At 36.1% G+C, this 57671-nt stretch carries 48 protein-coding genes (1 of these 48 running past the window's edge); 43 read left to right on the top strand and 5 right to left on the bottom strand.

Annotation, left to right across the window (positions count from 1 at the left end; translation table 11 throughout):
• From prfA to QP953_RS27730, 3 genes are all read left to right on the top strand, one after another.
• Positions 1 to 322, top strand: partial view of a peptide chain release factor 1 gene (prfA, locus tag QP953_RS27740; protein WP_052597022.1) — the end only. The gene continues 752 nt to the left of window position 1, outside the view; the window shows 322 of its 1074 coding nt (coding positions 753–1074); its start codon lies beyond the left edge, outside the window; it ends in the stop codon at positions 320 to 322.
• Positions 323 to 611: 289 nt separating this feature from the next.
• On the top strand, positions 612 to 2069 hold the full coding sequence (locus tag QP953_RS27735; RefSeq protein WP_052597024.1) for a T9SS type A sorting domain-containing protein: 1458 nt from the start codon (positions 612 to 614) through the stop codon (positions 2067 to 2069).
• Between the two features lie 56 nt (positions 2070 to 2125).
• On the top strand, positions 2126 to 3208 hold the full coding sequence (locus QP953_RS27730; RefSeq protein WP_309553562.1) for a cytochrome c peroxidase: 1083 nt from the start codon (positions 2126 to 2128) through the stop codon (positions 3206 to 3208).
• Positions 3209 to 3512: 304 nt separating this feature from the next.
• Here the strand turns inward: QP953_RS27730 and QP953_RS27725 are convergent, their stop codons facing one another.
• Together QP953_RS27725 and QP953_RS27720 are read right to left on the bottom strand one after the other, a co-directional pair.
• Positions 3513 to 4727 carry a T9SS type A sorting domain-containing protein gene (locus QP953_RS27725; RefSeq protein ID WP_309553561.1) on the bottom strand — a complete coding sequence of 405 codons (1215 nt, stop codon included), beginning with the start codon at positions 4725 to 4727 and terminating at the stop codon, positions 3513 to 3515.
• 290 nt (positions 4728 to 5017) lie between these two features.
• Entirely contained in the window at positions 5018 to 6568 is a 1551-nt protein-coding gene (locus QP953_RS27720) for a choice-of-anchor V domain-containing protein (RefSeq protein ID WP_309553560.1), read from the bottom strand.
• 316 nt (positions 6569 to 6884) lie between these two features.
• Here QP953_RS27720 and QP953_RS27715 point away from each other — a divergent pair, with 316 nt between their 5' ends.
• From QP953_RS27715 to sucD, 6 genes are all read left to right on the top strand, one after another.
• Positions 6885 to 8600, top strand: coding sequence for a hypothetical protein (locus QP953_RS27715; protein ID WP_052597033.1), 1716 nt, complete (start codon positions 6885 to 6887; stop codon positions 8598 to 8600).
• A gap of 212 nt (positions 8601 to 8812) precedes the next feature.
• Positions 8813 to 10054 (top strand): ABC transporter permease, encoded by a 1242-nt coding sequence (locus QP953_RS27710; RefSeq protein ID WP_052597035.1) that lies wholly within the window; start codon positions 8813 to 8815, stop codon positions 10052 to 10054.
• A 487-nt stretch (positions 10055 to 10541) separates the two neighbouring features.
• Positions 10542 to 11561: an isopentenyl-diphosphate delta-isomerase gene (locus tag QP953_RS27705; protein ID WP_231512798.1), complete on the top strand. Its 1020-nt coding sequence runs from the start codon at positions 10542 to 10544 to the stop codon at positions 11559 to 11561.
• Between the two features lie 94 nt (positions 11562 to 11655).
• The gene (locus QP953_RS27700) at positions 11656 to 13011 is read left to right on the top strand and encodes a hydroxymethylglutaryl-CoA reductase, degradative (RefSeq protein ID WP_052597039.1); all 1356 of its coding nucleotides are present in this window, start codon (positions 11656 to 11658) and stop codon (positions 13009 to 13011) included.
• A gap of 106 nt (positions 13012 to 13117) precedes the next feature.
• On the top strand, positions 13118 to 13435 hold the full coding sequence (locus QP953_RS27695) for a septum formation initiator family protein (RefSeq protein WP_052597041.1): 318 nt from the start codon (positions 13118 to 13120) through the stop codon (positions 13433 to 13435).
• A 118-nt stretch (positions 13436 to 13553) separates the two neighbouring features.
• Positions 13554 to 14435 (top strand): succinate--CoA ligase subunit alpha, encoded by an 882-nt coding sequence (gene sucD, locus QP953_RS27690; protein WP_052597043.1) that lies wholly within the window; start codon positions 13554 to 13556, stop codon positions 14433 to 14435.
• A 397-nt stretch (positions 14436 to 14832) separates the two neighbouring features.
• Here the strand turns inward: sucD and QP953_RS27685 are convergent, their stop codons facing one another.
• From QP953_RS27685 to QP953_RS27675, 3 genes are all read right to left on the bottom strand, one after another.
• Positions 14833 to 15072, bottom strand: coding sequence for a hypothetical protein (locus QP953_RS27685; RefSeq protein ID WP_052597045.1), 240 nt, complete (start codon positions 15070 to 15072; stop codon positions 14833 to 14835).
• A gap of 210 nt (positions 15073 to 15282) precedes the next feature.
• Positions 15283 to 15915, bottom strand: coding sequence for a sigma-70 family RNA polymerase sigma factor (locus tag QP953_RS27680; RefSeq protein ID WP_231512799.1), 633 nt, complete (start codon positions 15913 to 15915; stop codon positions 15283 to 15285).
• Positions 15916 to 16236: 321 nt separating this feature from the next.
• A complete protein-coding gene (locus tag QP953_RS27675) occupies positions 16237 to 17616 on the bottom strand; it encodes a LutB/LldF family L-lactate oxidation iron-sulfur protein (RefSeq protein WP_052597050.1) in 1380 nt (459 codons plus the stop codon).
• Positions 17617 to 17916: 300 nt separating this feature from the next.
• Here QP953_RS27675 and QP953_RS27670 point away from each other — a divergent pair, with 300 nt between their 5' ends.
• The 34 genes from QP953_RS27670 to QP953_RS27505 all read left to right on the top strand — a co-directional run bounded on the left by QP953_RS27670 (position 17917) and on the right by QP953_RS27505 (position 57536).
• Positions 17917 to 19155: a pitrilysin family protein gene (locus QP953_RS27670; protein WP_309553559.1), complete on the top strand. Its 1239-nt coding sequence runs from the start codon at positions 17917 to 17919 to the stop codon at positions 19153 to 19155.
• Between the two features lie 387 nt (positions 19156 to 19542).
• Positions 19543 to 19773, top strand: coding sequence for a twin-arginine translocase TatA/TatE family subunit (locus QP953_RS27665; protein WP_052597054.1), 231 nt, complete (start codon positions 19543 to 19545; stop codon positions 19771 to 19773).
• Positions 19774 to 20122: 349 nt separating this feature from the next.
• Complete coding sequence (locus QP953_RS27660) at positions 20123 to 22510, top strand: transglycosylase SLT domain-containing protein (protein WP_309553558.1); 2388 nt, start codon at positions 20123 to 20125, stop codon at positions 22508 to 22510.
• A gap of 697 nt (positions 22511 to 23207) precedes the next feature.
• Positions 23208 to 24128: a hypothetical protein gene (locus QP953_RS27655; protein ID WP_156039659.1), complete on the top strand. Its 921-nt coding sequence runs from the start codon at positions 23208 to 23210 to the stop codon at positions 24126 to 24128.
• 69 nt (positions 24129 to 24197) lie between these two features.
• On the top strand, positions 24198 to 26060 hold the full coding sequence (locus QP953_RS27650; protein ID WP_156039658.1) for a glycosyl hydrolase family 18 protein: 1863 nt from the start codon (positions 24198 to 24200) through the stop codon (positions 26058 to 26060).
• 52 nt (positions 26061 to 26112) lie between these two features.
• The gene (locus QP953_RS27645; protein ID WP_309553557.1) at positions 26113 to 28290 is read left to right on the top strand and encodes a glycosyl hydrolase family 18 protein; all 2178 of its coding nucleotides are present in this window, start codon (positions 26113 to 26115) and stop codon (positions 28288 to 28290) included.
• A gap of 123 nt (positions 28291 to 28413) precedes the next feature.
• On the top strand, positions 28414 to 28671 hold the full coding sequence (locus QP953_RS27640; protein WP_052593671.1) for a hypothetical protein: 258 nt from the start codon (positions 28414 to 28416) through the stop codon (positions 28669 to 28671).
• A 121-nt stretch (positions 28672 to 28792) separates the two neighbouring features.
• Positions 28793 to 29353 (top strand): DUF4255 domain-containing protein, encoded by a 561-nt coding sequence (locus tag QP953_RS27635; RefSeq protein ID WP_052593670.1) that lies wholly within the window; start codon positions 28793 to 28795, stop codon positions 29351 to 29353.
• 62 nt (positions 29354 to 29415) lie between these two features.
• The gene (locus tag QP953_RS27630; protein ID WP_052593668.1) at positions 29416 to 30543 is read left to right on the top strand and encodes a hypothetical protein; all 1128 of its coding nucleotides are present in this window, start codon (positions 29416 to 29418) and stop codon (positions 30541 to 30543) included.
• A 92-nt stretch (positions 30544 to 30635) separates the two neighbouring features.
• Positions 30636 to 32129: a phage tail sheath C-terminal domain-containing protein gene (locus tag QP953_RS27625; protein ID WP_052593666.1), complete on the top strand. Its 1494-nt coding sequence runs from the start codon at positions 30636 to 30638 to the stop codon at positions 32127 to 32129.
• Between the two features lie 94 nt (positions 32130 to 32223).
• Entirely contained in the window at positions 32224 to 32706 is a 483-nt protein-coding gene (locus QP953_RS27620; protein ID WP_052593663.1) for a phage tail protein, read from the top strand.
• Positions 32707 to 33057: 351 nt separating this feature from the next.
• The gene (locus tag QP953_RS27615; protein ID WP_052593661.1) at positions 33058 to 33804 is read left to right on the top strand and encodes a phage tail protein; all 747 of its coding nucleotides are present in this window, start codon (positions 33058 to 33060) and stop codon (positions 33802 to 33804) included.
• 132 nt (positions 33805 to 33936) lie between these two features.
• A complete protein-coding gene (locus QP953_RS27610) occupies positions 33937 to 34542 on the top strand; it encodes a phage tail protein (RefSeq protein WP_081909457.1) in 606 nt (201 codons plus the stop codon).
• 28 nt (positions 34543 to 34570) lie between these two features.
• Entirely contained in the window at positions 34571 to 34753 is a 183-nt protein-coding gene (locus QP953_RS27605; RefSeq protein ID WP_309553556.1) for a DUF5908 family protein, read from the top strand.
• 142 nt (positions 34754 to 34895) lie between these two features.
• The gene (vgrG, locus tag QP953_RS27600) at positions 34896 to 36770 is read left to right on the top strand and encodes a type VI secretion system tip protein VgrG (protein ID WP_052593656.1); all 1875 of its coding nucleotides are present in this window, start codon (positions 34896 to 34898) and stop codon (positions 36768 to 36770) included.
• 71 nt (positions 36771 to 36841) lie between these two features.
• A complete protein-coding gene (locus QP953_RS27595; protein WP_052593654.1) occupies positions 36842 to 37132 on the top strand; it encodes a PAAR domain-containing protein in 291 nt (96 codons plus the stop codon).
• A gap of 315 nt (positions 37133 to 37447) precedes the next feature.
• Positions 37448 to 39739: a hypothetical protein gene (locus QP953_RS27590; RefSeq protein WP_309553555.1), complete on the top strand. Its 2292-nt coding sequence runs from the start codon at positions 37448 to 37450 to the stop codon at positions 39737 to 39739.
• An 85-nt stretch (positions 39740 to 39824) separates the two neighbouring features.
• Positions 39825 to 40139, top strand: coding sequence for a hypothetical protein (locus QP953_RS27585; protein WP_309553554.1), 315 nt, complete (start codon positions 39825 to 39827; stop codon positions 40137 to 40139).
• 52 nt (positions 40140 to 40191) lie between these two features.
• The gene (locus QP953_RS27580) at positions 40192 to 40479 is read left to right on the top strand and encodes a hypothetical protein (protein ID WP_309553553.1); all 288 of its coding nucleotides are present in this window, start codon (positions 40192 to 40194) and stop codon (positions 40477 to 40479) included.
• A gap of 152 nt (positions 40480 to 40631) precedes the next feature.
• On the top strand, positions 40632 to 40931 hold the full coding sequence (locus tag QP953_RS27575) for a hypothetical protein (protein WP_309553552.1): 300 nt from the start codon (positions 40632 to 40634) through the stop codon (positions 40929 to 40931).
• Positions 40932 to 41059: 128 nt separating this feature from the next.
• On the top strand, positions 41060 to 42004 hold the full coding sequence (locus QP953_RS27570; RefSeq protein ID WP_309553551.1) for a hypothetical protein: 945 nt from the start codon (positions 41060 to 41062) through the stop codon (positions 42002 to 42004).
• A gap of 189 nt (positions 42005 to 42193) precedes the next feature.
• Positions 42194 to 42604, top strand: a complete 411-nt coding sequence (locus QP953_RS27565) for a GPW/gp25 family protein (RefSeq protein WP_052593642.1) — start codon at positions 42194 to 42196, stop codon at positions 42602 to 42604.
• A 77-nt stretch (positions 42605 to 42681) separates the two neighbouring features.
• On the top strand, positions 42682 to 46500 hold the full coding sequence (locus QP953_RS27560) for a baseplate J/gp47 family protein (protein ID WP_052593640.1): 3819 nt from the start codon (positions 42682 to 42684) through the stop codon (positions 46498 to 46500).
• Positions 46501 to 46718: 218 nt separating this feature from the next.
• Positions 46719 to 47492 (top strand): hypothetical protein, encoded by a 774-nt coding sequence (locus QP953_RS27555; RefSeq protein WP_052593638.1) that lies wholly within the window; start codon positions 46719 to 46721, stop codon positions 47490 to 47492.
• Between the two features lie 457 nt (positions 47493 to 47949).
• On the top strand, positions 47950 to 48423 hold the full coding sequence (locus tag QP953_RS27550; RefSeq protein WP_052593636.1) for a hypothetical protein: 474 nt from the start codon (positions 47950 to 47952) through the stop codon (positions 48421 to 48423).
• Between the two features lie 11 nt (positions 48424 to 48434).
• Entirely contained in the window at positions 48435 to 49349 is a 915-nt protein-coding gene (locus QP953_RS27545) for a hypothetical protein (protein WP_309553550.1), read from the top strand.
• Positions 49350 to 49651: 302 nt separating this feature from the next.
• Positions 49652 to 51343 (top strand): FAD-dependent monooxygenase, encoded by a 1692-nt coding sequence (locus tag QP953_RS27540; RefSeq protein ID WP_309553549.1) that lies wholly within the window; start codon positions 49652 to 49654, stop codon positions 51341 to 51343.
• Positions 51343 to 52200, top strand: a complete 858-nt coding sequence (locus tag QP953_RS27535; RefSeq protein ID WP_052593630.1) for a DUF1702 family protein — start codon at positions 51343 to 51345, stop codon at positions 52198 to 52200. Before QP953_RS27540 ends, QP953_RS27535 begins: the two co-directional genes overlap by 1 nt.
• A 214-nt stretch (positions 52201 to 52414) precedes the next feature.
• Entirely contained in the window at positions 52415 to 53557 is a 1143-nt protein-coding gene (locus QP953_RS27530) for a beta-ketoacyl-ACP synthase III (RefSeq protein WP_309553548.1), read from the top strand.
• Between the two features lie 26 nt (positions 53558 to 53583).
• A complete protein-coding gene (locus QP953_RS27525) occupies positions 53584 to 54000 on the top strand; it encodes a hypothetical protein (RefSeq protein ID WP_052593626.1) in 417 nt (138 codons plus the stop codon).
• Positions 53975 to 54994, top strand: coding sequence for a BtrH N-terminal domain-containing protein (locus QP953_RS27520; protein WP_309553547.1), 1020 nt, complete (start codon positions 53975 to 53977; stop codon positions 54992 to 54994). Before QP953_RS27525 ends, QP953_RS27520 begins: the two co-directional genes overlap by 26 nt.
• 6 nt (positions 54995 to 55000) lie before the next feature.
• Complete coding sequence (locus tag QP953_RS27515) at positions 55001 to 55747, top strand: ABC transporter ATP-binding protein (protein ID WP_052593622.1); 747 nt, start codon at positions 55001 to 55003, stop codon at positions 55745 to 55747.
• Positions 55748 to 55853: 106 nt separating this feature from the next.
• A complete protein-coding gene (locus QP953_RS27510) occupies positions 55854 to 57125 on the top strand; it encodes an ABC transporter permease (RefSeq protein WP_309553546.1) in 1272 nt (423 codons plus the stop codon).
• A gap of 141 nt (positions 57126 to 57266) precedes the next feature.
• Complete coding sequence (locus tag QP953_RS27505) at positions 57267 to 57536, top strand: phosphopantetheine-binding protein (RefSeq protein WP_052593619.1); 270 nt, start codon at positions 57267 to 57269, stop codon at positions 57534 to 57536.
• Positions 57537 to 57671: the final 135 nt, after the last annotated feature.

Genomic DNA, 57671 nt, shown 5'->3' with positions numbered 1-57671 from the left:
TGTTGTTGAGTGTCAAGATGGGCGTTCTCAATTAAAAAATAGAGAAATTGCCCTTCAAAAACTATATGCAAAATTATATGAGTTGCAGCAACAAGAACATGAAGATAGTATCTCTGCTTTGAGAAATACGCTGATTGTTTCGGGAGATCGTTCCTCTAAAATTCGCACGTATAATTATTCTCAAAATAGAGTAACAGATCATCGAATTAACTTTACTAAATACAACCTAAGTGAAGTAATGGATGGTGCTTTGGATGAATTTATAGAAGCCATCCAAGTAACTTACAATATGGAAAAATTAAAAGCATCGGAAGAGGTATAGTCACTTGTTTTAGTAGTTAGTTAGGCTGCTACTTCGTGGTTTTTACAAACTATTGTTCTTTTGAAGATGTAATAAACAAAAAGGCTCTTAGTCTCCTGTTTAACAGGGTTCTGGGAGCCTTTTTTTTATTTTAAAATAAACAGAATGGCTTTATTGTTATTGTTTCACATTCTTATTTTTCTAAAATTTGTCCTTAGAAATGGATTAAAAAGTAGCCCACAAATTAGGTTTTATTATTCGCATGCTGTGATTATTGGGAGCTACTTTTAGAAACAAAAAATACAAAAATATGAAGTCATTATTAAGTATACTATTACTGTTAATTAGTGCAACAAGTATTCAAGCTCAATTATGGGCAACCGAAATTACCCCCTATATTATACCGTTACCGCCACCCAATTCAGAATCCGAATTAAAAGGATATGACATTCAAGAAACCAATGATGGAAACTATGTGTTTGCGGGCAACCACAGGTTTGGTGTTTCTTCGAATTATACTTATACACCTATGTTGGTTAAAATTGATGCTACCACTGGAAATGTTCTATGGCAACAAGCATATGAGCAATTTAATGGAGGGTATATGCAAGAAGTCTCTGTCATAGAAAAACCTAATGGCAATTTGTTGATGGCAGGTCTTAATTATAATGAAATATTTTTAGTAGAAACAGATGCAGCAGGCGATACGGTTCAAACGACAACTTATCTATCTGCGTGTGCTTTGGTGAACAATGTAGATTGTAATTTACACACGGTTCGTTTGCGTTCTACGACCGATGGAAATTATATTATTGGCGTTGGGGCAACTGGTGGCTTAATTGGCATCCCTAATCCAATTAATGAGTTGTTTAAAATAAGCCCTAATCACACGATTATTTGGCGAAAGAACTACGATAGATGTTACTTGCTAGACTTTCAGCCAACTAGTGATGGAGGGTATGTTTTTTCAGGAGGTTCTGCGTCGAACCAAGCTATTTTGTTTAAAGTAGATGCTAATGGTGATAGCCTTTGGCAGCAGCCTTATACCAATATACCAGTGTATGATTTGCATAGTGTCAAAGAAACTCCTGATGGAGGATTTGTGGTTGTAGGTTATATTTCGGGTTTTGCAGGAAACAATCCTTATGTTTACAAATTAGATGCGACAGGAACAACAGAGGCATGGAGTTTAATATTAGGACCAGAACAAGGAAAAGCACATCATGTTACAGTTGATCCTACTGGAAATTGTGTGGTTACAGGAACAAAACAAGTAAGTCATGGAGGAATGTTGGGTGTCATGTTGCCAGCAGCTTTTGCCAGCAAAATAAGCCCAAGCGGTACGGTATTACAAGATCAAATTTTTGATGATTTAATTGATAATAGTAGTCGAGCAATACGTTACACAAGCGATGGTAACTTTGTAATAGCAGGGAGTCATGGAAACTCTATGGGAGATCAAGACTTAGGGTATGTTGTTAAAACAGGATATACACTAAACACAATCAATGTTGCAGGAAACAATAATCAAGTCAGTGTTTTTCCCAATCCCTTTGAGCAGCAAACAACAATAAAAGTAGCAAAAGGAAACAATCAAATAATGGAATTAGAGGTATACGATGCTTTGGGGCGTTCTGTTAAGGTTGATTACTCTACAAATAACAATCAAATAGTTCTTTCAAGAGGAAGTTTGACAGCAGGTGTTTATTGGTTTAGCTTGAGAGGAGATGGTCAGCTGATTGAAACAGGCAAATTAATGATTCAATAGTTCTATTCGGAGGTTGTTGTAACAACCTCTTGATAGGTGATCATTCAAAAATAAAAATGATGTATCGATTAATTATAGTATTGGTAGGAATGCTTTTATTAATGCAATATTCTTGCCGAGTAGATAAAAATGACATTCCTTCACCCAGAATGCTTGTGCCAATATTGCCTACCGTTCCTTTTGAGTATGCTAACATTAATTATCCAAGTCATATACAACAGGCAATTAGTAGCTTAGACAATACACCTACTTCTAACCCCATTACAAATCATGGGGCGACTTTAGGGCGAGTATTATTTTATGATAAGGCATTATCTGAAAACAATCAAATTTCTTGTTCTAGTTGCCACAAAGCATCGGAAGGTTTTGCAGATGCTCGTGCTAAAAGTGAGGGTTTTTTAAATGGCGTAACTAGACGAAATTCGATGTCTATCTTAAATATACGTTTTTATAAACGTGGGAAAATGTTTTGGGATGAGCGAGCTAACACATTAGAGGAACAAGTTTTATTGCCCATTCAAGATCATATAGAAATGGGAATGGATTTAGATTCACTAGTAAATCGTTTAGAGCAAACCACTTATTACGCTCAATTATTTGAAAAGGCATTTGGGTCTAGTGTTATTACAACAGAGCGGATTGCAAAAAGCTTAGCACAGTTTATACGGACATTGGTTACTTATGAATCAAAATTTGATAAAGTAATAGAAGGAAGTGCTACTTTTTCGGCACAAGAGCAACAAGGACAGACGATTTATAATACCTTTGGCTCGCAACAAGGTTGTGTAAGTTGTCATGGAGGAGATCTTATAGATCAAGCCTCTTACAACCTACAGATAGGACAAATACCTAGTTTTGTCAATGATGAAGATAGAAATGATTTGGGAATTTATGAGGCAACTCAAATGCCTTCAGATTCCTTTAGGTTCAAAGTGTCAAGTTTAAGGAATATAGAACAAACTGCCCCTTATATGCATGATGGAAGTGTTGATAATTTGACAGATCTTTTTCATAGTAGTCATCATAACTTTGGTATGACTGCCGCTGAAGTAGATGCTTTGGTTGCATTTTTGAAAACCTTGACAGATCATGAGATTATAAAAAAGGAGAAATTTTTAGATCCGTTTGTTGAACAATAACTCAATCATGTTGATAAAAGAAAACATCCATTGGGCAGTTCTCTATTCGTCCAATGGATGTTTTTATTCATTACTCCGCTTAAAAATCGTATTAGTTTACTTCGTGAGCCTACGGATTCGTAGAAAAACTAAAAAACTAAGCTTGCCGAGTAGGCTTGTGCTAGTAGCACAAAAGCCCAAGTTCATGACCAGAGGGAACTAGCCTTGCGATCTCATGAGCGAACCGAGCATAGCGAGCTCACGACCGTAGGGAGTAACAAAGCGAATAATAATCAACGGAGTATCATTTATTAAGACAGTTAAATTAATGTTTTATAATAGCTTTGGTGCCTTGACTTGTTCTACCTGTAATTTTTAAAAAGTAATAGCCTTTAGGGATGGTGTTGCTGCTAATGACAAGTCGTTGATTGCCTGTAGATAGGTAGTGCGTTTCTTCATAAGCTACCTGACCAGTTGCAGCGATTACCTGTACCTTATAATCTCCTTCTTTTGCAAAGAAAGAAACTTCTAATTGCTTAGAGAAAGGATTGGGATGGGTTTGTAATGTTATTGCTGCAAAATTTAAGTCAGATGTACTTAAAGCAGGGTCTACGATTACTACAGCTGTATCAGAAGCACAGCCTCGAATGGCTTGGGCAACAACCCATGCCGTATCCATTGTTGCTCCAGCAGTAACTTCACCCGTTTGGGAGTCAACCATAAGGCTAGAATTATTATTAGTAATAAACCAATTCAATGTATCCATCGAACTATTGGGAAGATAAGTTCCTGATAAAATAATACTAGCATTAGGGGCTATCTTCACTGTGTCCTGCATAATGTCTACAAAGCTTGCCGAGTTAGGGAGGGCAACTCTATAGCAGTCCATTGCTGCTGCTGTATTAGAAACAGCAAAACAAATTTCCGTATTATTACCAGCGCAATTTCCAAATAAACTGGCAAAAGAATTGATTTGTTGAATGGTGCCAATGAATCCTGTTAAAGAAATAGAACTATTGTTGGTGCCTGCAAAAATACCCATTAAAATAATAACATCATTAAGGTCTGTCACATCTGCGCCACTATAAATACCATAGGATGCCAAAGAATCGCACAAACCAACAAAGAATTGCCCTGCTGCATCGCAACAGCTAGTACCAGGAACATAATCTCCATTGATTAGCGAATCGACAACCGTTTGGAGTTGGACTAAATCATAGGAAAAGGGCACTAAACAGAGTTCGTTACAAGTGCTCATTCCAAAATCAGCAGGAACGACACGACCATCTATCGTCGATGCTAGAAGTACAGGACCTAGCTCGTCTGCTGCTAAACTATCTTTTTGAATAAGAATGAATTCTGTATTGGGTAGACCACTAGGTACTGTTGTGTAAACAGGTGCTGCCGTGGTATCTGTAACAAGCATATTGACCGTGGTGCCGCTTAAAAATCCAGGACTGTTAGGAGGGCATTGAGCTTGTAAACTGATGCCATAAATGGTAAATAGAATTAGAAAATAAAGTATTTTGTTAAAGTACATAAGTAATTATTTTTAGTTAGAGATAAATACAAATGGTCTGTTGTAGCTAAAACTCAAGCCATAATCTATGTGTTGAGTAACAGACTGAGAACTAAACAAAATACGCTTTTTTTACAAAAAAATTAAGGTTCTTTGAAAAATCATCGTTTTCAGGAATCGTTGCAAGAAAATACAGCAAGGAATTTATGACTATGAAAACAAAAAAATATGAGTTCCCATTTATGAGAACTCATATAATTGTCTTTTAAAGCAACGAAATGTTACAGTATGATACTCGCAGGCTAATGTGTTTATTCAACTGTAATTTTAAATGTTTGTTGTTGATCTTGTTGACGTAAATGCACAAAGTAAGTACCTGTAGCCAAATCCGATACATTTAATGTTTTGATAGAATTGGCATCTAGCATACTGCGTTCCGTATAAACAACTTTGCCTAAAACATCTACAATACTAATATCGGTCATTCCTGCTGTATGGTTACTCTTGATGGAAAAAACACCATTATTAGGATTGGGAAATACCTCATAACTATTTTGAGCAGTAGTTGTCTGGATGCCAGAGCAAAGTGCGATGGTCAAATTGGCACTAGCTGTTGTAGGGCAAGAACCATTGCTGATATAATTTAATAAATAAGAACCAACAGAGGAAGTGTTGATATTAATTTCCCCCGTCAAGGCACTAACAAAGGTAACACCAGAAGGAGAAGCCGAATAAAAACCACTAGTAGTTCCCGAAACACTTAAAATAGGATTGGGACCAGTTCCTTGGCAAAAGGTAGTATCCGTGAAAGGGAAAAAGGCTACATCCTCTGCTAAAATATTAAACGTCATTGTGTCTGTACTAGGGCAAACGCCGTTTGTTGTATGAGTGACGACATAGCTACCAACAGAAGATGAGCTAGGAGTTATAATTCCAGAACTAGAGTTGATTGATAAGCCATTGCTAGAACTCCAAGTCCCACCAGACATGTTTGCAGTTGGTGATACTGTCAATGCAGAGTTTTGACAAGCAAAGGTAGCTGGATAAGTAAATTGAGCATCATCCGCTGCATTAATTGTTACTGTAGCAGTAGAAGTGCCTCCAGTACCATCATCATAAGACACTGTATAGGTTTGCGCTGTAGAAGCACTTAGGTCAATTGTACCTGTAGAGCTGTTAATAGTTAAACCTGTTGGTGTTGCTGAAAAGGTTCCTCCTGTGGTACCTGTGATGGTTGGTGTAGGATCTATGCCATCAATGCAGTAATTGCTTTGAGAGTAGCTAATGGTAGTGGGAACAATTTCTGTCAAATTGACTAAAACAGAACTTGTTGTCTGATCACCAGAGGTGCCGCCATTGCCATTGACAACAAGACCAGTGCTATAAATAGCTACAGTACCAAAACCCGAAGCAGGAGCCGTCCAATTCACTATAAAGTTGCCGCTGCTGCTAGTACCAGAGTGCTCGATATAAGACCGATTATTATGAGAGGTTATTTGTGTGTTACTAGTGGTTGCACTACCCATTGTTCCTGCCTGAACATTACCTGCTGCGCTCGAAACAGCAACAGCTTGTATTCCATATCCACTAGGACTACCCATTCCTGCCGAGACATTAAATTCTAGGGTATAACTTTGCCCAGGCGTATAACTAGTGACCGTATTTTGACTGGCATCTTTTACGGTAATAGATACTGTTGGAGAAAAAGAGCCTCCGCTATGGCATTGAGAACAGGTTGCCCCTCCTAAAGGAGACCCTGTTCGATCTCCTAAATTGTTGGCAGCAGCTCCCCCCGAGCGACTTTGTAAAACAATTAAAGCAAAAGCAGAACACAACAAGACGTAAATAAATTTGAGTTTCATAAGAGGAAAAATTGAAGTTAAGTAATTAATATATAAGGACTTATTTTGTAATATACATCACAAAAGTTAATTCAGCAAATGATTGATGGGTACAAGGGGTTAATTGTGTAATAAATGTTGCTTTTTGTGGGTTTTTACTGGGTTAATATTTGATAAAACTGTTTTTTGGGGAAATAAAATATTTATAGGTAAAAAGTGACAAGGAATAGTGAAATGTTAAAAAGATTAAAAATGAGTTACTATGCTAAGTAAATATCAATACAGCTTGTAACTCATCGTTAAATAACTGTATCTTTACGAGGTAAAAAAAGAAAGTATGAGATTGATTTTTATCATAATAATAAGCAACTTCCTATTCAAAGGAAGATTGTTAGCGCAATCTGAAGGCAAACAATGGCTTCATTTTGAGCGAGGACAAGCCTCTATTTCATTATCACAGCTGGATAGCATCAAAAGCTTGGCTAAAGCAGCTATGGCTAAATCCAATGGTCGGATAGTCGTGCGCACGTATGCCAATGACGCATTGGAAGGAGACCTCAATGCACGTCTTTCTGGTCGTCGAGCTTATTTGGTGCAACAATGTTTAGAACGAGCAGGAATGCCCCTAGGGCATTTGCAGATAGAAAATAAAGTGTATCCTTCCAATACGACAGATTGCCCGACTTGTGCAGAAATAACAGTAACAACAGATAGTAATTTTTTCTCTCAAAATATTTATCAAGATCACGTAGCGGATTTTTTGTTGGAAGAAAGTGGTGTCATTGCTCAAACATTTTGGGTGGAGCCTTTTAAAAATGTTTTGGTCACAACCAAAGATGGCGTGTTGGTGCAAATTCCTGCGGGGACATTGGCTACGAGTGATAGTGGTATGGTTAAATTAGAAGTACGCTACCTAAAAAATAGTTGGGAAATGTTGCTGCACTCATTGGTCAATCGATCGATTCAGCAAGAGTTTTTGGAAATCAATAGAGCGGTACACCTAAGCGCTGCTCAATATGGAAAACCATTAAAGATACGAAATGGAAAAAATATTACAGTAGTTGTGCCTAGTGACAGATATACAGAACAGGCGACAGTGTATACTAGGAATGCAACTTCATGGAAATTGCACCCCCAATCCGAACAGTTAAGAGTCGGAAGTTTTTATATCGGTACAGAGTATTGGTGCAATAAGCTCGATAAAGATGGTTTGGCCTTACCAAATTTTGAAACACCTCCTGTTAAACCTAAGCCAATTCCTTATCAAACGGCAACCGTAGAACTAGACAAGGCTCTAAAAGATATTCAAATTCGGTTAGATTATTTGGAGGAGCAAAAGGTGGATGCAAAAGGGAAAACCAAAGCTTTAAATGCACAACAGAGAAGAAATGAACACACGCTCAAAAATAGAAAAAATCGCTTGCTAATTGCTAAGGAAAAAGTCAAGATTCAAACTCGTGAGAAAAACGAAGCAATGGAAGCAGATTATTACAAAATGTTGGCGGTATATAATAAAGCTCGTAATAATATGCAACAATCGTATATTAGCGATTTGGAAAAAGCAGGGATTACGCAGCGTGCCAATCAAAATCGTTGTGCAGAATTGAAAGCCAATGAACACCAACTGAAAGCGGATTATGGACAGGCGCTTTATGAACAGATTGTGGCTCATTTGAGGAATCAAACAGTAAAGCATGAATTGGGGTATTGGACTCAAACAAACCAATTAGGCTGGTTGAGCGTCGGGTGTAAAGCACAACGGGCAACTGTAGACGCTGTTCCCTTTCGAGTGACAAGCCCTACTTCTGCCTACAAAGTAACGGCCTTTTTAATTCTTGAAGATACACAGGATATTGTACTTGGCGAGACTTTAGATGCAACTGATATTGTATTTTGGGAGGTACCAGATGGAAAAGCTGCTAAATTGTTAGCCGTAACTCAAGAGGGAGATAATTTTTTGATTGCTTTTCATCATTTAACAACAAGTGGCAACCCAATTGAACTTAATTTTAAGAATATAAGTTTATCTGAGGTATTGGGAACTCTGAAATAATTGGTTCAATTGCTTGAAAGTGCTGTAGGAATTTGTCTAGCTTTCTGTTTTTAGAGTGTATTTCTTTGAGTTGGTCGAATTCTTAGATGTTGCATATATAATTTAGTATATATTCAAAGTGAAATAAGAAAGCAGACTTAGTTTCCATTATATTTTGTATTGGATTTTGAGTTCTTATTTATCAACAATCATATAGACCAAGTATTCTTACTATGACAATAGCAGAAAATATAACCATAGCATTTAATGCAATTAGAGCCAATTTACTTCGAGCGGTATTAACGTTATTAATTATTGCTTTTGGAATTATGGCTTTGGTGGGGATTTTGACTTCTATTGATGCCATCAAGAACTCTTTGACTGATAATTTGGCAAGCATGGGAACCAATACGTTTAATGTCATACGAAAAGGGACAGGTCTAGGAGGAGGACGAAGAGGACGCCGTTCTAATATTGGAGATAAAATTAGTTACAAACAAGCTGCCTCATTTAAAGAAAAATACCAATACCCTGCTGCTGTGTCTATCTCTGCTTTAGGTTCTTTGAGTGCTGTTGTTAAGCATGAGGGAACAGAAACAGATCCAAATACTACAATATATGGAGCGGATGAAAACTACTTGGATGTTGCTGGTTACAAATTGGCAGCGGGGCGAAATATAACCGCTTTGGAGTCGGAGGCAGGGCGAAATATTGTCATTTTAGGGGCATCTATTGCCGAAAAACTCTTTGAAAATTATACTAATGTTAATATTTTAGGCAAAACAATTTCTATTCGAAACATACGCTTTACGGTTATTGGTGTGATGGAAGAGAAAGGGTCAAGTATGACTTTCAGTGGAGACAAAATGGTTATTGTTCCTTTGCAAACACTCCGTAAGTACTTTGGTTCTCAAACCAGTTCTTATAATTTATCAGTAATGGTAACGGATGCCTTAAACATTGATCCCGCTATGGCTGAAGCCGAAGGGGTTTTTCGACGTGTTCGAAAAATTAAAATAGGAGAAGAGTCCGATTTTGAACTAGAAAAAAGCGATGGCTTGATTTCCTTAATCGTTGAAAACACAGCAACTTTGCAGATGGCGGCTATTTTTATTGGTCTTATCACCTTATTAGGAGCGGCGATAGGATTGATGAATATTATGCTGGTTTCTGTCACCGAGCGAACTAGAGAAATAGGGATTTGTAAATCTCTTGGAGCAACTCGACGCACCATTTTAGTGCAATTTTTAGTAGAAGCGATTGTGATCTGTCAAATTGGTGGCTTTGTAGGCATCGTATTTGGTATTATAGCAGGCAATGGGGTAACTTATATGGTAGGAGGAGCTTTTGTTGTTCCTTGGGCTTGGATTGCACTCGGCTTTTCTCTCTGTTTTATTGTTGGAATCGTTTCGGGATTATATCCAGCTGTAAAAGCCTCTAAATTAGACCCTATCGAAGCGTTGCGTTATGAGTAATTACTTGGTGTTGGTCATAATGTTTCAGTAAATTGTTCGTCTATAACTAGTTGTAATAATTATTATGACAACCAATTGGCGTATCGTTTACTTCTATGATAATAAGGCTAAAACGTCCTGTTTATCTAAGGTAAACCAAACAAAACGTTAAAAAAGGAAGCATAAGGATTAAAATAAAAGAAAAAACACAACATTATAAAATGTAAGTGCGTACATATATATGTAATATACTGTTTTAACTTTTTGCTAAACATTAATCACTTTCTTCTGTTCTAGGTTTTGCAAGGCTGCTTAATTTGTATTTTTGTGAAAAATAAAATAGTTTTCACTTTTTATTGAAAGTTATGAAACAAAAACTTTAAATTGCAGTATTCAATTAGCAATAGTTAGCTGCGCTGCTAATTAGTAGAACCAAATAAGATGAAACCCCAAATCCTTAATTTAATACCGCTTGCTTATGAAAAATGGTTTATCAAAGCAACCATATATGGACAGAGATTTAACAGCATCTTCTCGAAAACAAGATCACATACAATTGGCGTTCAAATCTCAAATTGAACGCACTAGTTTAGATGATCGATTTTATTACGAACCACTATTAGCTGGTCATCCAACTGCTGAAGATCAACATTCTTTTACTTTTTTGGGTAAAACGATGCAAACACCTTTGTGGGTGTCAAGCATGACTGGTGGCACAGAATATGCAAATGTAATTAACCATAACTTAGCGAGAGTTGCACGAGACTTTGGTTTTGGAATGGGATTGGGATCTTGTCGAGGCTTATTGACAAGCGATCAATATTTACAAGATTTTGATGTACGTGCCATTATTGGAGATGATTTGCCTTTGTATGCTAATTTGGGAATTGCTCAATTAGAACAATTGTTTGATGAGCAAAAATCCGTCTTAATTAGCGACCTAATTCATAAATTAAAAGCAGATGGTTTGATTATCCATGTCAATCCTTTTCAAGAATGGTTGCAGCCAGAAGGCGATCACTTTAAGTACCCGCCAATTGATACCATAAAACGAGTGCTTGATGCGTTTCCTGATTTGAATATCATTGTTAAAGAAGTAGGTCAAGGCATGGGGTATAAGAGTTTGGAGGCATTGTTTCAATTGCCTATTATGGCAGTAGATTTTGCTGCCAATGGAGGCACCAATTTTGCAAAGTTAGAATTGTTGCGCTCGGATGCCCAAAAACAAGAGATTTACTCTAAATTAGCCAATGTAGGGCATAGTGCAGAGGAAATGGTTTTGATGACAAATCAGATAATGAACGATTTAGGGGAGCGAGCACTTTGTAAAGAAGTTATTATTTCTGGAGGAATTAAGGACTTTTTAGACGGGTATTATCTAATAAATAAACTATCTTCGCCTGCGATTTATGGTCAAGCATCTGCATTTTTGAAGCATGCACGAGGTGATTACAAAGAATTATACGACTATGTTTCTACTCAAATAGAAGGATTGAAACTAGCAAAAAAATATTTAACAGTAAAGTAATGAATTGTAGTTAGTTGTTAGTCTATTTTCAAAATAGAACTGGAGTTCAACATCAATTTTAATTACAATTCAAGGTTTTAAAAACAAAACCAATATGAAAAAGCCAACAATAGTATCGGGATTCTCAAAACTATCCAAACGAGGAAAAATTCGCTGGTTGGTAGAAAACTTCTTTATCAATCCAGAAGAAGTTGCACGCGAACTAAAAAGTTTTTGGTATGGTGATCCACAGAAACAGAAAATTTTCGACGACTTTAGCGAAAATACAGTAAGTAATTTTTATTTGCCTTACGGTGTGGTTCCTAATTTGGAAATCAATGGAAAACTATATTGTGTGCCGATGGTGATTGAAGAGTCTTCTGTTGTAGCAGCGGCTTCGGCAGCAGCTAAATTTTGGCTAAAAAGAGGCGGATTTAAAGCTGAAATTATTGCTACGCATAAAATTGGTCAAGTACATTTTGATTGGAAGGGAGATTATACCAAACTGTACAATCGTTTTTCGGAGTTGAAAGAACGTATTTTGGACGATACGGCACACATCACCTCCAATATGCGAGAGCGTGGTGGTGGAATTTCGGAAATAGAGTTGGTCAATATGACGCATTTAGAGGCGAACTATTATCAGCTAAAAATGACTTTTGAGACCTGTGACTCAATGGGAGCCAACTTTATCAACTCTTGTTTAGAGGAGGCTTCTCGTTCATTGCGTGCTTTTATGAGTGAGCAAGAGAGTTTTTCTGACGAAGAAAAAGAGGTGACGGTTATCATGGCTATTTTATCAAATTATACACCAGAGTGTTTGGTGCGTGCTTGGGTAGAATGCCCTGTGGAAGATTTGGGGACATTTGATAATGGTAATATTGATGCGGCTACTTTTGCATATAAATTTGATAAAGCGCTCAAAATAGCACATATTGATGTGCATAGAGCCACCACACATAACAAAGGAATTTTTAATGGAATTGATGCCGTGGCATTAGCGACAGGAAATGATTTCCGAGCAATTGAGTCTTGTGGTCATACGTATGCTGCACGAGATGGAAGTTACAAAAGCTTGTCGTCTGCTAAAGTAGAGGATGGCATGTTTAAGTTTTGGCTAGACATTCCACTAGCAATAGGAACAGTAGGTGGTTTGACTTCTTTGCATCCGTTGGCCAAGCGTTCTCTGGAAATGTTAGGTAATCCTTCGGCAGAAGAACTGATGATGGTGATTGCAGCAACAGGCTTAGCACAAAATTTTGCTGCTGTTCGCTCCTTGGTAACAACAGGAATTCAACAAGGTCATATGAAAATGCATTTAATGAATATCTTGAATCATTTGGAGGCAACAGAAAAAGAAGCGATTGTTGTTCTGTCTCACTTCAAGGATAAATTAGTTTCGTTTACTGCGGTTCGTGATTTTCTTAATTTGTTGAGAACGAATCCAACAACAGAACTAAAAATGAAATAACAGGTTCGAATTAGAAAAGAAAAATAATTATCTTATATTTGAAGACATAGAGCAAACAGGTGGTTTGTTTTATGTCTTTTTTTAGTTTTAATGGATTACCGAAAAAATGGCAAAAAAACCAACCAAATTAGAATTATTATTAGAAGATATTCCAGCACCAATGCGCAATAAATTTATTGTCGTAACAGCTTTATTTGTGGTTTGGATGTTCTTCTTTGATAACAATAGCATTATCTCTCAATATCGATTACAAGCAACCTTGCAAGAATTGCAATCAAAAAAGGATTATTATCAAACCGAAATAAGCCAAGCGGAAAAAGATAATAAAGAACTTTTTACGGATGATAAAACCAGAGAAAAGTTTGCTAGAGAACATTATTACATGAAAAAGCCAGATGAAGAAGTTTTTGTGATTGAAAAATAAAAAAAATTAATAAGCTACCTTATCAAAAAGGGAGGGATAATTTTGTTCTACACTAGGTAATTTGTAAATTTGGCACACTATACAATTCAATTAATAATCTTATAAATAAAGAAAAAAAATGTCTGTACTAGTCAACAAAGATTCTAAAATCATTGTACAAGGTTTTACAGGAAAGGAAGGGACTTTTCATGCAAGCCAAATGATTGAATATGGCACTAATGTAGTAGGTGGTGTTACTCCAGGTAAAAGTGGTCAAACACACTTGGACCGTCCTGTTTTTGGAACTGTAGCTGATGCTGTTGCCAAAACTGGTGCAGATACTTCTATTATCTTTGTTCCTCCTCGCTTTGCTGCAGATGCTGTATTAGAAGCTGCAGATGCAGGAATCAAAGTAATTATCTGTATCACGGAAGGAATTCCAGTTCAAGATATGGTAAAAGTAAAAGCTTTTATCGAGGACAAAAATGTTCGCTTGATTGGACCAAACTGCCCTGGTATTATTACAGCTGAAGAAGCAAAAGTAGGTATTATGCCTGGGTTTATCTTCAAAAAAGGTAAAATTGGAATTGTATCTAAATCAGGTACGCTAACGTACGAGGCTGCTGACCAAATTGTAAAAGCTGGTTTGGGAGTAACAACGGCAATTGGTATCGGTGGTGATCCAATTATTGGAACGACAACAAAAGAAGCAGTTGAATTATTGATGGCTGACCCTGAAACAGAGGGTATCGTGATGATTGGTGAAATTGGAGGAAATTTAGAGGCTCAAGCTGCTCGTTGGATCAAAGAACATGGTACGAAGCCTGTTGTTGGATTTATTGCTGGTGAAACGGCTCCTGTTGGTCGTACAATGGGGCACGCTGGTGCTATCGTTGGTGGCGCAGACGATACTGCTGCTGCTAAGAAACGCATTTTGCGTGAGTGTGGTGTTTTGGTTGTAGATTCTCCTGCTGATATTGGAGCTACAATGGTAAAAGCACTAGAATCTGTAAAAGCATAAGCTAACTCAAGCAAGTATAGCTTTATTATAAAGAAAGCCACTTTGGAAACTCCCAAAGTGGCTTTTTGTTTATGCTAAGAATAGCATAGCTTTATAATGAGGTTAAAAATCCCCTATTACACAGATAGCAAAAGGAACCAATCCAAATGGTGGATTGATTCCTTCTTGTAATTCATTACTCCAATTTTGAGGAGTATAATATATCCTATTTAGTAAGTCGGTTACTTATATAACAATCGGCTATTATAACACTATACAGGGAGCGAATTGTTAGAAAAATAACGTCTATTTATTCCTGTAGTTGAATGAATTTCGTGTTGTTGGGTAAATGATAATACCAGAACGAGGGAATAAGAAACTCAGACGAGGGGTGAAATTGATTAGTGTATTTTAATACTTAGAGAGAGGAGTTAATCTTTGATTTAATGCTGTTAATAAGTGCTGGAGAAACACTACGACGATTAACTTTTTTGCGAAGGAATTCACGGAATGATTTCTCTTTTTGCAATTTAGCGAGTTGTTCAGGAGAATTTTTGACGTCTGTTAAAAATTCACGCGATTCTTGGTTGGATAGGGCTCCATCAAGATACATTACTAATCTTCTTTGGAATTCCCCTGGATTGCCAGATGTTTTCATAATACTTAATTTTAAAATATAAATAGAACTAAATAGATTTTTCAATAACAGTTTCTACTCTAGATGATTGTTTGTACTTTAAATAGAAAAGTAGGAGTAGAACTGCGAAATGTTTATGGTTAATAAATTTAATAAACAGAAAATGTTGCTTTACTGATAAACTATTACTGTGCCAATAAGTAACATTTTCTGTCATAAATTGTTCAATTTTTATTTTTTTTGTCCACGTTTATCTTTATAACCCATGGATTGTGCATAATCTGTTAAACGCTCTTTAAGCATGTTTCTAGCACGATGCAACCTAGATCGGACAGTTCCGATAGGAATATCAATTATTTTAGATATTTCTTCATAAGTGAAGCCTTCAATGTCACAAAGTAGAATGACAGTTCTGAAATCAATAGGCAATGCATTAATAGCATTGGTGACTTCATCGCCCATCATACCTTGAAAAATATCTTCTCTCAAGTCGAAGAAATCTACATAGCTTGCGTCTTCACTATCGTGATAGGTTGCAATTTCCTCATAGTCTACCTGTGTTGGTCGTTTGCTTTTCTTACGATATTGGTTGATAAAAGCGTTCTTCAATATCTTAAACAACCAAGCCTTCGCATTAGTTCCTTGAATGTACTTATCTATGAATCTAAATGCCTTTAAATAAGTTTCTTGAACCAAGTCATTTGCATCATCTTCGTTGTAACAAAGGTGAAAAGCAAAATTATAGAGTGCGTCAATTTGAGGCATCAATTCGCTGTTAAATACAGCTAATTGCTCTGGTGTCGCTGTAGGAACTTCTTCCTGTTGGTCAACTTCTTCTTCTAAGTATTCATTTTCGTTTTCCACGGTGATGTTGTATTTAAGTTGAATTTATTACCAATATTTTACAAATGACAGCATTGAATAGGAGCCATGATTTACAAAACACGATAGTATTCTAGGATTTGTTAAAGCGATTGTTGTTGAATAAACTACGAAGTAATGTGAAAACTCAACTATTTATAATTATCATAATAGTTGACAAAACTATATAGTATAGTATTAATATACCCTAATTTATTCCACATAGTTTCCCAAAATACGCTTTTTTTTCAAAAAAGCATAATTAATACCTTGAAATGGATAGGAATAGAAACCGTTGTTTGTTGGTGATCGAACTAAAATAGTTTATACTTTTCCTTTTTTCCAAAGCTGATTGAAAGTATGTTTGGGAAACTTGGGAAACTCTCTGCGATCGCCCCACATTTTGCTCAAGAACAAGTTGCCAACCAAGTTTTTGCTAAAAGCAGGAGCATTCATCAACGACCTATTCAACATTGCTGTTCGCCAAGCCCGCCACATCAGCTGTTCTTCTTTTGGGCGCAAATTTTCTGCTTCTTCAAAAGAACGATTGTATAATAGCATTTGATGAAGGTTGATGTTGACAGGGCAGTTTTCTGTACAACTGCCACATAAAGAAGACGCTTGGCTTAAATGGACATTGTCTTCAAATTTTCCGATTTTTAGATGAGGACTAATAACTGCACCAATAGGACCACTATAAGGGCTATCATAAGTATGTCCACCAATGGTTTGATAGACAGGACAATTGTTGAGGCAAGAGCCACAACGAATACAATACATCGACTCTCGCATGTACTCATCGCCCATAACTTCGCTGCGTCCATTATCAAGCAAAATAACATACATATCTTCGGGACCATCTACTTCATGTGCTTGCTTAGGACCGCTCAAAATAGTATTGTAGACAGTGGTATTTTGTCCTGTACCAAACGTTGCCAACAAAGGCAAAAATAGATCTAAATCTTCTATTGAGGGAATCATTTTTTCAATTCCGATAATAGCAATATGTGTTTTGGGAAGCGTTGTTGCTAAACGCCCATTACCTTCATTTTCTACCAAGACCATAGAACCTGTATCTGCCAAAAGGAAGTTGCCTCCAGAAATACCAATGTCTGCTTGTGTGAAACGTTCTCGTAAAACTTGGCGAACATAAGCTGTTAGTGCTTCGGGGCTTGCATCTGGAGCGGTTTGGAATTTTTCGTGAAACAAATCAGCAATATCTTCTTTAGACAAATGCATGGCAGGAGTAACAATATGATAAGGTGTTTCTCCTTTGACTTGAACAATAAATTCTCCTAAATCAGTTTCTAGAACTTCAATACCTTGTTCTTCTAATAGATGGTTTAGTTTTATTTCTTCTGTAATCATGGATTTAGACTTAACAACAATTTTTGCTGCTTTTTCTTTCATGATTTGGGTAATCGCCTTTTGTGCTTCTTCGATATCTTCTGCCCAAATAACTTTTCCTCCACGAGCCGTAAACTTTGCTTCAAATTCTTCTAGGAGAGCAGGTAAATTTTGAATTGTTTTTGCTTTGATGTTTTTAGCCAATTGCCTTGCCTGCTCTAAGTTTTCAAACTGCTGTTTGCCTATAGCTACTTTGGTATGGTATTTCCCCATATTAAATTTAAGACGCTTTCGGTGCTCTTTTGAAAACGCTTTTTCCTCGGATTTTTCTAAAAAAGTAGCTAAGTGTTTATTCATTATTTCAAGGTATTAGACATAACGATTATAAAATAGGTTTGATAGAGTTTAAATTATTGATTGCTAGTGATTAAGTAGAGTTTTTAGGTTCTGTTAATTTGCCCAGCAAAAATAGTCACACACTTTATAAGGTTATTTAGCAAACTATTAAGTTTGATAAAAAGTGCTTATTCTCCACAGAAGAATAGACCTTATCACAAATTTAACTAATTTTGCAATCTTTTTGACACTTTAGTTGTTTTATGCTTCAATATAAAAAGTAGTGGTTCTCATTTAAAGAAAAAGAACGAATAATAAAGAATGGAATTTACACGATATCAATTGGATAACGGCTTGAAGCTGTTGGTACACCAAGATAAAAGTACCCCACTGGTTTCCGTTTGTATTACCTACAATGTAGGGACAAAAGACGAAGAAGAGGGAAAGTCTGGTTTTGCACACTTGTTTGAACATTTGATGTTTGGAGGTTCAAAGCACGCTTTGAGCTTTGATGATTATATTCAACAAGCAGGAGGTGAAAACAATGCTTTTACCAACCAAGATATGACCGTTTATTATGAATATATGCCTTATCAAAACCTCGAAACAGCCCTCTGGTTGGAAGCCGATCGAATGTTGCATCTTAACCTAGATGCAAAGGCTTTGGAGCGAGAAAAAAAAGTGGTATTAGAAGAATTTAAAGAGAGCTGTTTAAACGAACCTTATGGCGATATTTGGCATCATATAGGACCTATGGCTTACCGAGTACATCCTTACCGAATTCCTACGATAGGACAGGTGCCACAACACATTGAGGATGCAACTTTGGAAGATGTAAAGGCTTTTTTTGATCGCTTTTACTGTCCTAACAATGCTGTATTGAGTATCTGTGGAAATGTAGAACCTGAACAGGCTTTAAGGCTGACTCAAAAATGGTTTGGAGATATTGAGCAAGGAAAGGTAAATAAGATAAAGTCGCCTTACGAACCGTTACAAACAGAGAAACGAGTGATTGAGGTCGCTGCTAATGTTCCTTTAAATGCTTTGTATTTGGTGTTTCATAGCGCAGAACGCAACCACAATGATTATTATGTAGATGATTTTATAACCGATGTGTTGGCAGAAGGCGATGCTTCGCAACTGTATCAAAACTTGGTGAAAGAACAGGAATTGTTTTCGTCTATTGATGCCTATATTACGGCTTCTATTGATACTGGTTTAATGATTATTGAAGGAAAATTATCGGATGAGGCAACATTTGAAGAAGCAGAAAAGGCGATTTGGAAAGAGCTAGAAAAGCTTAAGAATACTTTATTGCCTGCCAAAGCTGTGGAAAAATTTCGGAATCGAACTGAACACAATATTGAATTTAGTGAATTGAATAATTTGCACAAGGCAATCAATCTAGGATATTATGAGATACTAGGAGATGCGGCAATGATTAATGAGGAAAAAGCAAAATATAATGCCATTACTGCTTTGGATATTCAAAAACGTAGCCAGCAAATTTTTCAAGATGAGAAATGTTCGGTATTGTATTACAAGGCAAAAAATAAATAAAAGGAAGGTAAGGTAAAGTAATAGGTTTTGCGGTTTTCTTATTTTGATTGGAAGGGCTTAAGTTGGTTGAAATTTTGCCACTTATTAGTCATTTGAGATGGTTGTGAAACGATTCCAACGAGTTTGTTCAAAAAACAGAATTGGAAGGAAATTTACTAAATAAAAAAGAACTCAAAAAGTAAAGAAAGAGAAACTAAAAAAACAACTAGCAGACCTTGAAGTTAGTTTTTGAAAATAGACCTAAATAGCTCTTTTTGAATCTAAAAGTTTTAGTTAACTAAATCTTATTTAGGTAGAGACAAGTCAAAAGATTCAATTAAAAAGTGTATCTTTGTTTATAGTAGTTCACAAATTGAGACGAATTTTATAAAATAAATATCATAGATCATGAATACAGTTTTTTTAATGCAATTTTTAGGACCAGAGATGCTTCTTGTATTCTTTGTTATTCTTTTGTTGTTCGGTGGTAAAAAAATACCAGAACTAATGAGAGGTTTAGGAAAAGGAGTGAGCGAGTTTAATAATGCTCGTGATTCTGTGACCAAAGAATTTAGACAAGGAATGAAGGAGGGTGAAAAGGAAAAAATAAAAATTGAAGAGAACTCTAAGGCTTCTTAGAAAAGCTTGATTTTTTACCAGAATTATTTCGTTAATATTCTCCTAAAAGGACAATAAACAGCTATTTTTTTGCTTTATTGTAAACAAAGCTTCATACAATAGCACAAAAACGAACATTTATGCTCATTGTTAAGATGATCAGGAATGTTCGTTTTTGTTTTTTTGAAAACAAGCTTTTTTTTATAACTTTACAGTTATTAGCACATTAGCTTAAATATCATTTCACACAATGAGAGGCAAAATTTAAGCTGATGGAAATAAAAATAAACATTGCTAACCCTTCAATGTTTTACATTATATCTTGGAAAAAATACAATTTGAGCCCCAGAAGAAAAAACACTACCTACTAATGAACTTGAATTTTTATGTGTTAAGAGCTATATCTTTGATCTTAGTAACTTCACTTTTGACCAATATAGCCGCTAATGCAACGTCCCCTGATTATCCCGTAATCGATGAAGAATTAGGAAAAATACTAGTTGATGGAATGGGGAGTCTGATGAATGACTATCCAGACAACAATCCTGACTATCCGACTTTTACAGACGAACATTATAGAGCACGTTTCCTAGAAATGTCTGGCGAAATTCAATATCGTCTAACTCCTGATATTAAGAACCACATCATCCATCGTACAGAGCGATACAGAAGCGCTACAGAGCGTACTTTGGGATTGACGGAAATGTATTTTCCTATTTTTGAAGAATACTTGTCTGAAAAAAATATTCCACATCACTTAAAGTATTTACCAATTGTTGAGTCAAACTTAAATGCAGTTGCCAAATCTCATGCTTCTGCTGTTGGTTTATGGCAATTTATTCCTGGAACAGGAAAGCTTTATGGTTTGAAAGTGGCTTCTTATCTGGACGAGAGAAGTGATACGCACAAGGCATCACAAGCAGCAGCTACAATGTTGTCTAACTTGTACAAACGATATGGGGATTGGCCATTGGCTTTAGCGGCCTACAATTGTGGTCCTGGGCGTGTTGATAAATACGTAAAAGGCAACGATAAAGATTTTTGGGATATTAGAAAATATCTTCCAAGAGAAACACAAATGTATGTGCCTTATTTTATGGCAGTAGCTTATTCTTATGAGTTTCATCACTTGCACGAATTGACTCCCAAGAAATTGCCTAGTGATTTAGTCTTGACAGATTCTATTCATCTAGAACCAGGCTATCAGACACTTTCTCAATTAAGCAAAAAGTATAAAATTAGCCTAGATACTTTAAAACGCTTAAATCCTGGTTATATCAAAAATTATATACCGTCTGGTTCTAAGTTGAATATTTTGGTACTTCCAGCTCGTATTGTGGCTCAAGTGAGAAATTATGCTCCAGCACTGAAACGAATCATGGCAATGAAATCAGAGAACCCAATCAAATGTATTCGACGTGTCAATAGTGAAGCTGATTTGAGTAAGTTGATGAAAGCCCATCGTTTTTCACGCAATGATCTATTGTTTTGGAATGGCTTATCGACTAATTACAGAGTAAAAAAAGGGGATATTATTGCTGTAAGAAAATACCGTGTCCCAAAAGATGCTTGGCCTAAAAAGGAGGTTCGTAAAGATATTCAGAGCATTTCAATTGCTTCTCTAAAGGTAGTAGGGCTAGATGATAAACAAGAAAAAGCTGTAACGGCACCTGTGTATGTTTCTATTAAGAACAAGAAATTAGCACAAAAACTAGCAACAACTTCTATTAGTCCATCGAATAGAAAAGAGCGTTCTAGTTTTGGTATCGCTCCAACAAAAAGTAATACCCAAAATGCAAAAGTAGTTCCATCACAAAAGAACGAAGTTATGGCCGCTATTTCTCAAAATAGAAGTAGAGAGCGTAGATTGCGTAACAATACAACACTAAATAAAAGCACGGTCAATATTCAAAATAATACGACTCCTTCTGAGAAAGTTGTGTCTTCTTCTGACGCAGCGACCCTTGCACTTCAGGAAAAAGCAGCTAAAGAAGCTCAAAAATTATCTGCAAGCAAGCAAATTAACGACTTAAGTCGAGCCATTCAATCAAAAGAACAAGCTATCGTAAAAGCCAAATCATATAGCACAACAAGTGCTGAAGAGGTTGCGGCATTGTCTTACCTTAATAATAAGTCAGAGGCATTAAAAGAGACTCGAATGGCAAAAAAAAAGGCTAAGGTAGAAGCAGAAATGAAAGCAAAAGCAGCGGCAGAACGTCAAGCGAAGTTGGAAGCAGAAATGAAAGCAAAAGCGGCAGCAGAACGTCAAGCGAAGTTGGAAGCAGAAATGAAAGCAAAAGCAGCGGCAGAACGTCAAGCGAAGTTGGAAGCAGAAATGAAAGCAAAAGCGGCAGCAGAACGTCAAGCGAAGTTGGAAGCAGAAATGAAAGCAAAAGCGGCGGCAGAACGTCAAGTGAAGTTGGAGGCAGAAATGAAAGCAAAAGTAGCAGCAGAACGTCAAGCGAAGTTGGAAGCAGAAATGAAAGCAAAAGCAGCAGCAGAACGTCAAGCGAAGTTGGAAGCAGAAATGAAAGCAAAAGCAGCAGCAGAACGTCAAGCGAAGTTGGAGGCAAAATTAGCTGCTGAAAATGCGCAATTGGGAAAAACCTATCAGTATCACCAAGTCAAAAATGGTGAAACAATATTGCAAATTGCTGCAAAATATAATGTTTCGGTAAGTGATCTCCAAACTTTGAATAATATCTCTACTCAAACTATCCTTAGAAAAGGAATGGAGTTGAAAATTAGAAAGAAGTAGATGGATGCCTTGACAAGCTTCAACGTGCAAGTTATTCAACAAAAATTAAACATATCTTAATGTGAAAAAGAGGTGTCTTGTGATGCCTCTTTTTTATTTTGCAATATAAACTTGAATATTATTTATTCTTTTTCAAAAAAAGAATTAAATTGGTGTATATCTAATCTTTTAGTAGTTCAATGATTTGTTCATGATACTTATAAGTATTGTCTCTTGTACAATTTGTATAAGTCGGGTAGATGGCTCTTTCTAGAGTAAACACAAACAAAATACTTATGAAAAAAAGAATTAAAATATACAAAATTATTTTATGTTGACTCATTTTTTTATCTTGTAGCTTGCTGATTTTTAGAGCTTAATAGGTTTTGAATTGTGTTAATTTGATTTTAGTAGATAATTTGGTCTACCTAAAAGAGATAGTTCATTCGTAGCTAGCTTTAGCAAGAGTTAATAAGCCACCACAAAGCGACACTGCACAACACGCTTCTGTGAGCAAGAACCACAACTTTATCGAAGATTCTATAGAAGATATAACTATTATTATTATTAAAACGGTGTGCCCAAGATATTGTAAACTGTTATGAGATGTACCCTAATGCTCTTTTGTTTTTACTGCCTTTGTTTATCAACTGAGTCACTAGCTCAAGACAAAGTAGAGCTATTCAATAATTTGGAACAAATTGGCGCTTTTCAAACATTGAATAAGACATTTGATGTAAAAACAGGAGAGGAGCTTATTGTGACTGTTACACCAATGAAAGGAAAACTAGGAAAGCTAGTAATTGATATTCCTGGTTCTAATTTTCAGTATGTTAATAAAAAACTAGTGAAGCTAGATCGTGAAAGAATTCGAGTGGCTCAATCTGGTACCTATGTATTTCATTTTGTTAATAGTGATATTAGCAAAAAAGAATTAGATATAAAAATTTATAAACAACGTAGTACAGTCAATAAAGATACCATCATTTTAGATGATGTTATTTTTTCTTCTTTTCGAGATACCATCAAACAATATAGAGACGATACTATTCCAGTGCCTGATTTGGCAGAATATGAATTTGTATTGAGTCCTGCTATGAATTATAGTGCTGTTAGTGATTCTATTATTTTTGAAGAGCTATTAAAAGACGAAAATACAGAATATCAATATGCTGCTTATTGGATTGGAATAGGAAGCGAATCGATTGCTGCGTATAACAAACTCAAAAATAGTCCTCCTCCAAGTTGGAGTATTGCGGGGATTAATGAACCTTTAATGGCGTACGGCTTGGGCATAACAGATTTGCTCCCGTTTAGCTCATCATCTATCTCTAGAGATGTTATGTTCAAGTTTATGAATCCTGAAAAGTATAATAATACCGATAAAAAACCGAGATTAACTCGCAAGGATAAACGAGCGGATTTTTTTGGTAGAATTCCAATTAGTAGTGCTAGTAAATATAGAGAGTTGTTGTTGAGTATTCGCAATTTTAATACAACGACAGGAGTGCCAGTATACGTTAAATTTGCTAAATTTAAATTGGATAGAATTTATTACAACGAATACATTATAAGGGAACGAGTCCAAGAAATTTTTAGAGAAAAGACCCTAGAAGTATTGGCGCCAGAGGAGGGATAAAATGTTGCCATAACGCTTGATTTCTTTTTAACAATTAATCCCAAAGAGTATTCATTTAAAAAATACGATGTGAAACATAATACTGCAACATATTATTTGAGCTGTGTCCTTAGTGTACTAATGTTATTGCTCTTTTATGTAGAACCGATTCCTGCACAAAAAATTCAAAATAGAGTTAAAAATGCAGCAAAACGTAAAACAGCAGAGAAAATAAGTGAATTAAAATCGACAGGAAGAGTTCAAGTCAATTCTACCAAAAGAGCGTTAAAAAATTCATTAAAGGGAGGGAAGCCCGGAATTGGTCCAGGTTCGGAAGCAACATTGGATGAATTAATAGAAGACAAAGAAACAAGAGAGAGTTTAACTGATAATACGAATAGAAGTCGTTATGTCGAGTTATTTGGAGAGTGGACAACAATGCCTAGTGATGCAGAGTTGCTGGCTAGAGCCAAACTAAAGGCAATACAAGATTCTTTGAATAATATCGACCGAAAATACTTTCGAGTTACTAAAAATATTTGGGATGATAGTCGCCCTATGATCATTTTTGGCTGGCATCCTTATTGGTTGGGAGATATTTACAAGGGCTACGATTATGATATGTTTAATGTAGTTGCTTATTATTCTTACGACATCAACCCTGAAAGTGGTGCGCCACAGAATCCTGCGGCAATGACTAGTTTTATGACAGGAGAATTTGTTCGTACGGCTCATGACAAAAATTGTAGCGCATTATTGTCAGTAAGTTGCCATGGAGAACAAAATGTTACCCGCTTTTTGAGTCAAAACATTCCTGCACAACAACGATTCATGGATTCTATTCTTTTTATTTTAGATTCTACGAATGCAGATGGAATTGAAATAAATTTTGAAGGAGTCAATGCCAATACAAAAGATGAGTTTTCTAAATTTATACGAATATTATCAACAACTTTAACAGGGGCTAGAGGAGATACTAGTTTTGTATTTTTGAGTGTGCCTGCTTATGATCCTGATAATGTTTATAACGTAGCAGAGCTACAAAATTTTGTCGATATTTTTGTTGTCAAAGGATTTGACTTTCAAGAGACTCCAAATGGGTTGAAAAAGATGCCAACGGCACCACTAAATTATAGTCCATTAACTTCTGCACCCGATTTGAGAACAGCTGTTGATCGATATATTGCCGACTTAGGACCCATATATAGTGCTCGTTTAATTTTGGCACTACCGTATTATGGAACACGATGGGTAACGGACGGAATCACAGAAGAGATATTGGATATGCAAGCCATTACTTATAATGACCTCCAATTTGAATTTGTGATGCAAATTGACAACTACCAAAAGTTTCCAGGGGCAAGATTGCGGTACGATAGCATACAAACTTCATATGTGTTTAGTTATTATGATTATTATGGAGTCGATACGGCACTTGGAGACATCCCTGCTGATGTAACAATCTATTTTGATGATAGTTTGAGCCTTCAGAAAAAATATCGCTATTTGATGGATGCAAGATTAGGCGGTGTCGGAATTCAGTTTTTAGGTAATGACGCAGGGTTTCAGCATTTGGAAACGATGCTTTCTAATGAGTTTATGGAAATCGTTGAACCACAAAACGAAAAGTTGGCAGAGGTCTATGAAAAAAGCAATACTTTTCGCCAAAATTCTATTTATGCATTGGTTGTATTGCTCTATCTAGCTATTTTTCTGGCTATTGGCTTGTGTGCGGCACTATTTAATCGCCAAGTTCGTCAAGCGTTGTTTGACAATGGACGATTTAGAATTGGATATATGCTGTTCTTTACCTTTTTAATGTTGCTTGTTGGAGGTTATATGGGCTTATTTGAAGGCACAACCATACCATTACTTGTAGGAGTGATTTTTGGGGCGATTGTGAGTTGGGCAGGTTGGAAGTATGTTTCTCAAAAAAAGTCATTAACTCCCTAATTAGTCGAATTGAGGCTAGCACATAGAAGCCCATACTATATTAATACCGAATATGAAACAATCAATAATATCTCATTTTTCAGCACAACTGCTGCTTTGGACATTGTTCCTTTGTTGTTGTCAAACTAGCCTTTGGGGACAATTATGGGGAGATGAACTAGACTCTATCGAACGAGTTCAGCTAGAAAAAAGACAGGTTTTAAAAGCGACACCACCCATACAGGAACGTGTAGATCACAAAATTAATGAGCACCGCTTGTTGATGCTTGCTTACGAATGGTGGGAATTGCCTACCAACATCGAACAAACACGCATTGACAAGGCTTTGGATAGTCGTTATGAGCCTTATAATACTAGTCTTGAAAACTCAGATTGGAGAAATAAAAGAGGCGTCTTTTATAGAAGTAACAATAAAATACTTCCCAAACAAAACTTAACGGTAATGGGCTGGCATCCTTACTGGAAAGGGGATACTTACAAGACTTATAACTATAGGTTGTTAACGCATTTGGCTTACTTTGGCTATGAAGTTAATCCATTTACAGGAGGTTACACTAGCTTTGAGGCAATTGAAGAACTAATGAGTAGCGATTTGATTATGACCGCTCATTTAGATACTTGCAAAGTGTTATTGACAGTAAGCAATAGAGGGTATAGTAATAATGAAATATTTTTTACCAGTGAGCCAGATGTTCAGCGCAATTTAATAGATAGTTTAAAAAGTATTTTGTTACGCTCTGGAGCGGATGGAATTGATTTGAACTTTGAAGATGTTCCAATTACACAGAAAGCGAATTTCATGGACTTTGTTAAGGAGCTTTCTTTTGCTATTAGAGAAGATAACAACGACTATGTAATTAGTATGTCTGTGCCTTTGTATGATCGTGATAATGTATATGATTTGCCTCAATTAAAGCCATGGATTGATTTATTTGTCATCAATAGTTTTAATTTTCACATTCAGCCAACACAATTGCACGAAGGTCCTTTGGCGCCATTGACGGACTATGATGCTTCTATTAGAGGAACAGTATGTTTGTATAAACTGTACACTACCTTAGATGAATTATTGGCTGTTCCTTATGATATTACAGACGTCGTTTTGGAGCATGATGAAGTATATGAAAGTCGATTGAGAGATTCGTTGAATTACTACATCCAACGCACTTATCAAAATCTAGAATATGAGCCATATGATATTACCGATATTCTAAACACAATCAAAATTACAAAAGATATGGATGGTCGCCCTTTGTGGCAAGATTATCAAATTAATCGTTTGTTGAGAAAAACGAATTGTGTAGGGATGTTGTCGCAATATTCAAAAGCGGCTAAAGATAATGAAAATGTTGGCTTCTTTATTTTTAAGCCCAAGCGAGATACATTGGTCTTTAAAGAGTTGGATCTTTTTAAGAATATTGCCATTCGAGCAGAAGTAGATTCCCAACAAATGGATTTGAATAAAATGATTGAGCTTTTTAAAGCAAAAATTGGCTACGATCATATTGGTAGTTTGGTTTTGGGATTGCCTTATCATGGAGCCGTTTGGTACAAAGACAGAGCAGGCAAAAAAGATTTTGAAGGTTATATGCCTTACAGCGAAATCTTGCGCTTGGCAGAAAAAGGTAGAGCCAGTATCGACTATGACAAAGGGACGCATTCTATGGAAGCAACCGTTCGAGATACACTAGGAGGGGTCTACAAGATTTATTTTGATAATTCTACCTCGTTGGGGCGAAAGTTTGATTTTGCAGTTGACCAAGGAATGGGGGGAGTTGGTCTGTGGGCTTTGGGAGCAGATTATGCGCACACAGATTTGTGGTCTACAATAGAAGAAAGCTTTGTTAAAAGAAAAGTTTGGAACCACAAAAAAGGGAAGTATACAAGAATAAGTGTTGATAAAGAAAATAAAATTAATTATACCATTCAATACTTATTGAAGCGATTTAGTCATCTCATTTTTGCCACCTTATTTTTGATCACCATTTTCATCTGTATTAGCTTCTGTTTCTCAGTATTGGATTGGAAGGTGCGAGATGTATTGTTTTATAGTGGTGCCTTTCGAATTTTTTATCTAGTTGTCTTTACAATTGTACTGTTAGTAGTTGGAAATTGGTTGGGGTGGTTCCAAAATAGAATGATTACGTTTGCTATAGGAACAGGCTTGGGATTACTATTGACTTGGGTGGCGTCCAATTTGGTAGCCAATAAACACAAGGAGTTGCCTTAGTACATTGCAAAAACACAAGGAGTTTGTTTTTCAGAATACGAATTACCGAGCGTGTTGAGAAAAAACTTTGAAATCGATCAAGTCGAGAAAAGAACCACTATTTTTAAATAAAAAAGGATAACAATGGGAAAGGTAATTGCCCGAGAATTTATTTGGCTGTTTGTTGGTCTAATTGCAGCTATTCCATTAGGGATTGTGTTTTTGTGGTTTTTCGGAACGACAAATGAAATAATTAATTTACCAGAGATTCGAAAGAACTATATCTTTTGGTTATATTTAATAGGATATCTAACTTCTTTTGTTGGAATCTATATTATCCGTTTTGTATCAATGGCTTTGAAAACCTTGACAGCACCTGAAACGGAAGAAGAAGAGGAGTAAATCTGAAATTTCTATTAAATTAGTTCAACTAGATTCAGGGGAGTTCGGTTTGTCTTGCGACAAAAGAATAGAAACGACAAAAAGAATAGCTGAACTATTTTCTAATTAGTTTTAATATCTAATGATTCACGACACAATTGCAGCTATTGCAGGGGAACTTAATCGTTTTTTGCAATCCAAACATAATATTACAGAAGAAAAGGTTGTCATGTCTAACATTGTCAATTTAGATGGTAGTGTGGCTGTTCAAGAACCCGATAAAATTGTTATGACCTTGGCCAATATCGAAATGGATAAAAGCCAAAGTAATGTGGGGGGGTACAAACAGACGGGAAGAGGAAGTTTTCAAAAATTTAATCCACCCATTAATATAAATATAACCGTTTTGTTTTCTGCTTATTTTACAAGTGAAAATTATTTGGAGGGACTTAAATTTATAACTTCTGTCATTGCTTTTTTTCAATCTAGAGCAGGAAGTTTTAACAACCAAAATACGCCTGCAATCAACGGAATCGTTGATCGTCTTCAAGCAGAGTTAATTACAATGGAAACAAGAGACTTGGGGAATTTTTGGGGAATTATGGGGTCTAAATATTTACCCTCTGTGGTATATAAAATAAAGACACTGCCCATCAAACATGATCTTATCTTTCCAGATATTCCTGTTATCAAAAAAACATAAATTTTTTTGCTTGATAATGGTAATGTTTATTAACAAAGAAGCATATAAAATAGAGAAATCTAATGGCTAAAATTAAAAGAAATAAAAAAAGCAAATTTCCTCAAATGAAATTGGAACTGTTGGCGCAGTTTCAAGAGCTTCTTGATGTTCAAATTAAGCATGATTTTTTTGAAGAAGGAGTCTTTCCCGCAGGAAAAGTTAGATTGACACCAACAGAAGGAACCCTGAAAGAATTGGCACGTAATGGACTACAATACCGATCTATGGCCAGTGGTTTTATGTTGGGCTATGCCTCGACAGATTCTTATACACCAATTGCCGATATTGAAAAACCAGTTCATCTTTCTATTTTGTTAGATGTTGTTGATCAGCGATTTTTGAACTATACCGATCTGCCGTTTGAGTTTGATGATAACACCATCTTTTATTTTAATAATAAGAGTTTAGAAAAAGACGATACAGAACATAAGAACTTATCTCTAAATCAATACGTAACACCAGAAGATAAGGTAGAAATTTGTAGTTCTATCATTATTTACGATTTTGACGAAGAACAATATGGAACCGAAGTACAGGTAATGAACGCTTTGGAAGAAATTGTATTTGAAGAAATTTTAGAAGATGGAGCTGTCTCTTGTGAAATTTCTTTATTGGGAGAACCCGAGGGCAAATACTCTATTCTTATTGACGGTCTGGAAGAAAAATCCTTTTACTTGTACACTGGATTGAAAAAAATCTTTGGAGTGATTGATATTATTATTGACAAAGATGATTTTAGTGATTATGCTTTGTTTGATGATGATGGAGGCTTGGTATCACAAGTGTATAATATTCGATTTGGTGCTCGTTCTGTTCGTTGGCAATATGTTTTGATAGAAAATGGCAATGACCAGATGCATCGAGAACCTGAAATCTATGATACCAATAGAGCCGAAGGTTATGTTCCAATGTCTTTTGAGGAGCCAGAAACGGTCGCTTTGGACGGAGGAAAAGAAGTATTTCATATTTGGACAATGGAACCCATTGCCTTTAAAGAAAAACAGCTAGAAAAGTTCAAATTAAAGACAAAAAGAGGCAAAAGTGGCGTAGAGTGGATTGTTCAATTGCCCTGTGCATCGGCACTTGGGAACTTAAAAGTAAATTTATTAGACAAATCTGAGGTTTATTCAGAATTAATAGTATATTTGTAGGGAGTATTACAAATGATATAATGTAATTGTATATAAATGTAATACTAGAATTTAAAACTTATTAAATCAACTAAATTTAAACAAATTTAATCATGGCAAAACAATATGCAACACCCGGTGTGTATATCGAAGAGAAAAGTGCCTTTTCCAACTCTGTAGTTTCTGTAGCAACTGCAGTACCTGCTTTTATTGGGTATACTCAAAAAGCAGCAGCTGGTAAAAAAGACTTGACGAATGTTCCAATGCGAATTACTTCTATGGTGGAGTACATTAGCTTTTTTGGAGGAGCGCCAACAACTCAATTTACAATCGAAGCTGATGACAATAACTACAGCTTAGACGTAGAAGGAGAAACTAACTACAACTTGTTCCGCAGCTTGCAATTATTCTTTGCAAACGGAGGTGGTGCTTGTTACATCGTATCAGTAGGTAACTATACTGGTGGTGTGAAAGCTTCTGCTTTGATCGGTGCAGAAAATGGAGGTGGTATTACTGCTTTGTTGAAAGAGCAAGAGCCTACATTGGTTGTAATTCCAGATGCAGTATTACTAGAGGAAGGAGATTGTGCTTCTGTTCAACAAGCAATGATCAAACATTGTGGTGCGGATACTCGTAGCCGTTTTGCAATTTTGGACGTATGGAATGGTCACCAAGCTAGAACATTGTTGGATGACGATGTTGTAACTGCTGCTCGTACAGCATATGGTGGAAATTTCTTGGATTTTGGTGCAGCTTACTACCCTTGGTTGAACGCTACTGTTGTAAGTGCTGACGACTTGAGCTACAAAAACATTAGCAACGCTGATGGGCTTATCGACATCTTGAACAGTGAAGTTGACGAAAATGTAGCTGCTGGTTATGTAAAAGAAGAAAAAGGTGACATGATCAAAGAAGAGATCGCTAAGATTTCTGATGATGATGCTAACGCTACTGCTGTAAGCAACTTGTTGAAAGCAGTTAGTCCTATCTATAACGATATTTTAGGCCAAATGAAGGAGGCTCTTAACGTTCTTCCTCCATCTGGTGCTGTTGCTGGTATCTATGCATTGGTAGATAGCTCTGTGGGAGTTCACAAAGCACCTGCAAATGTAAGTGTATCGGCTGTTACTGGTCCTACAGTAAATGTTAATGCTGAGGAGCAAGAAAATTTGAACTTACCATTGAGCGGTAAAGCAGTTAATGCAATCCGTCCATTTGTTGGTAAAGGTACTTTAGTATGGGGTGCTCGTACTCTTGATGGAAACAGTGGAGACTGGAGATACATCAACGTACGTCGTACAATGATTATGTTAGAACAATCTATCAAGTTTGCTTGTGAGCCTTATGTGTTCCGTCCAAATGATAGCAACACTTGGTTGGCTGTTAGAACAATGATTTCTAACTTCTTACGTAATCAATGGCAAAGTGGTGCATTAGTAGGAAATAGCGAAGCAGAAGCTTATGCTGTAGATTGTGGTCTAGGAACTACAATGACTCCTCAAGATGTACTAGATGGTTACATGAAAGTATCTGTTAAAGTAGCAATCTCTCGCCCTGCCGAGTTTATTGTAATCTCTTTCCAACAAAAAATGCCTGGTGGCGAATAGACTCTAGTCAATTAAATTAGAAGTCGAACACATCAAAGCATGATTTGGTTTTAGTAAAAAATATTTAAAAAAAAAGATTTAAACTTTATATATTATGAGTGATTATAGTGGAACTTCGGTCAATCCATTCGAATGGCCATTAGTTAAATTCTCTTTCCGTGTAACTATCGACGGACTTCCTGAATTAGGTTTCCAAACTGTTGAAGGACTAGAGTCTGAAATAACTGCTATAGAGTACCGCATGGGGAACTCTGATTTCCTTTTCAAATCTAAGAGACCAGGTATGGTTTCATTCAGTAACGTTACTTTCAAGAAAGGTGAATTTTTGGGTGATGCTAACTTAAAAGATTGGTGGCACATGTACGCTTGGGAGCACACAACTAACCGTAACGAGCGTAAAGAAATCTTGATTGAGCTTTTGGATGAAGCAAGTGACGTAATGATGACTTGGACACTTTATGGTGCTTTCCCTGTTAAATTTACTCCAACTAGCTTGGATGCTGAAGCAGATTCTGAAGTTGCTTTCGAAGAACTTGAGGTTGCTATCGAATCTTTCGTTCTAGAAAAAGGATCTTAAGAATAATTAATATTGCAAAAGTTATTCAGTATGCAATCAATAGGCATATGTTAACTTTAAAATGCAATTTTAATCTTAAGTTAATTTTATAAAAATTATTGTTCCTTGATTATTTATAATGTTTTCCTAAAAACAGCATTAATCGTAGATAATCAATACATATAAGAATAATTTATTGACCTAGTAGAATCCATTTTCTGCTAGGTCAATTTTTTATTTGTATTATTCGAATAAGTTTTGTACTTTAGAGTTACTTGATTTTTCTAATTTGAATGCCCTCCTAAATTAGGTTTGTATTTGACATTTGAATATCATTTTCTTTGTTTTCAATGTTTTGAAATTCCCTATAATATGGCAAAAAAAGTATCTAATAGTAATAACAACCCCCACTTAAATGCTGATGGAGTGGGAGACCTATCTCATTTAAATCCTACGAATACAAATCCTGTTAGCAAGATTGGAGATTTGTCTCATCTACAAATTTCTGCTGTTGGGCAAAACCAAATTAAGCAGGTAAATACAGGAGGAAATTTGTCACACAATGAATGGCCATTAACCAAATTTGCTTTTGAAATCAACATAGGAGGCTTTACGGGCAATGTGTCCTTTCAAGGAATGGATGGAATGGGAGCCACAATCGCAACCATGAAGTTTAGGGATGGCAACTCAAACAAATTTTATGAACAAAGTCGACCTACCTTAACTTCTTATGATCCCGTAACCTTAAAAAAAGGTATGTTTTCGGGAGATACAGATCTTTTTGATTGGTTTTCTAATGTATCGCAAGGCTCTATGTTTAGCGACATGAGAACTGTCACCATCAATTTGTCAGAACTAACAGGAGGAGGACGAACACATATGTTTACTTGGACGCTAGAAAAGGCTTTTGTGACCAAATTTACACCCTCTAATTTAGACGGTGAGGCAGAGAGTGAAATAGCTATTGAAGAAGTAGAGCTAACGTATCAATCTTTTTCAATGAATGCTGGTTCAGGTCTTCTTGGTTCTGTCTTAGGCGGTATTGGAAGTATCGTAGGCGGTGCTGTAGGAGGCGCAATCGGTGGTGCCATTGGTGGTGCTGTATCTAAAATTTTCTAATCTAATAATAGCATCCATTCATTTCCTATAATCAATAGCGTTTTTTGATTAGAAGAAATGCAAATAGCTGATAACATCAAGTATTCTATTGATAAGCAGCTTCTAAAAGATACGATTAACAATCAATAAGTTATGGACTTACTATCGAATATAGTTGGCTTCATGAATGAACCGATTCCGAGTTTTTTCTTTGAAGTCTTATTTTTTGAAAGATCAGATTCCTTCTCGTTTAAGACGATGTCAATTTCTGCTTCTTTAGCATTGCAAGCATTAGACCCAATGGCTACTGCTTTTTCAGATGTACAAGGATTAAAAATGAGTTTTGCAACAACTCCTTTAAATGAAGCAGGTTGGTCTACTCCAAGACCTTCTTTTGATAAAATTGATAACGATGAGTTGGTACTGCAACGCTATTTGAGACCTCGTCATATTGGAGTAATGGGATTCTCATTAGATCCTACTAGTGAATGGTGCCAAAAGACAATGTCCTCTGCTAAAACTTGGGAAGAGAAAATAGAAGTGAAAGATATTATGATTTGTATCTATCACCCTATGATTCAAAATCCATTACCGATTGGTCCTTCCTCTTTTCCTGTAGCAGGATTTTTGATTCACGAGGCTTTTCCAACAAGTTGGGAAATTTCTGATTTGAGCTCAACATCTGGAGATGCACCAATTAAGGAAACCATCAAGTTTAAGTATACAGAAATTGAACGTTTAGAAATTCCTCCATCCTAATTTTTTATCTAAATAAATATATATTACTATGTCTATTTCAATTAAAAAATTGCTGTTTAATACAAAAATTAATAAAAAAAGTAAAGGCAGCTCTAAAGATGCTACCGAAGGTGGTGGCGGTGGTGCAATGTCTAAATTAGAAAAAGAGGAACTAATTCAAGAGTGCTTGGATAAAGTTCGAGATATGATAGAATACGAATTGAAACCTTAAATTGTTTTGTGGTAGATCGAAATGGCAATGATATTGGCACAAAGATTTATAAATAAGGTTTAATTTTTTTAGCGTTTAAATACTTGAGGACTATTATTAGTACTTAAAATAAAACGCAACTAATATTTATTATAAAAATAGAATGGCTGATTCTCCTATAAAAAAACTCGGTAGTGGGGTTATTAACCTCGAAGTTACAGTAGATGGTACGAAACTTCCTGATGCTATGCTTGTGTTAGAGACAGAGGTTGTTAAGGAAATTAATAAGATACCTTATGCTAGAGTGGTTATTTTTGATGGCGATTCTAGAGAGCAAACCTTTCCTCAAAGTGAAGAAAGTATGTTTGAACCAGGGGCTGAAATAGAAATTAAAGTATCTCATGACCCTTCGTCAACGATGGAAAGTATCTACAAAGGCTTAATCGTAGAGCATGGGATTAAATTGAATCGAAATGGTTCTTCTTGTTTGACACTAATTTGTCGAGATGAAGCATTGGCATTAACTGTTGGGCGTAGAAATATGATTTTTTATGACCAAAAAGACTCTGATATCATTTCTGCAATAATTAAAGATTCTGGTATCAAATCCAAAGCAACTGTAGAAGCAACTAAGGCAACACACAAAAAATTGATACAATATTATTGTACCAATTGGGACTTTATTCAAGCTAGAGCGGATGCGAATAGTTTGGTTACCATTGTTAACGATGGAGAGATTAATATAAAAAAACCAACTGTATCCGAAAAAACAGATATTTCAATTACTTATGGTGTTGATTTGATGGAAATGGACTTGAAAATTCATTCTTCACACCAATATGAAGAAGTTCAAGCAAATTTTTGGGATCATACAACACAAGCTATTGAAAATACAGCAGGAACAAAACCAACAACGAATAAACAAGGTGACATTGACAGTGCTAAATTATCAAGTGTCTTAAAGCCAAAAGAGTTGGTGCATTCGTCAGCACCTATAACAAAGGATTTTATTCAATCTTGGGCAGACTCGGTTTATCAACGTGGTCATCTGTCAAGAATTCGAGGTCGAGTTAAGTTTGTTGGATCTGAGAAAATAGAGGTTGGGAAAGTGGTAGAATTAGTTGGCTTTGGTTCTCGTTTTAATGGAGATGCCTATATAGGAAAAGTACGCCATACTATTAAAAATGCTCAATGGTTGACAGAAGTGGAGTTGGGCTTACCTGAAAAACCACATTTAGAAAAATATCCTTCTGCTAGCCCTTTGGGGGCAGGTGGTGCTTTGCCTGCGATTAATGGGTTACAACATGGTGTTGTTATACAGGTTAATGATGACCCTGATGGAGAATATAGAGTCTTGGTCAATATCCCAATTATTGACAATCTAGAAGGTGAAGGTGTTTGGGCTAGAGTCTCACAGCTCTACGCTACTGAAGATTGTGGAATGGTTATTTTTCCCGAAGTAGGTGATGAGGTAGTCTTAGGTTTCTTTGATAATGACCCAACATACCCTGTTATACTTGGTTCTATGTATAGTAGTAAGCGAAAAATTACAACTGAAGAATCGCACGACCCTACTGATGTGAATCATATGAAAGCGCTTTCTTTCAATAAAGGAAAGTTGCGCATGGAGTTTTTTGATGAACCAGGTAAGAATATATACAAGGTATTTACAGAGGATAAAATGATGATTCAAATTGATGATGATAAAGATACCATCACAATTGATGACCCTGTTAATAAAAATAATATCTTGTTGGATTCCAAGGGAGTAACGATGACGGTAGATCAAGATTTGACGATTGATGTTACTGGAGATATCAAAATTACAGCAGGAAAAGGTATTGCTATGGAAGCAACAAATGATATCACTGGAAAAGGGATGAATGTTAAGTTTGAAGCACAAACAAACTTTGAGGCAAAGGGAACCGCTGCATTTAAAGCAGAAGGTGCTCAGTTTGAGGTCAAAGGTTCTGGAATGGGAACAGTAGATGGTGGTGGAATGTTAACGGTTAAAGGGGGGATGGTTATGATTAACTAATCATCTGTTTTGAAACAGTGTATTATAAGTATCAATGAAAAAATATTCTTTAATAAAAAATAAATAAAACTATGGCGCCTCCAGCATCAAGATTAACAGATATGCACGTTTGCCCAATGGTTACAGGAACAGTACCTCATGTTGGTGGTCCAATTTCAGGACCTGGTTGCCCAACGGTTATGATTGGTAAATTACCTGCTGCATTGGTTGGAGATATGTGTGTGTGTACCGGTCCCCCAGATACGATTGCAATGGGGTCTACGACTGTTTTAATAGGTGGTATGCCTGCTGCTCGGTTGGGAGATACTTGTGCACATGGTGGTTCTATCGTTTTGGGCGAATTTACTGTAATGATAGGCTAAATATAAACGTTTCGTGTAAATTTAAAATCCTCTTTTAGGCTTGGCTTAAAAGAGGATTTTTTATTGATCTAAAGCGCAAATGTATCGAAATGTATCCAAATGTATCGAAGTGTAACTAATTGTAAATGAATATAAAATATATTTATTAATATCTGTTTTTTACTGTTTTTTTTTGAATGTTTTTTTTCTATCTTAGTGCCTTTAACGACAAGCTTATTTTTTCATCTCTATTAAATCAACGTAATGGTTACTGTATTGTATGGAAATATTGCCTTGGTGATATCCTTTTTTTTAATTTTTTTTAACTCTAAGAACATGAAAGATACAGAGAACAAAGCATTAGAAGAACCTTTAACACATCTAATACAACAAGTAAAGCGGATTCAGAATCACTGTAAGCTCAATAATATAGATTTGAGGACTGTATTTTCTGAGCAGGAATTAAAACAGTATGAAGCAGATATAGCTTACCTAAAAACAATTACACCTGAAATCAAAGGAATGAGCAATTACTCTTTTACAGGAGAGCCTGATGATATAGGAAAGAAAGAGTTTCTAAAAGTTGCCAGTGAAATTCTAAGTCAATTGCTTCAATCTAAAGATCCTTTTCAACTTTTTGACCCTCAATTGGTCAACAATGGAGCGTATAGTATTGATACAGAAAAATTGAAAACAAACTTAGGTAAATTAAAACCGCATACGCCTTTGGGGCAAAAATTTATGGAGTTGTTTCAGGGAAATATTTCGGCTTGCACGACCGTAGACAACACACAAAAAGTACTTAGTGCCATTCTCAATAAATTTAATAATAAGAGCTATTTATTAAAGCATTATAGCAATTATCAAACCACATACAACCAAGAAAATTCAACAGATGAATTGAATCTAGCAGCAATCTTTGCTTCTGATCTACGAGGAGATTTTGGAGGGTTGCAGCACAGTATAAAAACTTGTGTGGTTCATGCTATTGATGATGTTGCTTTTAATTTGAATAAAGAGTTAAGTAAGGAGGAAGAACTAAAGAAGGAAAAAGAAGAATTAAAGAAAGAAAAAACTGAATTAAGGAAGCAAGAATTTCGAAAAGCGTTTGCAGCCTGGAAGGCAAAACAAGACGAAATATGTTCAAGCATTATTAGCCACGATACCAAAACAGATTCTATTTGCAATATGTCCAAAGCTGCTTTTTTTACGGCTTTGGTAGAGGCTTGCAACGATTGGCAAAAGACACAACCATTGCTGTCAAAAGAACTGCGGGTAAATATAATGGCAGAGTTGAGGGAAGATGCTCAAGTGAAAGATTTTGTCAATGCAATGTCCAAATCCCTTCTTTCGATTCATACGCCAGAAGAGTATATTTACAAAAGTTGGCAAGAATCGCAGGTGATGCCCTCTTTTAGCGTGTTAAAAACGGCAATTATTACGTCTTCAGACGGTACAAGTCCCTATAACTTTATTGGAGAATATGTAGAGTGGGCTGCTGAAGTCAGCGGGGCATTAGATAGCTTGCAGTTGCCGCCAACACAGCAATTTGATGCCAATAAACTATTAAAAAAGTTCGAAAAATTATTTTCCAACAAAGAATTGAGTATCTTTTATCCTGTATTAAAACAATCTATTCAAGCGATTGGTAGTCCATTTCCTAGTCGTACGGATGTCAGCGAAGCATGGCAAAATGCTTTGTATCAGGTAACTATGAATGGTGGTTCGGTACGTTCTTTATTTAATAGTTTGAGCTTTGAGGAAAAACAGCAGATAGAGAATATTAGCAATCAACTACGCAGTAATGCGCCAATAGACTCTATCAAAGCAATTTTCTTGGACAGCAAACGTCCTAAGCTTAGCATAAAACCTTTATTAGCAAAGGGAGAAGCCTTAAACTTGGTCATTAAACTAAAAGATGGCTCGGTGCTTAATAGCACTATTTTTACAAAAATAGAGTCACTCAATGAACGTGCTTATGCAATGCCTACGGATATTTCTTTGACGGTGGCGAATAAAAATGGTTTGGAGTTTCAAGCAACAGATTTTTATGCTTTAAGCCCAATAGAGCATGGAAAAGAAGGGATTAGTTGTGATTTTGAATTTAAAATTCTCCTTTCTAAAGCGAAAGGCTCGGTGACTAGAGGTTCTGAAACGGGTAGCAGTTACGGAATCGAGTTAGGTTCTGAAAGTTCAGAGACCGAGGTAGATATCGATGTGACGAATAATACCTTGGGGGTAGATGGTTCGCTCCAAGCTCCTAAGTGGATTCCTAATGTATTAAAGAAATTTAATCCTATTAGCTATTTGGTGGATGGAGAAGTGTCAGGGCATTATGCTTATGATTGGGGAAAGGAAGAAGGAACAGAAAAAACAAAAGGAACATTTAATTCTTCTAACTATAATCGTTCTACTAGTACCACGCAAGAAATCACAGAGGAGCGAGGAGTCGATACTAGTTTCCTTGTTGTAAAAGGACATCTTTATTCTTTTAACTTTACCTCAGAAGGAACCATTGAAGTCGATGTTAATGTCTTAGAAGGACAGATTACTTCTCCAGATGCGAAAGGGGCTATTCCTGCGCAACTTCAAATGACAAGAGGGAAAACCTTGCATTGGAAAAAATAGGAGTTAAATTTCAGGACAGAAGGCAAATGGACTTTTTAGACTTCTGCTTTTAAATTTTTATTTAAACACTAAAACAAAATTAACAATGAAAGAGACAACATTTTTAGGTCAATGCAAAGGAGTTGCTTTGGTTTTTTCTGCTGTGGCGCTACTATTGTTTGGAGCGGCGGCATTGGTATATTCGGCTAGCCCTGTTCAAGCGAATCATGAACCAAAGACTACTTATGGAACTGGGAAGTATATGATGAGTTTAAGTTCTATTTATGGAGAAGGAAGAGCTAATTGGTATATTTTAGTATGGGATACGGAAACAGGTCGTTCAAAGTTTTACTATGGTAATAAAAATGAAGGAATGAATGCTGCCAATGGGCAGTATCAAATTCCTGCTAGTCCGTTGTAGTAATAAAAACTTAGAAAATCTTTGGAATGTAAAAATTGAAAAGAAATACATCATGGATAAACTAACACAACGCCTTTTGGGCATAGCAGCGATTATTTTCGCTTTTGCTTTCTTAATTCGATCTTTTAGTCCTGTTCAAGCGAATCATGCCCCACAAACTACCTATGGAACGGGGAAGTATATGATGCAGATGGAGGCAGTAATGGGAGATGGTGTAATGAATTGGTATTACGTGGTATGGGATACCGAAACAGGACGTTCAAAATTTTATTACGGAAATAAAGGAGAAGGTATATTGTTGGCTTCAAGTCATTATACGTTACCATCTAGTCCATTGTAATTATACCACATAATTAGATGTACAATCGAAAAACAACTTGATTTAAGACCTTTGCCAAGAAAAGACATAATTAAAAAATGGATTGGTATACAATTTGTCATATATTAGTCGTTCTTAAATAACATTTCATTAAAATCTAAAAAAAATACATCATGGATAAGATAACACAACGCATATGTGCCAGTTTGTTTGGTACAGCAGCGATTATTTTTGCCTTTGCTTTTTTAATTCGCTCGGCTAGCCCCGCTCAGGCTAATTATGAACCAAAGACTACTTATGGTACTGGGAAGTATATGATGAGCTTACAGGCAACGATAGGTAGCAATCAAATGAATTGGTATATTCTTGTATGGGATACAGAAACAGGACGCTCAAAGTTTTATTATGGTAACAAAGGCGAAGGAATGAGTCTAGCTAATGGGCAATATCAATTGCCTTCGAATCCATTATAGTTAAAAATAAAAGATTAATAATGAAAACCCTTTGGAAATGCCAAAGGGTTTTTTTATTTTTATAAGTGCAGAGTTTGGATGCAAATAAATTCTGTTATTATTTATATGAACTCAAATTAAAAGGCAATATGGGCAGTTTTTTTTCTGGTAGTGACGATGGGATTTCTCGTTTAACCATTACCTCACATAAAAAATTAACTTGTACGGATGAGGAAGTAAATACTTTTGAGGTGCAAATGAATCCAGAAAATGTGGAGTATAGTTTTGGGATTGAAGATCCGAAAGGCAAGAGTGGTAAAGATAACCAAGGAGCAGGAATTGGCACCCCAGGCTCATCAGGAGGACCACCAGCTGTATTCTCAGGGTATCAAAGAATTGTAATGGACTTTAAGTTCTATGCTGATGCAACGGGAATTGTACCTGTTAAAGACTCGATAAAGGAGCAATTTTTTTTAGATGATAAAAAAACACCTTCTATTCGAAAGCACTTGGATTTGTTGCAAAATACGGTGTATGGATACGAACCAGAAGTGCATGGACCACCTTATTTAAAATTGGTTTGGGGAAATATTTTCCCAGATACGGGAAACGACAATAAGGAGAAAAAACCAGCGGTTTTTAAGGGAACATTAGAAAGTTGTACGGTTAAGATTGTTCTTTTTTCCTTGAAAGGAGAACCTGTTAAAGCAGAAATTAACCTAAAATTAAAGTCCGAAATTGCCCCAGAAGCTCGTCCAATGGGAAATTCTCCCGATATTACGCACCATGTAGATATTAGTCATGGCGATAAGATGACCATGCATTGTGAACGCATCTATGGGCGTTATGATAGCAAAATTTGTTCGGCGGTAGCGGAGTACAATAACTTGATTGATTGGGATTTGAAGCCTGAATCTAAAATGGTTTTTCCTTCTATTCATTTATTAAATCAAGAGTATTTGGATAATTATGAGGATATGGAAGTTAGACCGCTTGACGAGCAGTCAGAATACGAGCAAATGGTGGAGTTGATTGGAGAAAAACGAGCCAAGCAACACTTTAAGGCTTTTCCGTTTAAAACAGGGGAAGCATAATAGATAACGAAATGAGCTCTAAAGGGGCTTTTGTTTTGGTTTATAAGTTCCTTTTATAAAAAAATATACTCCTTACGACAATATCTAGATAAGAAAGTATAGAAAGGATATTAAGTAAAGATAAAAATAATAGTAACCTGTTTATTTCCTCATGGTTATAGCAGATTGCTAACGAAATAAAAAATAAAAATGGCAGAAAATAAATCTTTTTTAGGTTCTGGATGGAGTTTTCCTCCTCGATTTTTGGATAGTACAGAGGGTTTAGAACTTTCTCATAATGATAGAGATATAGCAGAATCTATCTATATTTTATTGTCTACAACTCCAGGGGAACGTGTGATGAATCCTGGGTATGGCTGTAATCTACAGAGCATGGTCTTCTCTTCGGTAACTACCTCTACCAAAACAAGAATAGAAGATTTGATTTCTACCGCGATTTTATTTTATGAACCAAGGGTGAACTTGGTCGCAATTGAAATTGACGATACGCATCAATTAGAAGGGAAATTGGAAATTAATATTGTCTACGATATCAAAGGCACCAACTCCCGTAAGAATATGGTGTATCCGTTCTACTTAACAGAGGGAACAGATATCTAAAAAGATGTATGTACTTGCAGATATACCAAGCAAGGACCTAGCTATGAACCAAAAAAAGTATCCCACAACCACATATTATGAGTCAAAATAATAATACCCATATATTACATTGGAACGGCGTTTCGCAAGATGAACGCGTTCTAAAAGCTTTGTTGCCCGATTCTGTTCAAGTAGATGAACGTTCAATCAGTGATATTTTGGCTTTTGCGGCTAAATTTGCAGAGATCGTTCAGTACTATAATTTAGAGAACACTAGAGATGGCAGTTGGAGTCGGTTCTTTGAAAAAGATGAAACCATCTTTTTGTCTACTATTGTTTCTACGGATTTGCATAAGATTGAGAAAGAGCACAATCGCTTGATCCATATCTTAGACAATGCTCCAAGAGCAGAAGAAAAGTTGGAAGCTTTGGAGGGATTGATGCAACAGATTTTGGATTTGGCAAAGCAAATCAATGATTGGTATATGCATGCGCTGAACATGGATCGCTTGAATATGATGCATTCTTCAGAGCTAGAAAATGAATTAGAAAATGCCATTAAACAGCAGTTAGCACAAAATTTAATGGATTTGTTGGTGTACCAAGAAGATTTAGGATTTAATCCAACAGGACCGTTTAGTGCCGCAGAAATTCGTAAGCATTTTCATAGCAATTGGTTCAAGAAACACGAACAAATTGGGGCTAGAAATATCTTGATTAAAGGTAGAGAGTCGGCTGATAAGATTAAAAGTTATACTAAAAAAATACGGATACAATTCCGTACCTTCTACAGTGTGACTTCTTATATCTTGCAAATTGCACCTAAATATTTGATGGAATCGCTAACGGGCAAAGCCAACCATCGTCCAGATATTGCGCTGTTTATTTCTTTTGCAAAGATGTTTAAGAAATTACAGTATCAAGTTAATACGCTCACAGAAAAGCATTTAGACTTTTATTATTATAACGTACTAAAACAACGTCAGCAAGGTTTGGCTCCAGACCGTGCCAATGTTTATTTTAATGTGGCAACACATATTGATACCCATCTCTTGGAAAAAGGGACGTTGTTGACTGCGGGGAAAGACGAACATGGTGTAGAGCATTTTTATGCTACAGAGGATGACCTAACACTCAATCAAGCTAAAGTTGAGTCGATTCATACCTTGTTTGTGAGTAAAAACCCTAAAATTGGCATTGGAAGTTCCTACCGAGTTATCACAAATTTATATTCAGCCAATATAGCTAATTCCAAAGATGGTGAAGGAGGGCGTTTTGTCAATGATGAAGAAAACTGGCCAACATTTGGGCACGAAATCTTAGAGTTGCCTAAGGATGAACAACAAATGAAATTTGCAGATATAGGATGGGCGATGTCGTCTCCTATTTTGGAAATGGATGAAGGACATCGAATTGTCACGATGAACTTTAAGTTTGTGCAAAGTACGATGTACACACTCAATTTGTTGATAAAAGATATTAGTATCAATCAAGATATTTCACGTGAAGATGCTTTTTCTAAAATATTTAAAAATAGTTTGGAAGTATTCTTTACGACTCAAGAGGGGTGGGAGCAAGCATATACTTGCGAAATTTTGCCTCCAAATGAATGGGGAAGCCCTGAAATTACCATCGTTGCTACACTAACAGCCAATGCCCCTAGCGTTGTGAAATATGATGCTGAAGTGCATGGTGACGGTTATCAAACTAAAGACCCTGTTATTCGTATATTGCACAGAAATGAAGGTTCATTCTTTTCCTACTCATTCTTAAAAGAGTTAGAGGTTCAACGAATTGGCTTGGATATAGATGTAAAAGAAATAAAAGGTTTGTCTTTGTCTAGCGATGTAGGGACAATTTACCCTAATGTGCCTTTCCAACCTTTTGGTCCAATTCCTCAAGTAGGTTCTTATTTGATGATTGGAAAAGAAGAGATTTTCAAAAAAGAAATTACAGATTTACAGTTCAATATAGAATGGCATGCTTTGCCTGATGATAAAAAAGGTTTCAGAGGGCATTATAAAGATTATGGATTAGGAATTAAGAACGACCAGTTTGAGTTGAAGTTAACTGCTTTGTCAGATGGTGTGTTCCATCCTGTCGAGGAGGAGGTGCCGTTGACGTTTAAAATGTTTGAGGCGGAAGAAGATAACCCACAAGCGATTCACCACAAGCGAACTATTTGTGATATAGATGTGGATGCTCTGAACATCAAACCTGATGAGGAACTAGAGATGCGTCCTAACTACGATCACGAGGCTAGAGCAGGATACTTTAAATTAGAAATTTTTGGTCCAAAGGTGGCTTTTGCTCATAGAGAATATGCTAAAATATACGCTAAGCGCGTCAAATACAATACCGATCCTAAACGAAAAGGACCTGAAAAACCATTGCCACTACAGCCTGTTGCTCCAATGATGAAATCAATTACCATTGATTATTCTGCGACGACAGAGATTAACGTATTGTCTATGGGAACCCTAACGAAAGGAGAAGAGACCAAAGAGCAGATTTATCACATCCACCCATTTGGAATTATTCAAACGTTTGGAAAAGGGCGTTCGTCGAACCGACTGTTAATGCCTAATTATGATGATAACGCTTATTTGTATTTAGGTGTTAAGGGCTTAGTGCCACCCAATAATTTGACCTTATATTTTGAATTAAAAGAAAATATTAACTTGTTCTCTGATGAAGCGGCCAAGTTTGCTAAACCAGAGGTGGTTTGGAGCTATTTATCTGAAGATGAGTGGAAGGATTTTTCTCAGAATATGATTCTGTCTGATACGACAAATGGGTTTAACAATTCTGGAATTATCAATTTAGAAATTCCACGTGATTTGACAGATAAAAATTCTATTTTGGAGAGTGGCTTGCATTGGTTAAGAGTAACTGTGAAAGGCGAGCCAAGTTTGTTGCCTAGATGTTTGAAAGTTGCTACACAAGCAGTTCGGGTGGTGTGGCAAGATAACGGTCATAGTGCTACGCATTTGGTAGAACCATTGCCAGGGTATACGATTAAAAAATTGGCATCGTCTATTGCACAAGTGAGAGGAGTCAATCAACCGTTCCCTTCTTTTGGCGGTCGCCCAGGAGAAACTAAGTATGATTTTTATAGAAGAACAAGCGAGCGTTTGCGCCATAAAAACAGGGCGGTATCGGCTTGGGATTATGAACGATTGGTGTTGGAAAAATTCCCCAACATACATCAGGTGAAATGTGTGACTCACGTAGGAAATGAAAATTTTGTCGATCCAGGAACGGTTATTTTAGTAGTAGTCCCTAAAATTGATAAAAATTCAAGAAGTTATCATTTACCAATGGTTAACTTTACAGTATTGAATGCCATCAAGGAGTATTTGGAACAATTGTCTTCTCCTTTTGTAACAATCCAAGTTCGTAATCCAATTTACGAGCGAGTCAAAATTACGGCAGGAGTTCGTTTTGAGAAAGGTAAGAATAATGGTACTTACTTGAAGAAACTCAATCAAGATATTATTGAATTCTTATGCCCTTGGATGTTGGGTGGTTCTCAAGAATTAAATTTGGGCGGTACATTGGTAAAAGATGTTGTCCTGAGCTTTATTGAGAAATGTGATTATGTCGATTTTGTAACTAAATTTTCTGCGGTACAAGTTTTCCCAGAGGATGGTGTAGGGTTTGATGTAGATGATACGGCAATTCATGCAACCAATTCTCCATTGATAAAAGCAACGAAACCTTGGTCTATTTTGATTCCTTTTGAATCGAATCCTATTTACTTCTTGGATGATGAAACATTCCAAGTTCCAGAAAAAGCATCTATTAGTTCGATGATTATTGACGGAGACTTTGTAATGACAGAGGAAAAAGAAAGAGATTTAGATGATTATTTATCTGATAAACGTCGCAAAAAGGATGAAGAAGACGAAGATTAGTGGTGTCGTTTTTAGATTCCCTAATTAGAATTTTGTCTTTTTGTAGAAAAAAATCTTAACTTAGTACACTGTCCATTAAACTATATCGTCTTTAGTGGATAGTGTATTTAAGGTTGATAATACCTTATTTTTTCTATAGAGAATTAAAATAAAATTTTTGGTGGACAGTAACTTTATGCAATAGAATTGAGTTATTGTTGATAATTATAAATTAAGCTATGACGCTATTAACTAGAACTACACTTAAAAATTTGTTTACAAGAGGATCTGTACCAACAGAAGTTAATTTTTCTGATTTCATAGATTCTACCGTAAATAAAGTAGACGATGGTTTTTCGCAAAGCCCAGAACATGGTTTTATGTTAGCTCCTCAAGGCGCTAATAGAAAATTGATGAGTTTCTTTGAAAGTATTCGAGATCCTAATGCTGCTTTTAGTTTGTCTTTAAATCCTACTCGCCATAGCAAAGGATTAAGCTTGGACGATGCAGAGCACAACAGTATTTTGTTCTTAAGAGATACGGGAGATATTGGTATTGGCACAACAACACCTCAGTATAGATTGGAGGTGAATGGCATGGCTGGTATGGCTGGTCGTGTCGGAACATTTGCTTCTGGAGAAGTAAAGGCAAATGGTGAATGGCAGACTATCATCGACCGCTTAGAAGGAGTAGAGGCGTTTGAGTTGGTGGCTCAAGCAGGAGGTAAGGAAGGGCGAGGCAAATATGCCTTTACATATGCAATCGCTTTATCTAATTATGGTGTAGGGAAAATCCAACACATTCGATCTACTTATAGCCGAATATTGGGACCTTTGTTTCATAAAATATCTTTTCGCTGGGCAAAAGGAAATGATGGCTATCAACTCCAAGTTAAAACAGCTCAAAACTATGGCTTTTTAGATGAAAAAGATTCTAAACCAGCCAAAATTAGATATTATGTATCCAAACTCTGGGATACTTCAATGATTGCTGAAGATGAAAATAAACGTTAGTTTTTTTGTTTGGATGAAAGTTAATCCAAATTAAATTACTCTTATAGAAGATAAGGCAAGAACTTAGGCAAAAGAGAAAACAATCAGAAGATTATTAAGATACCAACCATTCCGAAGCATCGAGGATGGTTTTTTCTTTTATAATAAGAGTATCAATTCCTAATCTTGAACCTCAAGAGCAAGAAGTCACATTTTTAGAATTCTAAAAAAAGTATATCTTTGCACAATCCTCTGAAGTAGTATTTCTTATTGTTTAGAATACATGAATAAGCAAATCTATATTCAAATTTTTTCATTGAAAAAATTGTCCTACTCGTTTTGCCAACAACTTTTCTATTTTCCTGTTATAAATGCTGTTAAAATAAGTTATTGAGAATTAATCGGAACAGTTTTCGTAAAAAGAAAGCCGAAAGTAGAAGCTATTTTATTTTAAAAATCTTTTTTAATAGAGAAAAACATGACATTGAATATACCAATTTTAGTACTATTTCTAGGCATTAGTTTTGGGGGAGTAGGCTTAAATACTACTTTTTATAATGCCTTGTATAGCGACTCTTTGGAGACAGTTGAAACTGCCTTAGAAGCGTTAAATAGAGAAAAAACAACGACAATGGTAGAAGCTTATAAAGGAGGCTTGATCATGAAAAAGTCGGATTATCTTAAGTCGGCTGCAAAAAAAATCGAGACATTCAAGCAAGGACATCAATTACTAGAATCTGCTATTAAAAAAGAGCCTAAAAATCCTGAATATCGTTTCATTCGTTTGACAATTCAAGAGCATGCGCCTAAGATTTTAAAATATAACAAACAAATAGAAGAAGATAAGGCAATCATTGTAAAAGGCTATGGAAAAATGAGCTCTAAGACACGCGCTTATGTGTTAGATTATGCAAAACAATCGGATATTTTGTCTGCTAAAGATTTTGAATAAATAAGATTCATATGAAACGAATTCTAGTAATAGGTTATTCTCAATCTGGACAATTGTATGAGATTGTGGGCAATTTCTTAAAGCCTTTTAAAGATGTAGAGATAGAGCAGGTGCGTATTGATACGGCAAAACCTTTTCCTTTCCCATGGACTAGCGAAGTGTTTTTTGATACAATGCCTGAATCGGTCTTGGAAGAACCCGTCGATTTAGCACCTTATACGTTGCAATTCAATCGGTACGATTTAGTCATCTTTGCTTATCAACCTTGGTATTTGTCGCCCTCGATTCCTGCTACTTCTATTTTGAAAGATCCTCAATTTTTGGCTGTCTTAAAAAATACACCTGTGGTCACTATAATTGGGGCTAGAAATATGTGGCTAAATGCACAAGAGAGTGTTGTCGAATACATAGAAGGGGCTGGAGGGAATATTGTAGGTAATGTTCCATTGATAGACAGACACCAAAATTTGATCAGTGCATTGAGTATTTTACATTGGATGTTAACTGGACGTAAGGAGCGAAAATGGGGAATTTTACCTTATCCAGGAGTTTCCGAAAAGGATATAAATGAAGTAGAAATTTTTGGCGAAAAGGTGTTTCAAGCTTTTCAAAAAAACAATTACGGTGGCTTGCAAGATGCGATTTTAGCAGAAAAAAAAATAGATATTCACCCTACCATATTATTGATCGAAATGAGGGCTAAAGGATTATTTTTGGCTTGGGCAAAGTTGATTAAACGAAAAGGAACTACTGAAAAAAAACGCTCCTTTTGGGTGAGTATGTATAAATACTATCTGTTGGTAGCCCTATTTATTGTCTCTCCAATCATTTTAACAATTTATAATGTGTTAATCCGACCATTTAGTGGCAAACGTATTCAGAAGAAAAAAGAGCATTTTTTATACTTAGGGATCAATCGTACATAAAAAACTCACTATTAGATAGGAATCATATTTGGGAAATGAAAAATTACTAAATTCATATCAATAGTATTCAAAAGAACCTTGGTAGCAGTGAACCGAATTACGAGTAGTTTGTATATTAATGGAACTATTTGTTCGCAAGTGCAAGAGTAATAATATAAATGAGTTGAAGCAATAGAGTTGTTCGCTAATTATTCAATAACCTCATGATAATTCGAAGAGACCTTCAATGCTTGTTTGTATTGTTTTACAAGTTGCGAATAAATGCTTCAAATACCCTATCAATAATCTAAAAACCAACAAGCATGAATAACCAATATGATGTTGTAATATTAGGAGGAGGATTGGCTGGTTTAACATTGGCCTTGCAGTTAAAGCAAGAAGAACCTCAGATTCGTATAGCTGTGCTTGAGATGCGAAAAAAGGAAGCCCCTAATTCGGCTCATAAAGTGGGAGAGTCTACGGTAGAACTAGGTACCTATTACTTAAGAGAAGTGTTAGGACTGAAGGATTATTTAGACGAATACCAATTGCCAAAGATTGGGTTGAGGTTTTATTTTTCCCCACAAATCAAAGAACAAATTGACCAACGTGTAGAGTTAGGAGCTAAAGGTACGTTACCAGTACCTAGCCACCAAATTGATCGAGGTATTTTTGAAAATGAACTCACCAAACGTCTACTAAATATGGGGGTAGATGTAATCTTGGGAGCAAGAATCAAAGCCGTAGATTTGAACGAAATAGAAGGACATACAGTAACCTATTCCAAAGAAGGTCAAAATTACGAAGTGACTGGTCGATGGGTCTCTGATGCTACAGGGAGAGTTGGTTTATTGAAACGAAAACTAGGTTTTGAAAAACCGTTAGAGCATAACATCAATGCTGTTTGGTTTCGAGTAAAAGGAGAAGTTGATGTAAATGATTGGTCTAATAATGAGCAATGGGCAAATAAATTGCCAAAAGGTTTGAGGCGTTTGGGGACGATTCATTTTATGGGAACTGGCTATTGGGTTTGGTTAATTCCATTGGTATCTGGTAATACAAGTGTGGGAATTGTTGCCGATCCTAGATTTCATGATTTCTCAGAATTTAATAAGTTGGATAAGGCAATGGAGTGGTTACAGAAAAATGAACCACTGTGTGCTCAAAAATTGGAATCGTACCGAGAAGATGTAATTGATTTTAGAATATTGAAGCATTACTCGCATCATTCAGGACGTTTCTACTCTACAGAAAAATGGGGAGTGGTAGGAGAAGCAGGGGCATTCTTAGATCCATTTTATTCTCCTGGAACGGATTTTATTTCTATTGGAAATACTTGGATGTCGGATTTGATTTTAAGAGATTATCGAGGGGAGGATGTTGCTTCTCGATCTATTATTTACGAACGTGTGCATGCCGCATTTTTTGATAGTTGGGTGCCTATTTATAATCAACAATATGAGTTGTTTGGCAATACGCAAGTAATGGTCAGTAAAGTATTGTGGGACTGGGGAGTATATTGGGGAATCCCAACACTCTTGTTTACAAATAAAGGTTATATCAACTTGGAAGTACTACGAGCTTTGTTTACGAGTCGAAATTCCTTGGGGACTCGTTTAGGGAAATTAAATAGTCAACTTCAGCAGTTTTTTAGACAATGGGCGGTGTGTAGCAACGAACCTTACATCAATTTTTTTATTGATTTCTTTGATATTCCATTCTTGAAAAAAATGCACCTAGATTTAGAAATACAGCATTCTGTAGAAGGCTTGATTGCGCAGTGCAAAGAGAATTTAGAAATTCTAGAGCAAATGGCAGCAGAAATCTATCGAAGAGTATTGGCAGAGCAGAAAGGCACGCCTCAAAATATGAAAATTAATCCTTATAAGGCTTCTTTGGAATTGTCAAAAGAAGAATTGCTGGCGCAAGCAGAAGAAAAGGGGGCTATAGATACAGCAGCTTACATTGCCAAAGATTTAGAAATGATGTGGTTGAAAGAAAAATTAGCAGTTTGATGAATGCAGAAAATAGGGTTGCTGAAAAAATGCAAATCTTACAGGAGCTTTTTCAATCAACAAAAGCTTTTGTTGAGCAAACAACGGATTTGTCAGATGTGATCAAATTCCTTACTCAGCACAAAAACTCAGAATTTGTTTCCATAGCTTACGAGGCGGTAGCAATGGTTCTGGCATTAAACGATTTAGAGCAAGGAAAAACGCTGGATACTTGGCAAGTTTTTTTAGAAAAATATGCACAAGAGCATGCAGTTCAAGTGCACATTGGTTTAGGTTGGGCTTGTGGACAGCAGCGTTTGAATCCCTCTCTTTGGATTAATATGACTACACCTTTACTGGGATGGCGAATTTGGGATGGCTATGGGTACTATGATGGTTTTTTTAGAAAACGAAAAGTATTACAAGAAGCCTATCCCCCTAATATTTTAGAAGAAGAACTACAAGTATATTGGCAAGGAGCTGGGCGCAGCTTTTGGTATACATGCAAAGGAAATAGAGAAAAACTACAAAAAATAAGTTCAAAAATTCCTCTTAATTATCAAGCTAGTTTTTGGCGAGGAATAGGTATTGCGTCAGCTTATGTCGGTGGTCTTCGGAGCGAAGATTGTCAGCAATTATGGCAATTGGCAGCTACTTATCAAGCCCAATTAAAAGCAGGTGCAGCTTTGGCTATCAAATCTAGGGTAGCTGCTAATACAGTAGTTGAAGATACAGAAATATTGGCGCGAGAATGGTTCAATTTACCTATTTTAAAAATAATAGACTTACTGAACAACAATGCAATAGATTCAACTGTTGCGAATGCAGCGTGGTACCATACTTGGATTATGCAGTTAGATGAAGTGTTCAAATCTTGAGCTGAATACTCCCCATTTTTTGTTAAAAAATTTTATAAAATTAATAATAATTATTCAGGTTGAAAGTACGCATTTTTTCAATCCTTATTTTTGATTGTTTCTGTAATAAAAAGTTGTATAAAGGAAAAAAATAGTACTTTTACACACTAATATCAAGAAAATGTGATCTAAACAACTTTAGATTATAGAAACTAAGGCTTATTTTAGAAGACAGATGAAAGAAGTATATATCAATAAAGCAGCAGTTTTTTTGCCTAATAAAGTGGTAGAAAATAATGAAATGGAAGAATATTTAGGTTATGTAAATGGAAAACCATCTCGCTCTAAAGCTATTGTATTACGAAGAAATGGCATAAAAAAACGGTATTATGCTTTGAAGAAAGGAGGAAAGAGTACGCATACCAATGCTGAAATGACCGCCTTGGCTGTGAAAAACCTCTTTAACAATGACGAAGCAGCGTTAAAAACAATTGATTTGCTTTGTTGTGGTACTTCTACTCCCGATCAAACAATGCCTTCACATGGTGTCATGGTACACGGTTACCTACCAGAAACTAGAAATATCGAAGTTGTTTCTCCTTCAGGTGTGTGTTGCTCTGGAATGCATGCGTTAAAATATGCTTATATGTCTATCAAGATAGGCGATAAAAAACGAGCGATATCAACTGGTTCAGAGCGTATTGCCTCTATGATGACAAGAGATAAATTTGATGAAGAAATCTTATTTGCTGAAAAAATAGAGGAAAACCCTTACCTCGCTTTTTCAAAGGACTTTCTCCGTTGGATGCTTTCCGATGGTGCTGGAGCTTTTCTAGTAGAGTCTGAGAAAAACAAAAGCGGTCTTTCTTTAAGAGTAGATTGGATAGAAGGCTGCTCTTATGCAAACGAAGTAGAAGCGTGTATGTATGCAGCGGCAGACAAGAATGATTCGGGAGAGTTGATTTCGTACAAGGATTATGATGCCAAAGGATTGATCAATGCTTCTGTTATGAGTATTAAGCAAGATGTTAAGTTGCTTAGTAAGAATATCTTGCGACTTGGTTTTGATCATCTACAAAGAATTCTAAAAGAAAAGAATAAAAATGTAGATGAGTTATCTTATTTCCTCCCACACATTTCTAGCTTCTTTTTCGAAAAACCCATCGAGGAAATTTTGAAAGAAAATGGAATGGAAATTCCCAAAGAAAAATGGTTTACCAATCTAGCAACCAAAGGGAATGTTGGGGCAGGTTCTATCTATTTGATGGTAGAAGAATTGATGAATAGTGGAACATTAAAAAAAGGTGATCAGATATTATTGGCTGTTCCTGAAAGCGCTCGTTTTTCCTATGTGTTTACATGGTTAACGGTTTGCTAGGTTATTATTAATGGAGACCTTTAGCTATGAAAAAAGAAGATTTACCTCAAGACGAAAGTAGTTTAAAGAACTTTACTCGTGAAGTTCACTATGTCAAAAACAAAGATGGATCCTATGAACAGGCACTTAGTACTGGGTGGCAAGTTAAAGCGGATGCACTAGATGGTGCATGGGAAGAAGTAGACCGGAGGGTTGCATTAGCTTTAGAGGCCTTTCGAACTGGAACCGCAAGCCCTATTCTTTATTATATGGAAAAGAATTTGATGGATTTGCCTACGTTGGCGGGGTACACTGGGTTTTGGTCTTTTTGTATCAAAAGACATCTAAAACCAAAGTCATTTCGGCGCTTGAATGACAAGAAATTAAGTAGATATGCTAAGGCATTTAGAATTACTATAGACGAATTGAAAAATTTTGATGGAAACGATAACAAAGGACTTTAACCACATACAAACTGCCCATTGTGAAAATGGCGTAGCAACAAGCTTGTTACGGTATCATGGTTTGGATTTTATGTCTGAACCACTTGTATTTGGTTTAGGGGTCGGACTGTTTTATATCCATATTCCATTTATGAAAATAAATCATGGTCCAGCCATCTCTTTTCGTACGATGCCAGGAGAAATTTTTAAACGAGCTAGCCGTTCATTAGGAATAAAAATAGCTCGCAAAAAGTTTAGAAACCCTGTAACAGCACAAACTTTTTTAGATCAAAAAATAACGGAAGGTACTCCCATTGGTTGCCAAGTTGGGGTTTTTCATTTAACCTATTTCCCAAGAGAATACAGGTTTCATTTTAATGCACACAACCTAATTGTCTATGGAAAAGAGGAGGGGCGTTATTTAATTAGTGACCCAGTTATGGAAACGGTAACTAGTTTATCGCCAGCAGAATTAGAGGACGTCCGATTTGCTAGAGGACCTCTAGCACCTAGGGGACATGTCTATTTTCCTGTTAATGTTCCTACAATTACAGATGCACAATTAAGAAAAGCAATTCAAATAGCTTTGAGAAAAAATGCTTGGTGGATGACACAAGTACGAGTACCTTTTATAGGAAGTACAGGGTTTAATTATACCGCCAAACAGATCCGAAAGTGGAGGAATAAGTTAGGAGCAAAGCAAGCTGGTCTCAACCTTGGACAAATTGTTCGAATGCAGGAGGAAATTGGTACAGGTGGTGGCGGTTTTCGATTTATTTACGCTGCATTTTTAGAACAAGCGGCAGAACGATTACAAGACGATCGTTTGAGCCGACTTTCGGAACAAATCACTAGGTCTGGAGATTTGTTGCGTGCTTCAGCAGTTCGTATGGCTGCAATTTACAAAGGCAGAAATACAGAGCAACAACACTTTGAGGAGGTAGCAGATGGTTTTGATGAGATTGGTGCTTTGGAAAAAGCGACTTTCTTAGAATTATATAAAATGAAATTTTAGAGTACGATGAGTTTTAATTGTATTCAAATAGAGGAAGTTAGCAAACGCTATAAAGGAGCTGCAAAAGATAGCTTAAAGAAAGTTAGTTTGACAATTCAAACAGGAGATGTCTATGGGATTTTAGGTCCTAATGGAGCGGGAAAAACAACCCTCATTTCTATTTTGTGTGGCATCATAGAAGCATCTGGTGGGCACGTATTATACCGAGATAATAACGAAGAGGTGAATTTTCAGGGGATTCAGCCTAAAATTGGCTTTGTCCCTCAAGAGTATGCGTTGTATCAGGAATTGACGCCAGTGCAGAATTTAGAATATTTTGGAGCATTGTATAATTTATCAAAAGAAAAAATAGCTGCTCGAACAACAGAAATATTAGATGTCTTGGGATTGTCTCGTGTGGCACATCAACGAGTCGAAACATTTTCTGGCGGTATGAAGCGTAGGGTTAATTTGGCGATAGGAATTATTCATGAACCTTCTATCTTGTTCTTGGACGAACCTACAGTAGGCGTGGATGTACAAAGTAAGGTAGCCATTTTAAAGTTTCTCAACCATTTAAATGCAATGGGAACGACGATTATTTATACTTCTCATCATTTATCAGAGGCACAAGATTTTTGCAACCGAATTGCATTGATAGATCAGGGCGAAATTATCATGAAAGGTGAAATGGAGACATTATTATCTACTCATGCTGCAAAAGATTTAAAATCATTATTTATCCAATTTACAGGAGAAGAATACAGGGACTAATAAAAGGGCTGCTTGGAATAAAAATGTATAAGTAATAACCTTAAAAATGTAAAATCACATCTAATGAAACGGTGATTTTAGCGGATTATTGAAATAAAAAAGAGAAATGTTTAAGCTTTGGGTAGCCATAAAAAAAGAGTTTCAAATCCTTATGTATGATAAGGCAGGTCTAGCAGTGATGTTTGGAATGCCTTTTTTATTGGTGTATGTTATAACTATTATTCAAGATTCTGCGTTTAAGATTGTTAATGAAAATAAAATTTCTATCTTAATTGTCAACAAAGATAAAGGAGCAGAAGGGCAAAAGCTAGTTGATCTTATGAAGGTTTCTGGCTTGTTTGATCTATCCCAAAAAGATTCTGTACAGAATATAAAACAGGTGATGGATCAAGAGGATTATCTAACGGGTTTAGTAATTGCGAGTAATTTTACAGAAAAGATAACCGATAAAGCAAACTTAGTGAGTTCTACAATGATGAATGAATTAGGTTTGGGAGAACCCAATGACTTGCCCAAAAAAATCAAACTGCCTGCCCTCGATTTTTATCACGACCCTGTTTTGCAAGAGAATTATTGTTTTTCTATTATCAATATGGTGGATGCTTTTTTGAAGAGCATAGAGGGAGAATTATTCATCAACCAAATGTGTGAACAACTAGAGTTGACAGAGTCGCCACAACAGTTGAAAGAAGCTATGATTGAAAATCGGGTGCCTATTAATAGGATACCAGCGACAACTTCGGATAGTGATAAACTGCCAAATTCTACTCAGCATAATGTTCCTGCATGGACTATTTTTGCGATGTTTTTTATGGTGGTTTCTCTAGGAAACAATATCGTTAAAGAGCGTTTAAATGGTAGCTTTATCCGTTTGAAAACAATGCCAACAAGCTTTTCTTTAGTTTTGGGGGCAAAAATGTTATTGTATCTGGCAGCAGCCGTGGCACAAGTAACTTTAGTTTTTTCATCTGCAAAGCTAACCTTTCCTTTGTTAGGATTACCAGAGCTAACCTTGCCTTCCAATCAATTAGGTTTTGTATTTATGGTTTTGTTGAGTGGTTTGGCTGCGGTTAGTTATGCTATGCTTGTCGGAACAATGGTGCGGACTCAAGAACAGGCACATGGATTTGGCTCAATGTCGATTGTCATTTTAGCAGCAATAGGAGGAATTTGGGTGCCAAGCTTTGTAATGCCAGAATATATGCAAACAATCAGTCTAATTTCTCCATTAAATTGGTGTCTAGAAGGATTTTATATACTATTTTTGAAAGGAGGTTCTTGGGCTGCTTTACAGAATGTAGTGATCGGACTAATGATTTTCATCGCTGTTTGCTTAAGTTTTGCTTTTGTAAAGCTAAAAAAAGATAAAATTATATAAATTGGCAATGGTTCTATTTCTAGAAATAGTTGAACAAACTATATTGCCAGTTCAGTTTATAAAAGGCTCGCTTAAAAATTATTAGATAATTATTTTGCAGAGTACTTTGTAGCGAATTAAAAAAATAATAACAAGATTATCATGGAAACAACAGAGTTAAAGGAGCAATTGAAACAACAAATTATTGATTATTTGAACTTGATTGATATAGAACCAGAGGACATGGAAAACGATTCTCCTTTATTTGGACCAGACGGTGACCTAGGTTTAGACTCTATCGACTCAGTAGAATTGTTGGTATTGTTAGAGCGTGAGTATAAATTAAAAATTACAGACCCTAAGGAAGGACGAAAAGTCTTAGTTGATGTCAATAGTATGGCTCAATATATCATTGATAACGGCAAAGCCTAATGCAAATTGTACTTAATAGTAGTAGTTCGTTGATTAGTTCGCTACGCTCATGAGGGCGCAAGCTTAGTTGTTTACTTTTTTACCAAAAAGATAAAAAAGCACATTCATATTAGTTTGATAATCAAAATGTTACCA

Source organism: Aureispira sp. CCB-E, assembly GCF_031326345.1.
Lineage (GTDB): Bacteria > Bacteroidota > Bacteroidia > Chitinophagales > Saprospiraceae > Aureispira.
This window is presented reverse-complemented; position numbering and strand designations above follow the sequence as displayed.

Excerpts from the sequence above, each read along its gene's own strand:
- QP953_RS27645 (WP_309553557.1), top strand. The coding sequence starts at position 26,113 with ATGAAACAATCAATAATATCTCATTTTTCAGCACAACTGCTGCTTTGG.
- QP953_RS27535 (WP_052593630.1), top strand. The coding sequence starts at position 51,343 with ATGAATGCAGAAAATAGGGTTGCTGAAAAAATGCAAATCTTACAGGAG.
- QP953_RS27615 (WP_052593661.1), top strand. The coding sequence starts at position 33,058 with ATGGCAAAAAAAGTATCTAATAGTAATAACAACCCCCACTTAAATGCT.
- QP953_RS27700 (WP_052597039.1), top strand. The coding sequence starts at position 11,656 with ATGAAAAAGCCAACAATAGTATCGGGATTCTCAAAACTATCCAAACGA.
- QP953_RS27570 (WP_309553551.1), top strand. The coding sequence starts at position 41,060 with ATGGGCAGTTTTTTTTCTGGTAGTGACGATGGGATTTCTCGTTTAACC.
- QP953_RS27530 (WP_309553548.1), top strand. The coding sequence starts at position 52,415 with ATGAAAGAAGTATATATCAATAAAGCAGCAGTTTTTTTGCCTAATAAA.
- QP953_RS27525 (WP_052593626.1), top strand. The coding sequence starts at position 53,584 with ATGAAAAAAGAAGATTTACCTCAAGACGAAAGTAGTTTAAAGAACTTT.
- QP953_RS27730 (WP_309553562.1), top strand. The coding sequence starts at position 2,126 with ATGATGTATCGATTAATTATAGTATTGGTAGGAATGCTTTTATTAATG.
- QP953_RS27595 (WP_052593654.1), top strand. The coding sequence starts at position 36,842 with ATGGCGCCTCCAGCATCAAGATTAACAGATATGCACGTTTGCCCAATG.
- QP953_RS27715 (WP_052597033.1), top strand. The coding sequence starts at position 6,885 with ATGAGATTGATTTTTATCATAATAATAAGCAACTTCCTATTCAAAGGA.
- QP953_RS27685 (WP_052597045.1), bottom strand. The coding sequence starts at position 15,072 with ATGAAAACATCTGGCAATCCAGGGGAATTCCAAAGAAGATTAGTAATG.
- sucD (WP_052597043.1), top strand. The coding sequence starts at position 13,554 with ATGTCTGTACTAGTCAACAAAGATTCTAAAATCATTGTACAAGGTTTT.
- vgrG (WP_052593656.1), top strand. The coding sequence starts at position 34,896 with ATGGCTGATTCTCCTATAAAAAAACTCGGTAGTGGGGTTATTAACCTC.
- QP953_RS27520 (WP_309553547.1), top strand. The coding sequence starts at position 53,975 with ATGGAAACGATAACAAAGGACTTTAACCACATACAAACTGCCCATTGT.
- QP953_RS27610 (WP_081909457.1), top strand. The coding sequence starts at position 33,937 with ATGGACTTACTATCGAATATAGTTGGCTTCATGAATGAACCGATTCCG.
- QP953_RS27515 (WP_052593622.1), top strand. The coding sequence starts at position 55,001 with ATGAGTTTTAATTGTATTCAAATAGAGGAAGTTAGCAAACGCTATAAA.
- QP953_RS27540 (WP_309553549.1), top strand. The coding sequence starts at position 49,652 with ATGAATAACCAATATGATGTTGTAATATTAGGAGGAGGATTGGCTGGT.
- QP953_RS27660 (WP_309553558.1), top strand. The coding sequence starts at position 20,123 with ATGAACTTGAATTTTTATGTGTTAAGAGCTATATCTTTGATCTTAGTA.
- QP953_RS27720 (WP_309553560.1), bottom strand. The coding sequence starts at position 6,568 with ATGAAACTCAAATTTATTTACGTCTTGTTGTGTTCTGCTTTTGCTTTA.
- QP953_RS27550 (WP_052593636.1), top strand. The coding sequence starts at position 47,950 with ATGACATTGAATATACCAATTTTAGTACTATTTCTAGGCATTAGTTTT.
- QP953_RS27580 (WP_309553553.1), top strand. The coding sequence starts at position 40,192 with ATGGATAAACTAACACAACGCCTTTTGGGCATAGCAGCGATTATTTTC.
- QP953_RS27710 (WP_052597035.1), top strand. The coding sequence starts at position 8,813 with ATGACAATAGCAGAAAATATAACCATAGCATTTAATGCAATTAGAGCC.
- QP953_RS27670 (WP_309553559.1), top strand. The coding sequence starts at position 17,917 with ATGGAATTTACACGATATCAATTGGATAACGGCTTGAAGCTGTTGGTA.
- QP953_RS27565 (WP_052593642.1), top strand. The coding sequence starts at position 42,194 with ATGGCAGAAAATAAATCTTTTTTAGGTTCTGGATGGAGTTTTCCTCCT.
- QP953_RS27505 (WP_052593619.1), top strand. The coding sequence starts at position 57,267 with ATGGAAACAACAGAGTTAAAGGAGCAATTGAAACAACAAATTATTGAT.
- QP953_RS27560 (WP_052593640.1), top strand. The coding sequence starts at position 42,682 with ATGAGTCAAAATAATAATACCCATATATTACATTGGAACGGCGTTTCG.
- QP953_RS27620 (WP_052593663.1), top strand. The coding sequence starts at position 32,224 with ATGAGTGATTATAGTGGAACTTCGGTCAATCCATTCGAATGGCCATTA.
- QP953_RS27605 (WP_309553556.1), top strand. The coding sequence starts at position 34,571 with ATGTCTATTTCAATTAAAAAATTGCTGTTTAATACAAAAATTAATAAA.
- QP953_RS27555 (WP_052593638.1), top strand. The coding sequence starts at position 46,719 with ATGACGCTATTAACTAGAACTACACTTAAAAATTTGTTTACAAGAGGA.
- QP953_RS27725 (WP_309553561.1), bottom strand. The coding sequence starts at position 4,727 with ATGTACTTTAACAAAATACTTTATTTTCTAATTCTATTTACCATTTAT.
- QP953_RS27640 (WP_052593671.1), top strand. The coding sequence starts at position 28,414 with ATGGGAAAGGTAATTGCCCGAGAATTTATTTGGCTGTTTGTTGGTCTA.
- QP953_RS27635 (WP_052593670.1), top strand. The coding sequence starts at position 28,793 with ATGATTCACGACACAATTGCAGCTATTGCAGGGGAACTTAATCGTTTT.
- QP953_RS27665 (WP_052597054.1), top strand. The coding sequence starts at position 19,543 with ATGAATACAGTTTTTTTAATGCAATTTTTAGGACCAGAGATGCTTCTT.
- QP953_RS27545 (WP_309553550.1), top strand. The coding sequence starts at position 48,435 with ATGAAACGAATTCTAGTAATAGGTTATTCTCAATCTGGACAATTGTAT.
- QP953_RS27675 (WP_052597050.1), bottom strand. The coding sequence starts at position 17,616 with ATGAATAAACACTTAGCTACTTTTTTAGAAAAATCCGAGGAAAAAGCG.
- QP953_RS27630 (WP_052593668.1), top strand. The coding sequence starts at position 29,416 with ATGGCTAAAATTAAAAGAAATAAAAAAAGCAAATTTCCTCAAATGAAA.
- QP953_RS27735 (WP_052597024.1), top strand. The coding sequence starts at position 612 with ATGAAGTCATTATTAAGTATACTATTACTGTTAATTAGTGCAACAAGT.
- QP953_RS27695 (WP_052597041.1), top strand. The coding sequence starts at position 13,118 with ATGGCAAAAAAACCAACCAAATTAGAATTATTATTAGAAGATATTCCA.
- QP953_RS27705 (WP_231512798.1), top strand. The coding sequence starts at position 10,542 with ATGGACAGAGATTTAACAGCATCTTCTCGAAAACAAGATCACATACAA.
- QP953_RS27510 (WP_309553546.1), top strand. The coding sequence starts at position 55,854 with ATGTTTAAGCTTTGGGTAGCCATAAAAAAAGAGTTTCAAATCCTTATG.
- QP953_RS27585 (WP_309553554.1), top strand. The coding sequence starts at position 39,825 with ATGAAAGAGACAACATTTTTAGGTCAATGCAAAGGAGTTGCTTTGGTT.
- QP953_RS27590 (WP_309553555.1), top strand. The coding sequence starts at position 37,448 with ATGAAAGATACAGAGAACAAAGCATTAGAAGAACCTTTAACACATCTA.
- QP953_RS27625 (WP_052593666.1), top strand. The coding sequence starts at position 30,636 with ATGGCAAAACAATATGCAACACCCGGTGTGTATATCGAAGAGAAAAGT.
- QP953_RS27575 (WP_309553552.1), top strand. The coding sequence starts at position 40,632 with ATGGATAAGATAACACAACGCATATGTGCCAGTTTGTTTGGTACAGCA.